The 57,671-nt window shown below is 51.6% G+C and carries 51 protein-coding genes (2 of these 51 running past the window's edge); 32 read left to right on the top strand and 19 right to left on the bottom strand.

The window, feature by feature from the left end; genetic code table 11:
* The 5 genes in view from rnc to acpS are tightly spaced (at most 35 nt apart) and all read left to right on the top strand, a layout consistent with a single transcriptional unit that may run on beyond the window.
* On the top strand, positions 1–312 hold the 3' end of the coding sequence (rnc, locus tag ACN06F_RS10540) for a ribonuclease III (protein WP_009722084.1). Its footprint begins 381 nt before the window's first position; the window shows 312 of its 693 coding nt (coding positions 382–693); its start codon lies beyond the left edge, outside the window; it ends in the stop codon at positions 310–312.
* The gene (gene era / locus ACN06F_RS10535) at positions 309–1,208 is read left to right on the top strand and encodes a GTPase Era (RefSeq protein WP_433923880.1); all 900 of its coding nucleotides are present in this window, start codon (positions 309–311) and stop codon (positions 1,206–1,208) included. Before rnc ends, era begins: the two co-directional genes overlap by 4 nt.
* A gap of 8 nt (positions 1,209–1,216) precedes the next feature.
* The gene (recO, locus tag ACN06F_RS10530) at positions 1,217–1,909 is read left to right on the top strand and encodes a DNA repair protein RecO (RefSeq protein ID WP_038485182.1); all 693 of its coding nucleotides are present in this window, start codon (positions 1,217–1,219) and stop codon (positions 1,907–1,909) included.
* A 35-nt stretch (positions 1,910–1,944) separates the two neighbouring features.
* Positions 1,945–2,781 (top strand): pyridoxine 5'-phosphate synthase, encoded by an 837-nt coding sequence (pdxJ, locus tag ACN06F_RS10525; RefSeq protein ID WP_433923879.1) that lies wholly within the window; start codon positions 1,945–1,947, stop codon positions 2,779–2,781.
* Position 2,782: 1 nt separating this feature from the next.
* Positions 2,783–3,160: a holo-ACP synthase gene (gene acpS / locus ACN06F_RS10520; protein WP_038486891.1), complete on the top strand. Its 378-nt coding sequence runs from the start codon at positions 2,783–2,785 to the stop codon at positions 3,158–3,160.
* Between the two features lie 32 nt (positions 3,161–3,192).
* Here acpS and ACN06F_RS10515 read toward each other — a convergent pair whose 3' ends face one another.
* Complete coding sequence (locus ACN06F_RS10515; RefSeq protein ID WP_253485471.1) at positions 3,193–5,892, bottom strand: ATP-binding protein; 2,700 nt, start codon at positions 5,890–5,892, stop codon at positions 3,193–3,195.
* 91 nt (positions 5,893–5,983) lie between these two features.
* Here ACN06F_RS10515 and cysM point away from each other — a divergent pair, with 91 nt between their 5' ends.
* The 7 genes from cysM (at position 5,984) to rluF (ending at position 15,974) form a co-directional block, all read left to right on the top strand.
* Positions 5,984–6,880, top strand: a complete 897-nt coding sequence (gene cysM, locus ACN06F_RS10510; RefSeq protein WP_089037860.1) for a cysteine synthase CysM — start codon at positions 5,984–5,986, stop codon at positions 6,878–6,880.
* On the top strand, positions 6,881–8,347 hold the full coding sequence (locus ACN06F_RS10505) for a 23S rRNA (uracil(1939)-C(5))-methyltransferase (RefSeq protein ID WP_038485171.1): 1,467 nt from the start codon (positions 6,881–6,883) through the stop codon (positions 8,345–8,347). It abuts the gene before it with no gap.
* Between the two features lie 70 nt (positions 8,348–8,417).
* Positions 8,418–10,694, top strand: coding sequence for a GTP diphosphokinase (relA, locus tag ACN06F_RS10500; RefSeq protein ID WP_198349102.1), 2,277 nt, complete (start codon positions 8,418–8,420; stop codon positions 10,692–10,694).
* A complete protein-coding gene (mazG, locus tag ACN06F_RS10495; RefSeq protein WP_038485168.1) occupies positions 10,694–11,533 on the top strand; it encodes a nucleoside triphosphate pyrophosphohydrolase in 840 nt (279 codons plus the stop codon). Before relA ends, mazG begins: the two co-directional genes overlap by 1 nt.
* Before the next feature lie 47 nt (positions 11,534–11,580).
* Positions 11,581–14,229, top strand: a complete 2,649-nt coding sequence (gene ppc / locus ACN06F_RS10490) for a phosphoenolpyruvate carboxylase (protein ID WP_038485165.1) — start codon at positions 11,581–11,583, stop codon at positions 14,227–14,229.
* A gap of 66 nt (positions 14,230–14,295) precedes the next feature.
* Positions 14,296–14,841: a DUF924 family protein gene (locus tag ACN06F_RS10485; RefSeq protein ID WP_198349269.1), complete on the top strand. Its 546-nt coding sequence runs from the start codon at positions 14,296–14,298 to the stop codon at positions 14,839–14,841.
* Between the two features lie 68 nt (positions 14,842–14,909).
* On the top strand, positions 14,910–15,974 hold the full coding sequence (gene rluF, locus ACN06F_RS10480) for a 23S rRNA pseudouridine(2604) synthase RluF (RefSeq protein ID WP_253485467.1): 1,065 nt from the start codon (positions 14,910–14,912) through the stop codon (positions 15,972–15,974).
* Positions 15,975–16,050: 76 nt separating this feature from the next.
* Here rluF and ACN06F_RS10475 read toward each other — a convergent pair whose 3' ends face one another.
* Genes ACN06F_RS10475 through ACN06F_RS10465 form a run of 3 tightly spaced genes read right to left on the bottom strand, consistent with a single transcriptional unit; the run spans position 16,051 to position 18,427 of the window.
* A complete protein-coding gene (locus tag ACN06F_RS10475; RefSeq protein ID WP_433923878.1) occupies positions 16,051–16,710 on the bottom strand; it encodes an anthranilate synthase component II in 660 nt (219 codons plus the stop codon).
* Positions 16,707–18,131: an anthranilate synthase component I family protein gene (locus tag ACN06F_RS10470; RefSeq protein ID WP_038485155.1), complete on the bottom strand. Its 1,425-nt coding sequence runs from the start codon at positions 18,129–18,131 to the stop codon at positions 16,707–16,709. Before ACN06F_RS10470 ends, ACN06F_RS10475 begins: the two co-directional genes overlap by 4 nt.
* 2 nt (positions 18,132–18,133) lie before the next feature.
* Entirely contained in the window at positions 18,134–18,427 is a 294-nt protein-coding gene (locus ACN06F_RS10465) for a Trp family transcriptional regulator (protein ID WP_038485152.1), read from the bottom strand.
* 118 nt (positions 18,428–18,545) lie between these two features.
* Here ACN06F_RS10465 and ACN06F_RS10460 point away from each other — a divergent pair, with 118 nt between their 5' ends.
* The gene (locus ACN06F_RS10460; RefSeq protein ID WP_198349098.1) at positions 18,546–20,444 is read left to right on the top strand and encodes a monovalent cation:proton antiporter-2 (CPA2) family protein; all 1,899 of its coding nucleotides are present in this window, start codon (positions 18,546–18,548) and stop codon (positions 20,442–20,444) included.
* On the opposite strand, the gene ACN06F_RS10455 is transcribed toward ACN06F_RS10460, so the two are convergent.
* The 9 genes from ACN06F_RS10455 to ACN06F_RS10415 form a co-directional block, all read right to left on the bottom strand.
* Positions 20,441–21,010, bottom strand: a complete 570-nt coding sequence (locus ACN06F_RS10455) for a hypothetical protein (RefSeq protein ID WP_095603111.1) — start codon at positions 21,008–21,010, stop codon at positions 20,441–20,443. The two genes, ACN06F_RS10460 and ACN06F_RS10455, sit on opposite strands and share 4 nt — an antisense overlap.
* 44 nt (positions 21,011–21,054) lie before the next feature.
* Entirely contained in the window at positions 21,055–21,879 is an 825-nt protein-coding gene (locus tag ACN06F_RS10450) for a class I SAM-dependent methyltransferase (RefSeq protein WP_433923877.1), read from the bottom strand.
* Positions 21,880–21,940: 61 nt separating this feature from the next.
* Positions 21,941–23,644: an AMP-binding protein gene (locus ACN06F_RS10445; protein WP_433923876.1), complete on the bottom strand. Its 1,704-nt coding sequence runs from the start codon at positions 23,642–23,644 to the stop codon at positions 21,941–21,943.
* A gap of 66 nt (positions 23,645–23,710) precedes the next feature.
* On the bottom strand, positions 23,711–24,616 hold the full coding sequence (locus ACN06F_RS10440; RefSeq protein WP_433923875.1) for a hydroxymethylglutaryl-CoA lyase: 906 nt from the start codon (positions 24,614–24,616) through the stop codon (positions 23,711–23,713).
* 10 nt (positions 24,617–24,626) lie between these two features.
* Positions 24,627–26,666, bottom strand: coding sequence for an acetyl/propionyl/methylcrotonyl-CoA carboxylase subunit alpha (locus tag ACN06F_RS10435; RefSeq protein WP_038485134.1), 2,040 nt, complete (start codon positions 26,664–26,666; stop codon positions 24,627–24,629).
* Positions 26,663–27,496, bottom strand: coding sequence for an enoyl-CoA hydratase/isomerase family protein (locus ACN06F_RS10430; protein WP_038485132.1), 834 nt, complete (start codon positions 27,494–27,496; stop codon positions 26,663–26,665). The genes ACN06F_RS10435 and ACN06F_RS10430 overlap by 4 nt, the downstream gene beginning before the upstream one ends.
* A gap of 11 nt (positions 27,497–27,507) precedes the next feature.
* Positions 27,508–29,115 (bottom strand): carboxyl transferase domain-containing protein, encoded by a 1,608-nt coding sequence (locus ACN06F_RS10425; RefSeq protein WP_287706017.1) that lies wholly within the window; start codon positions 29,113–29,115, stop codon positions 27,508–27,510.
* Positions 29,116–29,125: 10 nt separating this feature from the next.
* A complete protein-coding gene (locus ACN06F_RS10420; protein WP_038485126.1) occupies positions 29,126–30,295 on the bottom strand; it encodes an isovaleryl-CoA dehydrogenase in 1,170 nt (389 codons plus the stop codon).
* 20 nt (positions 30,296–30,315) lie between these two features.
* A complete protein-coding gene (locus ACN06F_RS10415) occupies positions 30,316–30,729 on the bottom strand; it encodes a MerR family transcriptional regulator (protein WP_009724565.1) in 414 nt (137 codons plus the stop codon).
* A gap of 360 nt (positions 30,730–31,089) precedes the next feature.
* On the opposite strand from ACN06F_RS10415, the gene ACN06F_RS10410 reads away from it, so the two are divergent.
* The 9 genes from ACN06F_RS10410 to ACN06F_RS10370 all read left to right on the top strand — a co-directional run bounded on the left by ACN06F_RS10410 (position 31,090) and on the right by ACN06F_RS10370 (position 40,273).
* Entirely contained in the window at positions 31,090–31,878 is a 789-nt protein-coding gene (locus ACN06F_RS10410; protein ID WP_433923874.1) for an ABC transporter ATP-binding protein, read from the top strand.
* Positions 31,875–32,624 (top strand): ABC transporter ATP-binding protein, encoded by a 750-nt coding sequence (locus ACN06F_RS10405; RefSeq protein WP_038485120.1) that lies wholly within the window; start codon positions 31,875–31,877, stop codon positions 32,622–32,624. Before ACN06F_RS10410 ends, ACN06F_RS10405 begins: the two co-directional genes overlap by 4 nt.
* A 136-nt stretch (positions 32,625–32,760) precedes the next feature.
* A complete protein-coding gene (locus ACN06F_RS10400) occupies positions 32,761–33,984 on the top strand; it encodes an ABC transporter substrate-binding protein (RefSeq protein ID WP_038485117.1) in 1,224 nt (407 codons plus the stop codon).
* 82 nt (positions 33,985–34,066) lie between these two features.
* On the top strand, positions 34,067–34,954 hold the full coding sequence (locus ACN06F_RS10395; protein WP_433923873.1) for a branched-chain amino acid ABC transporter permease: 888 nt from the start codon (positions 34,067–34,069) through the stop codon (positions 34,952–34,954).
* A gap of 2 nt (positions 34,955–34,956) precedes the next feature.
* Entirely contained in the window at positions 34,957–35,949 is a 993-nt protein-coding gene (locus ACN06F_RS10390) for a branched-chain amino acid ABC transporter permease (RefSeq protein WP_038485111.1), read from the top strand.
* Between the two features lie 263 nt (positions 35,950–36,212).
* On the top strand, positions 36,213–37,367 hold the full coding sequence (locus ACN06F_RS10385; RefSeq protein ID WP_095603104.1) for an acyl-CoA dehydrogenase family protein: 1,155 nt from the start codon (positions 36,213–36,215) through the stop codon (positions 37,365–37,367).
* 20 nt (positions 37,368–37,387) lie between these two features.
* On the top strand, positions 37,388–38,503 hold the full coding sequence (locus ACN06F_RS10380; RefSeq protein ID WP_095603103.1) for an enoyl-CoA hydratase/isomerase family protein: 1,116 nt from the start codon (positions 37,388–37,390) through the stop codon (positions 38,501–38,503).
* Positions 38,504–38,527: 24 nt separating this feature from the next.
* Positions 38,528–39,448: a 3-hydroxyisobutyrate dehydrogenase gene (gene mmsB, locus ACN06F_RS10375; RefSeq protein ID WP_281251941.1), complete on the top strand. Its 921-nt coding sequence runs from the start codon at positions 38,528–38,530 to the stop codon at positions 39,446–39,448.
* A gap of 192 nt (positions 39,449–39,640) precedes the next feature.
* Entirely contained in the window at positions 39,641–40,273 is a 633-nt protein-coding gene (locus ACN06F_RS10370) for a glutathione S-transferase family protein (RefSeq protein WP_125748799.1), read from the top strand.
* Between the two features lie 266 nt (positions 40,274–40,539).
* On the opposite strand, the gene ACN06F_RS10365 is transcribed toward ACN06F_RS10370, so the two are convergent.
* A complete protein-coding gene (locus ACN06F_RS10365) occupies positions 40,540–41,460 on the bottom strand; it encodes a ketopantoate reductase family protein (protein ID WP_433923872.1) in 921 nt (306 codons plus the stop codon).
* A 565-nt stretch (positions 41,461–42,025) separates the two neighbouring features.
* Here ACN06F_RS10365 and ACN06F_RS10360 point away from each other — a divergent pair.
* Together ACN06F_RS10360 and ACN06F_RS10355 are read left to right on the top strand one after the other, a co-directional pair.
* Complete coding sequence (locus tag ACN06F_RS10360; RefSeq protein WP_433923871.1) at positions 42,026–43,522, top strand: RNA-directed DNA polymerase; 1,497 nt, start codon at positions 42,026–42,028, stop codon at positions 43,520–43,522.
* A gap of 353 nt (positions 43,523–43,875) precedes the next feature.
* A complete protein-coding gene (locus ACN06F_RS10355) occupies positions 43,876–44,559 on the top strand; it encodes a hypothetical protein (protein ID WP_433923870.1) in 684 nt (227 codons plus the stop codon).
* Positions 44,560–44,593: 34 nt separating this feature from the next.
* Here the strand turns inward: ACN06F_RS10355 and ACN06F_RS10350 are convergent, their stop codons facing one another.
* Positions 44,594–44,995, bottom strand: coding sequence for a hypothetical protein (locus ACN06F_RS10350; protein WP_433923869.1), 402 nt, complete (start codon positions 44,993–44,995; stop codon positions 44,594–44,596).
* A gap of 47 nt (positions 44,996–45,042) precedes the next feature.
* Between ACN06F_RS10350 and ACN06F_RS10345 the strand changes: the two genes are divergently transcribed.
* Positions 45,043–45,198: a hypothetical protein gene (locus tag ACN06F_RS10345; RefSeq protein WP_433923868.1), complete on the top strand. Its 156-nt coding sequence runs from the start codon at positions 45,043–45,045 to the stop codon at positions 45,196–45,198.
* A gap of 85 nt (positions 45,199–45,283) precedes the next feature.
* Here the strand turns inward: ACN06F_RS10345 and ACN06F_RS10340 are convergent, their stop codons facing one another.
* Positions 45,284–45,784: a lactoylglutathione lyase family protein gene (locus ACN06F_RS10340; protein WP_433923867.1), complete on the bottom strand. Its 501-nt coding sequence runs from the start codon at positions 45,782–45,784 to the stop codon at positions 45,284–45,286.
* Positions 45,785–45,878: 94 nt separating this feature from the next.
* Between ACN06F_RS10340 and ACN06F_RS10335 the strand changes: the two genes are divergently transcribed.
* Both ACN06F_RS10335 and ACN06F_RS10330 read left to right on the top strand, forming a co-directional pair.
* A complete protein-coding gene (locus ACN06F_RS10335) occupies positions 45,879–46,748 on the top strand; it encodes a LysR family transcriptional regulator (protein WP_433923866.1) in 870 nt (289 codons plus the stop codon).
* A gap of 164 nt (positions 46,749–46,912) precedes the next feature.
* Positions 46,913–47,428 (top strand): GNAT family N-acetyltransferase, encoded by a 516-nt coding sequence (locus ACN06F_RS10330; RefSeq protein WP_433923865.1) that lies wholly within the window; start codon positions 46,913–46,915, stop codon positions 47,426–47,428.
* Between the two features lie 75 nt (positions 47,429–47,503).
* On the opposite strand, the gene lhgO is transcribed toward ACN06F_RS10330, so the two are convergent.
* Together lhgO and glaH are read right to left on the bottom strand one after the other, a co-directional pair.
* Positions 47,504–48,718, bottom strand: coding sequence for an L-2-hydroxyglutarate oxidase (gene lhgO / locus ACN06F_RS10325; protein WP_433923864.1), 1,215 nt, complete (start codon positions 48,716–48,718; stop codon positions 47,504–47,506).
* A 64-nt stretch (positions 48,719–48,782) separates the two neighbouring features.
* Positions 48,783–49,745 (bottom strand): glutarate dioxygenase GlaH, encoded by a 963-nt coding sequence (gene glaH / locus ACN06F_RS10320; protein ID WP_095603091.1) that lies wholly within the window; start codon positions 49,743–49,745, stop codon positions 48,783–48,785.
* Between the two features lie 251 nt (positions 49,746–49,996).
* Here glaH and ACN06F_RS10315 point away from each other — a divergent pair, with 251 nt between their 5' ends.
* From ACN06F_RS10315 to ACN06F_RS10305, 3 genes are all read left to right on the top strand, one after another.
* Positions 49,997–50,623 (top strand): LysE family translocator, encoded by a 627-nt coding sequence (locus tag ACN06F_RS10315; RefSeq protein WP_038485060.1) that lies wholly within the window; start codon positions 49,997–49,999, stop codon positions 50,621–50,623.
* Between the two features lie 454 nt (positions 50,624–51,077).
* Positions 51,078–52,820, top strand: coding sequence for a hypothetical protein (locus ACN06F_RS10310; protein ID WP_231658437.1), 1,743 nt, complete (start codon positions 51,078–51,080; stop codon positions 52,818–52,820).
* A complete protein-coding gene (locus ACN06F_RS10305) occupies positions 52,817–54,547 on the top strand; it encodes a hypothetical protein (protein WP_231658438.1) in 1,731 nt (576 codons plus the stop codon). Before ACN06F_RS10310 ends, ACN06F_RS10305 begins: the two co-directional genes overlap by 4 nt.
* Positions 54,548–54,665: 118 nt before the next feature.
* Here the strand turns inward: ACN06F_RS10305 and ACN06F_RS10300 are convergent, their stop codons facing one another.
* The gene (locus ACN06F_RS10300; protein ID WP_231658439.1) at positions 54,666–55,292 is read right to left on the bottom strand and encodes a tyrosine-type recombinase/integrase; all 627 of its coding nucleotides are present in this window, start codon (positions 55,290–55,292) and stop codon (positions 54,666–54,668) included.
* Between the two features lie 195 nt (positions 55,293–55,487).
* On the opposite strand from ACN06F_RS10300, the gene ACN06F_RS10295 reads away from it, so the two are divergent.
* Positions 55,488–56,612: a DUF3800 domain-containing protein gene (locus ACN06F_RS10295; protein ID WP_433923863.1), complete on the top strand. Its 1,125-nt coding sequence runs from the start codon at positions 55,488–55,490 to the stop codon at positions 56,610–56,612.
* A gap of 102 nt (positions 56,613–56,714) precedes the next feature.
* A protein-coding gene (locus tag ACN06F_RS10290; protein ID WP_433923862.1) for an AAA family ATPase crosses the window boundary here: on the top strand, positions 56,715–57,671 show its 5' portion. It continues 1,335 nt past the right edge of the window; the window shows 957 of its 2,292 coding nt (coding positions 1–957); it begins with the start codon at positions 56,715–56,717; its stop codon lies beyond the right edge, outside the window.

The raw sequence follows: 57,671 nt of genomic DNA, 5'->3' as shown, positions 1-57,671 counted from the left end.
ATGGACGTAGTTCGTCAACGTGTGCTGGCATGGTACGCCGAGCGGCTTGAAAATATTTCGCTACAAGATACACAAAAAGATCCCAAAACACGTCTGCAAGAATTTTTGCAATCGCGTCAGGCAGCGTTGCCACGCTATGAAGTAGTCTCTGTAAAGGGGGAGGCGCATGCCCAGACCTTTACCGTGGAGTGCTACATTGATTTGCTAACCGAGCATACCACTGGTAAAGGTCCCAGCCGCCGCCATGCTGAACAACAGGCAGCTGAAGAAGCGCTATTCCACCTTGAAAAAACACCTGGAGACAAGTCATGAGTCAAACCTGCGGCTTCGTGGCCATCGTTGGGCGGCCCAACGTAGGCAAATCAACCCTCATGAACCGGATTCTAGGGCAAAAGATCTCTATTACTTCGCGTCGCCCTCAAACCACGCGGCATCAGGTAATGGGCATTAAGACGGTAGAAGAGACACAGTTCATCTATGTTGATACGCCTGGCATGCACATCATGTCAAAAGACCGCAATAAAGCGATCAACCGCTTTATGAATCAAGCGGCAACACAGGCGTTGCGTGATGTTGACTGTGTGGTGTTTATTATCGACCGCACCCGTTGGACGGATGAAGATCAAGCCGTGCTAAAGCGGCTTGAGCACGTGAAAGCACCGGTGATCCTAGTGGTCAACAAGGTAGATCGCTTAAACGATAAAAGTGACTTGTTACCCTGGTTAGCTGAAGTAGGTGCACGTCGTGAGTTTGCTGCGGTTGTACCTATTTCTGCCAAGCATGGCACCCAAGTGGATACGCTCGAACAGGAAGTTGCCAAATACTTACCAGAGAGCGTTCACTTTTTCCCAGAAGATCAAATCACTGACAAGAGCTTGCGCTTCATGGCGGCTGAGTTGGTGCGTGAAAAAGTCATGCGTCAGCTTGGTGATGAACTGCCGTATCAAATGACCGTGGAAATCGAAGAGTTCCGTGAAACCGAGCGTGTGACCCATATCAGTGCCTTAATTCTGGTCGAACGTCAGGGGCAAAAGGTTATCTTGATCGGTGAGAATGGCGAGCGTATTAAAAGCATTGGTCGCGAAGCCCGCCTAGATATGGAGCGTGCCTTGGGTACCAAGGTAATGCTCAATCTATGGGTAAAAGTGAAGCGCGGCTGGTCTGATGACGAGCGGGCATTAAAGAGCTTGGGCTACGATCTCGATTGAGTGCTTCCATGTCGGCAGAGCCAGCGTTTTTACTGCATCGCAGGCCTTACCGTGAAACCAGTGCGCTGGTGGATTTGTTAACCCTTAACCATGGCCGTATCCGCGCCGTTGCCCATGGAGGGCAGCGGCCAGGTTCTAAGTCGCGTCAACGGCTGCAACCCTTTACCCCTTTGTTTGTGTCTTGGCGCGGCGAGCGTGAGCTAAAGCGATTAATGCTGATGGAGTCGCGAGGCCAGACGGCACTGCTAGCCGGAGAAGGGTTGCTCTGCGGCTTATATGCCAATGAAATAGCCACGCGTCTACTGCCTTTGGAGCTTGCAGCGCCAGAGGTTTTTGCATTTTATAGCGCGCTTTTAGAAGCATTGCCAACACCGGCAAACCGCGCCTTGGCGCTGCGACGTTTTGAATGGGCGCTGTTGGAGACGCTTGAGGCAACGCCGCGTTTTTGTACCTACGATGGCGGTGCTCTCGATCCTCAAACGCGTTATCGATTTGATGCAGCAAGCCGTGCTTTTGTACCTGCTGAGCAGGGCATCGAAGGCCGCACGCTGCGCTATATTGATCAAGGCGATTGGCAGCCCGTTGGCTTAGCAAGTGCATTAAAAGCGGTTATGCGGGCAGCACTTGCGCCTCATTTGGGCGCGACTGCTTTACGTTCCCGAGAACTAATGCTCGATTTGGCCCGCCGCCGACAGCGCTAGGTGGGCATCTTGATATCACTTATTGGAGACACGTGATGCATCCTCCGAGGATTTTATTAGGCGTTAACATCGATCACATTGCGACGCTACGTCAAGCGCGCGGTACTCGTTATCCTGACCCTGTTCAAGCGGCACTGCTAGCAGAAGAAGCCGGCGCTGATGGCATCACGGTTCACCTGCGTGAAGATCGTCGCCATATTCAGCCTAGAGACGTTCGCCTATTGGCAGAAGTGCTTAATACGCGCATGAATTTAGAGATGGCTGTCACTGAAGAAATGCTAGTGCTGGCTGAGGAAATACGCCCGGCGCACGTGTGTTTAGTACCAGAAAAGCGTGAAGAGCTAACCACTGAAGGTGGTTTGGACGTTGTGGGTGGTTTTGATCATATTGCCAATGCCTGTCAACGCTTAAGCGCAGCCGGTTGCGACGTGTCTTTGTTCATCGATCCTGATAACGCACAAATTGATGCTGCCATTCGTGCAGGGGCACCAACGATTGAACTTCATACCGGAGCCTATGCAGAAGCAAAACCTGGCAGTACGGCTGCTATTGCTGAATATGAACGCCTGAGTACAGCGGCCATTCACGCTGTTTCTGCTGGCTTAGTGGTTAATGCTGGGCATGGCTTGCACTACCACAACGTTGAGGCGATTGCTGCGCTGCCGGGTGTTAATGAGCTCAATATTGGTCACGCCATTATTGCTCGAGCTCTTTTTGTCGGGTTGAAGGACGCCATTCAAGAAATGAAACGCTTGATCATTGCTGGTCAGGAAGCTGGATTAATGGCGGCGTTAGATGCTCATGAGCATGAACATGAGCATGAGCATGAACATGAGCACGAACACAAGCATGACGGTTGCTGTAGCCACTAAGATGATTGTCGGAATTGGATCGGATATCGCCCGTGTCGAGCGCTTTGCTAAGGCAGTAAAGCGTCATGGGCCACGCTTTGCCCAGCGAATTTTAGGCCCTGAAGAGCAAGCTGTGTGGCAGACAAAAGGTCATCCCGCTAGCTATTTGGCAAAGCGTTTTGCGGCGAAAGAAGCGTATGTTAAAGCGCTTGGGCTTGGCCTGAGAAGCGGTATGCAATGGGGCGATATTCAGATTCTCAATGATTCACTTGGTAAGCCAAGCCTGCAGCTAAGTGGTGAGGCGCTTCGTCTATTTCAAGCTAGCGGCGCCTCGGCTACTCATATAACGCTCAGTGATGAAGCAGATTACGCGGTGGCATTTGTGGTACTTGAACGTTAGTACTTGAACGTTAGTACTTGAGCGCTAACGGACTAGCGCTGATTCAAGGTGCTTCGCTGCTCCCTGAGGCGTTTGATGGCGGCATACAGCTTATCAAGTAAATTTTCAGCCTGTTCCAAGCCCCCGGTGCGTAAACGTGTCTCCAACGTTTCGACCGTTAGCGCGAGCTCGGGTGCTCCGCAGTAACGGCTGGCACCGTTGAGCGCATGAACATGATCGAGCAAGACCGTCAGGTTGTTTTCTTCGAAAGCGCTGCGAATTTGCTGTTCGCATTCACTTAGGCTATCGATCAGTCGCTTTAGCTGCTGTTTGGCGAACTCGGGGTTGCCGCCTGCTAGTCGCGTACCCAGCTCAAGGTCAATGACGGATAACGAGGCGGGTGTATATCCAAGAGCAGGGGCTTTTGGGGTCGCCTGTAACAGCGGACTGATTGGCAGCGTAATACCTAAGAAGCGTTGTAACTGCTGTTGCAGCTGAGTTTCATTGATAGGCTTCACCAATACGTCGTCTAAACCCTCCACAAGCCACTGCTGACGTTCATCGCTTAGCACGTGTGCGGTCACGGCAATAATTGGGCAGCGCGCCCAGCTATTATTAATGCGCCGCAAAGCCTGGGTGGTTTGAACACCGTCCATATCAGGCATACGAATATCCATTAGCACCATGTCTGCTTCGTTCTGGCGTGCGTAATCCAACGCTTCCTGGCCGCTTGCAGCTAATACAATGTTGATATGCTCATTTTCGAGCATGGCTTTTAATAGTTCGCGGTTGGGCGCATTATCGTCAACGATCAGAACCGTGAATGTTGACGAAGGAAGTGCTTTAATCGTTTGTGCGTTGGCAGAAATAGTGGTTGTGACAGGTTCTAATAGTTGTTTGAACGTGGCAACCAATTGAGTTCTGGTAAATGGTTTACACAGTATATCCCCCCCATTAGGAAGCTCCCAGTGAGGCAGTTCAAAGCTAGTGGCGTTTGCAAGGATGAGTGTTGGGCAGGGCGCTTGAGCAATTACTGACTGCCAATACGTCTTTCGCTCACCGATGAAGTCATCATGATCTAGGCTCAGCAGTAGCAGCTGTTCGTTGCCAGATTCAATAAAAGAGACGGCAGTTGCGCCCCAGCGTTCCATTAAGTGTTCCAACACATTGCGAGTGGGTAGATGGGGCTCATGTAAACGAACAATTGAGCCGTCGAGTGAGAGTTCCTGCGGCCGTTCCTTGGTCATGTCGGCAAGTAGCGGCAACGTAAATGAGAACGTCGCACCTTCTCCAGGCTCGCTATCAACTGAAATCTCTCCGCCCATTCGTTGAACTAATTGCCTGCAAATCGTCAGCCCTAAACCACTACCGCCAAATTGTCTGGAGTGACTAGGATCTGCCTGGGAAAAGGCACTAAATAGCTGCTTTTGTTGTTTATCGTTCAAGCCAATGCCTGTGTCACTAACGCTAATTCGCAGCACGACATGCTGGCCCTCCTGACTGTCCAGCATGGCACGAATGATGATTTCTCCCTTCTGGGTAAATTTCAGGGCATTGCTGGTCAAATTATTGAGGACTTGATGGATGCGTAGCGGGTCGCCGCGAAGCGTTGACGGCACATCGTCATAAACCATCGCCACTAAATGCAGTCGTTTGCGTTGAGCTTCAGGTGCATGAAGGCCAACAACTTCATCCATCAGCGACACAAGATCGATATCGACTTCTTCTAACGTCAGCCGGTCGGCTTCTAGTTTCGAGAAGTCCAACACATCATTGACTAGCATCAACAGGTTATCGCACGCACGGTGCACGTGTTCTAGCCATTCTTTCTGCCGAGCGTCGAGAGATGAGCGGCCTAATAAACGGCAAAAACCGATGATGCCATTTAAAGGGGTGCGGATTTCGTGGCTCATATTAGCCAGAAATTCGGACTTCACTGCATTCGCGCGTAGAGCGCTTCGATGAGCAAGATCGAGTTTGATATTTTGCTCTTCAATCGTCTCCATGGACTCTTGTAGTTCACTGGTCGCTTGCTCGATTTGGCTTTGCATATCATGCTGAGCTTGCCGGAAATGTTCCGCTAACCCATTGATATGTTCTGCCAGTTGCCGAAACTCAGTAGGGCGGGCAGCCACCATATAAGGCCGGTAGTCCCCCCGGGATAGGCGATAAAGCGCTTGGTTCGCCTCTTCAATTGGACGAGTAGCGTAGCGGCTGATCGCAAACGCGACTAAAAAAAGCAGCAGCCCAAGCAGCATGCCGCCTAAGCTAAGACTGGCAATGAGCTTATAGCGCTCCAGTTTAAGCGTGCGTATGTCCATTTCGGCTTCAAGCCAGCCAGTATTAGCGAGATTAGATGGTTGGCCGTAAGACGTGGTTAAAGGTACCTGTAAACGCCAAATAGCTTCATCCATGGTGAGTGTCGTAGCATTGGGGGCATTTAGGCGAGGTGGTGGAGGTATCGAATATCCCAGTACCAATAAGCGACTCCCTTGCTCGTCGAAAAGCGTCACCGCACGTAACCCTTTGTGCTCCAGAAGCTGTCTGGCAATGGCTTCTAAGCGAGGCAAGTCGCCATCTAACATGGCGTTACCCAGGCTTGGTGCCAGTAATTCACCGGCGCTAACTAAGCGCTCTTCTAGCATGTCATGGCCGGTGGTCTCGCTTTGCATCACCAACAATAGTGCCATGACGGCATAGACAAGAAGCGGAAATCCGAGTAACGCAAAGAGTAAGCGCGTGTTTAAAGACATGAGAGAAGCTCGTTGATTCAATGAGGTTGCCTGTCAAGCTAACGGCAGCACCGATATAATGCAGCATAATGGTGATGATAAGGAATGTACGATGAATTATCCGACGCTCGAAGATGTGGTTGGCAATACGCCACTGGTTCGTTTAAAGCGCATAACGGCTGGTCGTAATAACACGCTTCTAGCCAAGCTAGAAGGTAATAACCCTGCTGGTTCGGTGAAAGATCGCCCAGCACTCTCTATGTTAAGTGAAGCTGAAGCGCGGGGCGATATTGTTCCAGGCGATACGCTGGTGGAAGCAACCTCGGGTAATACGGGTATTGCGTTGGCCATGGCCGCGGCTATCAAAGGTTACAAAATGACGCTAATCATGCCTGAAAACGCTTCTGAAGAGCGTAAGCAGGCGATGGCGGCTTACGGCGCCACATTGGTGTCAGCGAGCAAAGAAGGCGGGATGGAAGAGGCGCGAGATATTGCCGATGCGATGATTGCAAGAGGCGAAGGTAAACCGCTAAACCAATTTGCCAATCCAGATAACCCGCTTGCGCACTATCGCACAACGGGGCCCGAAGTGTGGCAGCAAACCGGCGGTGAAGTGACGCATTTTGTCAGTTCAATGGGGACCACGGGCACCATCATGGGAGTGTCTCGTTATCTTAAGGAACAAAACCCAGCGATCCAAATTGTCGGTTTGCAACCGGCGGATGGTGCGAGCATCCCGGGGATTCGTCGTTGGCCAAAAGAGTACTTGCCGTCGATTTTTGAAGCACCAAGGGTCGATATTACCCTTGATATCGCTCAGCAAGAAGCAGAAGCCCACATGCGCCGCTTGGCTCGTGAAGAAGGTATTTTTGCCGGGGTGTCGTCAGGTGGCAGTTTGGCTGGAGCATTGCGTATCGCAGAACAAACTGAGAACGCGGTCATTGTCTTCATCGTTTGTGACCGAGGCGATCGCTACCTTTCCACAGGCTTATTTGCCCCGGAGTTATAGATGGCCATGCTGGGTAAGCGGCGGCCATCTCGCCCCGCCTCGGGACACTCAGGGCTAGTTCGCCAACCAAGCCGTAAAACTGAGTCAAAAGATGATATCTCGACAACGCTGGTGGTTGAGCGTTTAGCTCATGATGGTCGTGGTGTGGCGCATAATGTCGAGGGAAAAACAGTCTTTATTGATCAAGCGCTTCCCGGTGAGCATGTCGATGTAGCGATACACGTGACGCGCAAGCGGTATGACGAAGCGCATATAAAAAATCGGCTCACCTCTTCAGAACAGCGGGTTGAGCCTCCCTGTGCTTACTTTGGGCAGTGCGGAGGCTGTGATTTACAGCATCTTAATCTTACTGCACAACGCCAGCATAAGCGCGACGTTGTCACCGAGCTAATGGCGCGTCAGGGCCTTACGCTAGGTCCTATTGCTGCGTTAGATGGTAGTAGCGAGCACTACCGACGTCGCGCCCGTTTGGGGGTTAGGGTAGATGGTCAGGGGAATGTTCTACTGGGGTTTCGAGCACCCAACAGCCACCGATTAGTTGATATTGAGCAGTGCCATGTGCTGGTGCCAGCGCTGAACAAATTGATTCTTCCGTTACGGCAACTGCTGGCAACATTAGCCTCGCCCCGTCTCGTTGGCCATGTCGAATTACTGGCGACCGATGAGGCGACAGTCGTGCTAGTGCGTCAGTTAAAAGCCCATGATCAAGATAGAGCTCGCTGGCAGCAGTTTGCGGAACAGCAGCAGGTCTCGCTCGGCACTTGGTTAGGGCGGGAAACACCTGTTTTGCACTGGAATGGTGCACACGGAGGCGCTACACCCGTTCTACAAGAAGTGCTTAATCTTGATGAACTCGGAATTCAAAGAGCGAGTTCACCCACAAGTGAACACTGTTTGTCGGGTGATAAAGCATCCAGCCTAGTGACGTTACGTTTTTCACCAGGTGACTTTTTACAGGTAAATGCTGAGGTTAACCAAAAGATGGTAGCCCAGGTGGTAGCATGGTTAAAGCCAGCGCCGGGGCAACAGCTCGTAGATCTCTTTGCAGGGATTGGTAACTTCAGTTTGCCGTTAGCCGCCGCAGGAGCAAAGGTGCTTGCTGTAGAGGGCAATCCAGCGATGGTGGAGCGAATTACCGCTAACGCTGATGCTAATCTACTGGATGTGCATGCCCAGCAAGCAGACTTAAGTGACGCCAAAAAGGTGCAAATGCTATTGAGCGAGCATCAGCAAATTGATGCGATTGTGCTGGATCCGCCGCGCAGCGGCGCAGAAGCAGCTTGCCAAGTATTAGGTAGTTACAATGTACCCCGGGTGGCCTATATTTCTTGTGACCCGGCAACGCTTGCTCGCGATGCGGCACATCTTGTGCATGCAGGTTATCGCGTCAAGCAAGTAGCAGTGGCCGATATGTTTTTACACACTGCTCACCTGGAAACGCTGATGCTATTTGAATACGAGGGCTAGCCTGCCCATTGCATCAAGCCTCGGTGACGGAAAGTGGCTAGCCGTCACCCTGAAAGGATGAATGATTGTCATGGTGAAAGTGCGTGAAGACCAGCCGCTTACCGAAAGCGGAAAGGTGGACATACAGCAGTGGTTAGCGCGCCTTCAAGAGGATGTGCGCCTACGTGAACCCGAACGACTATTGCAAGCGTGCGCGCTTGCTGAACAGTTGGAGCGAGAGGCGCCGCAAACCCACCGTGTGTGGCTCTCGCCAGGTTCAAGTTTTCGAATGGGGCTGGAAATGGCCGACATTCTGGCCGAGCTCAAGCTTGATCAAGCAACCCTTGAGGCTGCCGTGCTGTATCGCGCGGTTCGCGAAGGGCTGCTGAGTATAGACGCCGTTACCAAACGGTTTGGCGAAGAGGTCGCTAAGCTGATTGATGGCGTTTTACAAATGGCGGCCATTAGCTACCCACTAGCGCCCAACCATGGTATGGGCCAGCATAATCAGCAGGAAAATCTGCGCAAAATGCTGGTTAACATGGTTGGAGATGTACGCGTTGCATTGATCAAAATTGCTGAACGCACCTGCGCCTTGCGCCAAGTAAAAGATGCGCCCCGTGAAAAGTGCTTACAAGTCGCACGTGAAGTGGCTGATATTTATGCGCCGCTTGCTCATCGACTTGGGATAGGACAAATCAAGTGGGAACTTGAAGACCTATCGTTTCGCTATCTGCATGAAGATGAGTACAAAGCGATTGCTAAGCTGCTGGCTGAAAAGCGCTTAGATCGTGATCGCTATATTCATGACGTGGTGGAAACCATCAAGAGCTTGATGGAAGCCCAGAATATTCACCACTATGACGTCGATGGGCGAGCCAAGCACATTTACTCAATCTGGCGCAAAATGAAGCGCAAACGGATTGATTTTTCCCAGGTGCACGATGTGCGCGCAGTGCGCATTCTGGTACCTGATGTGGCCGATTGTTATACCGTACTCGGAATTGTTCACTCGCGTTGGCACCATGTACCCAACGAGTTTGATGACTATATCGCCAACCCGAAGAAAAACGGTTACCAGTCACTGCATACCGCGGTGATGGGGCCAGAAAATAAGGTGTTGGAAATCCAGATTCGCACCTTTGCTATGCATGACGAAGCAGAATTAGGCGTGTGCGCACACTGGCGATATAAAGGGCATGATACCAACGCCAAAAGCCGTAGCTATGAAGAAAAGATTGCCTGGTTGCGCCAAGTGCTTGAGTGGCAGGATGAAGTGGGTGGCTTTGGCGACCTGCGTGAAGGTCTTTCCAGCGACGTTGCGCCAGACCGCATCTATGTGTTCACTCCCGATGGTCATGTCATTGACCTGCCGCGTATTGCCACACCCATCGACTTCGCCTATCGCGTGCATACCGAAATTGGTCACCGCTGCCGTGGTGCCAAGATTAACGGCCGGATAGTACCGCTTACCTATAAGTTAAAAACCGGCCAGCAGGTCGAGATTTTAACGGCCACCAAAGGCGGCCCCAGCCGCGACTGGTTAAACCCCAGTTTGGGCTATGTGCGCACCTCACGCGCGCGGGCGAAGATTCAGGCATGGTTTAAGTACCAAGCACGAGACCAGAACCTAGACGAAGGGCGGGCGCTGTTCGAGCGTGAGATGCGCCGCTTGGATGTTGAAGGGCTTGACCTTGCTAAGCTTGCTGGTGCTGTTAACTACCAAAACGCCGACGATATGTATGCGGCGCTTGGTGCGGGCGACCTGCGCATCGGCCAAGTGCTTCATCAAGCCCAGCAGTTGTTTGGTGAAACGGACGACCAAGAGCAGTTGGATCGGTTGCTGGCGAAGCCACGCCGCCAGCCAAGCAAAGCGACCAAAAGCGACATCACCGTGCTGGGGGTCGGTAACTTAAAAACCAGCATGGCGAATTGCTGTCGGCCAGTGCCAGGCGAACCGATTGTTGGCTTTATTACCCAAGGTCGCGGCGTCACCGTCCATCGCCAAGATTGCAGCAACATCCTTCAATTGCGCATGGAAGAGCCCCAGCGCATTATCGAAGTAGAGTGGGGCGAACGTGCCCACACCCGTTACCCCGTCACTATTGAAATTCAAGCCTGGGATCGCTCCGGCTTACTACGCGACGTGACAGGGCTACTAGGCAACGAGAAGGTTAATGTATTAGCTGTTAATACGCTGACAGATACTGACGAGGGGATTGCGCGACTGCGCATCACGCTGGAAGTCGACGGTCTTGAATCGTTAGGCCGTTTGTTTTCTCGTATCCAGCAGTTGCCCAACGTGACGGAAGTACGTCGTCTACGTAATGCCGACCCAGAGAAAAACGTCCGTAAAGGAGGCGCCTGATGCGTTATAGCGTAGAGGATCTGCTGACATTGATGTCGGTACTTCGCAATGCGGAACAGGGGTGTCCTTGGGATATTAAGCAAGATTGGGACAGCATCGTGCCCCATACGCTGGAAGAAGCTTACGAAGTTGCTGACGCTATTGAGCGGCGCGCTTTTGATGAATTGCCCGGCGAGTTGGGTGACCTGCTGTTCCAAGTAGTCTATTACGCCCAGTTTGGTGCTGAAGAGCAGCGCTTCGACTTTCACGACATCGTCGATACATTGACCGCAAAGATGCTGCGACGTCATCCGCATGTATTTCCTGATGGCACGCTAGCGTCACGGCGTCCACCCGGAGTGAGTGCCGAGGACGTACAAACCCAGCACGTTAATTCACGTTGGGAAGCGCTTAAGGCCGGTGAGCGTGCTGAGCGTTCACAGCAAAGCACGCCCTCTGTACTTGACGATGTTCCGCGCACGCTACCTGCGCTTAGCCGTGCCGCTAAACTCTCGAAGCGTGCCGCCAGGGTCGGGTTCGACTGGCCGGATGCCAGCGGTGTACTGGACAAAATCCGTGAAGAGCTGGCTGAAGTTGAAGAAGCCCTTGCCGAGGGTAACCAACAGCACGCTCAAGAAGAAGTCGGCGATTTGTTGTTTGCAGTGACTAATTTAGCGCGCACATTGGGTGCTGACCCCGAACAGTGCTTGCGTACCACAAATACCAAATTTGAGCGCCGCTTTCGCTACGTAGAGCGCGAGCTTGCCGCCGCTGCGCGTTCGCTAACCGACGCCTCGCTGGATGAAATGGAAACACACTGGCAAGCCGCTAAAGCACAAGAAAAAACGCTTACCCCTTAACAACTAGCTTTTAACAACTAATGCGACCCCGTAAGGAGGCCATGCCAATGAGTCACGACCTACACGAATCGCTACGTGATAACGTGCGTATTCTCGGTGATAGCCTGGGCCGTACGATTGCCGATGATTTAGGCCAGTCATTTGTTGATAAAATTGAAACGATTCGTGCCCATGCCAAGCGGGGACGGCAGGGCGATTCATTGCAGCAGCGTGAGCTTATTGAGTATCTGCGCCAGTTGCCCGAACGCGACCTGCTGCCAGTGACGCGCGCGTTTAACCAGTTTTTGAACCTTGCCAACATTGCTGAACAGCACTACCGGGCGCGCTTTCGCCGGGTGGAAGACTACAAGCCTGGTACCCAGCCAGTGCTTGGTGAACTGCTAAGCCGTGCACAGCAGGCGGGTAATTCGCCCCGTAAATTAGTAGAAACCCTGGCCAGTATGCGCGTTGAACTCGTGCTGACTGCCCACCCCACAGAAGTTATCCGCCGCACGTTGATTCAGAAATATGATGCTATCGACGAGTGCCTGACCGCGATTGAAAGCTCTGAGGACTATCCAGAGCGTGGCACTCGCGCCCAGGGGCGCCTGGAAGAGTTGATCAGTCAAGCGTGGCATACCGATGAGATTCGTCATGAGCGGCCAACCCCTGTTGATGAGGCCAAATGGGGTTTCGCGGTTATCGAAAACTCCTTATGGCAGGCAGTGCCAGACTTCCATCGCGATTTGGATAATTTATTACTCGATACTGCCGGAGAGCGTTTGCCGCTAGATGCCGCGCCTATTCGCTACGCTTCCTGGATGGGCGGTGACCGAGATGGCAATCCAAATGTCACCGCGCGGGTGACGCGAGAGGTGCTGTTATTGGGCCGCTGGATGGCCGCCGATCTCTATTTGCGCGATCTTGAGCAGCTGAAAACCGAGCTTTCCATGTGGAAAGCCAACAGCGCCCTGAAGGCAGAGGTGGGAGAAGTTGCTGAGCCTTACCGCGAGCTGCTCAAGCGTCTGCTGAATAAAATGGAAGCCACACGCGACTGGGCAAAAGCAGAGCTGGATGGCCGCAACTATGACGGCGGGCCAATTATTGAAACCCGCGACCAGCTCTACGCACCGCTGCTGGCATGTTACCGCTCGCTGTGTGATGTCGGGCTGGATACCATTGCAAACGGTGCGCTGCTTGATACCTTGCGCCGCGTGGCAGTGTTCGGTGTCACGCTGACCAAACTTGACTTGCGCCAGGAGGCCAGTCGCCATGCCCAGGTAATGGAAGAACTCACCAGTGCGTTGGGCTTGGGGCACTACCAGGACTGGAACGAAGCACAGCGCCAAGAGTTCCTGCTCGCAGAGCTTGAATCAAGCCGGCCGCTGATCCCACGCCGTTGGGAGTGCTCGGCAGAATCCCGCGAAGTGCTCGATACCTTCAAAGTGATTGCTCAAGAGCATGCTGAAGCGTTGGGTACTTATATTATCTCCATGGCTGCCGAGCCTTCGGACGTATTAACCGTTGCGTTATTGATGAAAGAGGTGGGTGGCCAAGTCACGCTACCCATCGCACCGCTGTTTGAAACCCTGAACGACCTTGACCATGCGGGCGATGTCATTGACCAATTGCTGGCGCTTCCCGGTTACCGTGCCCTGGCGAAAGACCGTCAAGAAGTCATGATTGGCTATTCAGACTCTGCTAAAGACGCCGGACAGCTTGCTGCTGCCTGGGCACAGTACCGTGCCCAAGAGTCGTTAGTCGATGTATGTGACAAGCATGGCGTAGATTTGACGCTCTTCCATGGCCGTGGCGGTACCGTTGGGCGCGGTGGAGGTCCCGCGCATGCGGCGATTCTCTCCCAGCCGCCAGGTTCAGTGAATGGCAGCCTACGGGTGACCGAGCAAGGTGAGATGATTCGCTTTAAGTTTGGTCAGCCAGATATCGCGCTGCGCTCTATGGAAATTTACGCCTGTGCGGTCATGGAAGCGACGCTCTTGCCACCGCCCGCACCGGAGCCTCAGTGGCGTGAAGAGATGGACCAACTGGCGAAAGTAGCCCATGCCGCCTATGTGGGCGTAGTGCGTGAAGACCCTGATTTTGTCCCGTATTTCCGTGCTGTCACGCCAGAAGGGGCGCTGGGTAGGCTGCCGCTCGGCTCTCGGCCAACCAAGCGTCGCCAGGATGGTGGCGTGGAAACCTTACGCGCGATTCCGTGGATTTTTGCTTGGACACAGATTCGCTTGATGTTACCTGCTTGGCTGGGCAGCGGTGAGGCGTTCTCGCGACGCCTGGAGCAACCAGGCGGCCGGGAAGTGCTGCAAGAAATGCGCAGTCAGTGGCCTTTCTTTGGCACCTATCTCGATATGTTGGAAATGCTGTTGGCCAAAGCGGACGTAGCGATTGCAGCTTACTATGAGCATCGCCTAGTCGACGAGCCTTCGCTGAAAGCATTGGGTAAGAAGCTACGTGAGCGTTTTGAGCGGCTTGAAAACGTCGTGCTGGATATCCTTCAGCAAGAGAAGCTGCTTGAAAACACCCCGCTTATTCGCCAAGCAATTGATGTGCGCAACCCTTACATCGACCCGCTTCATGGCTTGCAAGCGGAGCTTCTACAGCGTAATCGGGACGCCGATGGTGCCATTAGTGCCGATCTCTCTCGTGCGCTCATGGTGACCATGGCAGGTATTGCAGCAGGTTTACGCAATACGGGTTAAAAATAACAGTACGCCGCCACTACGTGTGGCGGCGTCGTCATCACCTTATTAGGAATTGGGGGCGTGATGATAAAGGATGCTCAGTCAGTACTGTCGTTTTGGTTTAATGAATTAACGCCAGCGCAGTGGTTTAAAAAAGATACGTCGATGGATCAGCAGATTACCCAGCGTTTCGGCCCACTGCTGACCAAAGCGGCTGCCTGTGAATGTTATGAGTGGCGCAGTACTGCTCGAGGAAGGCTGGCTGAAATTATTGTGTTGGACCAGTTTTCTCGAAATATCTACCGTGACCACCCGCAAGCCTTCGCCAGTGACGCGTTAGCTTTAGCGCTTGCACAGGAAGCGGTTGCTTTAGCAGCGGATAACGAACTGGCTCCCGTCGAGCGTAGTTTTTTATACATGCCTTATATGCACAGTGAGTCTGCCGCTATTCATGAGGTGGCAATGCAGCTGTTTGATCAACCTGGATTAGAGAATAACTTGGATTTCGAGATTCGCCACAAAGCGATCATTGACCGCTTTGGTCGTTATCCCCACCGCAACGAAGTGTTGGGCCGGGTATCTACGCCAGCCGAAATAGAGTTTCTTAAACAACCTGGGTCCGGCTTCTAGTTAGGCTTTTAACATTAGCTTTTGAATTTTGCTTAACCACTTCACCACACTTTTGCCTATGGCGTTTTATGTCGTTACGAAAATCTACCCGCATCAATAAATACATCAGCGAAAGCGGTTTGTGTTCTCGCCGAGAGGCTGACCGCTATGTTGAACAAGGCAACGTTTGGATTAATGGGCGTCGGGCAACGACAGGCGATCAAGTGGTGCCGGGTGATCGGGTTAAGGTCAACGGTCAGGAGATAGAGCCTCAGGAAGAAGAGGATTTGGTGCTTATTGCGCTGAATAAGCCAGTGGGGATTGTCAGTACCACCGAATCCAGCGAAAAAGATAATATTGTTGAATTCGTGAAACATGGCACGCGCATCTTTCCCATCGGGCGTCTCGATAAAGACTCACAGGGGCTGATCTTTCTAACCAATAATGGCGACCTGGTTAATAAAATCCTGCGCGCTAATAATAATCATGAAAAAGAGTATGTGGTTACGGTCAATAAGCCGATTACCGATGAGTTTGTAGCAGGCATGCAGAAGGGGGTACCGATCCTTGGGCAGGTGACTAAAAAGTGTAAAGTGACCAAGTCGTCGACGTTTGTGTTCACTATTACGCTGGTGCAAGGGTTGAACCGCCAGATTCGCCGTATGTGCGAGTACTTTGGCTACGAGGTCACCCAGCTTGTTCGCACACGAATAATGAATGTTTCCCTGCAAGGTTTGGCTCTAGGTGATTGGCGGGATTTAACCCCTAAAGAGATTGATACGATTGTCGCGCTGACAGAACGCTCTGAGGCAGTTCCTGACAAGAGCCAGACGGCACGGCCTGATTACAATTCGGGGGCAGGCTCTAACAAACCTAAAAAAACAGCCACCAAGGGGAAGCAGAAACAGGGGAGGCAGAAACAGGGGCACCAGAAGCCGGCTAGGCCAGGAGCTAAAGCGGTTGGCAGCAAACCGCCACCTAAGGGCAAAAAAGCTGCCAGCGGAAAAGCGCGTATTGGCCCGAAGGCTAGTGCATCGGGTAAGCCACACCCTAAGGCCAAAGCTGCTGGCGCGGGTAAGCCTAGCGTAAAAGGTAAGGCCGGGGCTAAGCCAGTTGGTAAAGGCCGTGTTGGTCGGGCGAAAGGGAAGCGTTAGGTAAAAATAGAAAGGCGGGCAGCCCTGGGTGCCCGCCTTTAGCGCCTAACCTATTGCATACCTACAAGCTGATGGATCAGGCAAATAAGAAGTTAGCAATTAGTTCTTTGCCACCTTCTGTGGCAAACGATTCGGGGTGAAACTGAATGCCGTGAATGGGGTAATCACGGTGCTTAACGCCCATCAATTCAAACTCACCCACTGTTTGCCAGTGGCTGCGTTGCTCAAATTTTTCAGCACCTAGCGCGCCCACTGTTGCGGTCACTTCCAGGCAGTCGGGCAGGGTGAACGCGTCGGCAATCAATGAGTGATAGCGCATCACCTCAAGCTGGTCGGGTACGCCATTAAATACCGAGCGATTGTTGTGGTTGATCGGACTGATTTTGCCGTGCATCGGTAAAGGCGCTTTTACCACCTTGCCGCCAAAAACGTGAACAATGCCCTGCATGCCCAGGCAAACGCCCAACAATGGTGTGGTTTTGCCGAGTTTCTCGATAACGTCGGCACAGACGCCAAAGTAACGCGGATCATCCGGCGAGCCTGGACCAGGAGAGATTATAATCCGATCAGGCGCCATGGCTTCTATCGTTTTTAAGTCGATTTGGTTGTTGCGCTTAACAATAATCTCGAAATGGGGCAGCTCGCCGCGGTTCTTCTGCGTGGTTAAAATCTCACCAATAAACTGATACAGGTTATAGGTGAAGGAGTCGTAGTTATCGATAATTAGCACCTTCATGCTTGGCTCTCCATGTCCATATCCGCGCTCATAAAAGGGGCAAGGGCTTTACGGGTGCCAGCAAATTTGCGGCGAATTTCTTCGTATTCATCCTCGGCGTTGCTATCAAACACGTTGCCGCCACAGGTTTGCACGTAAGCGCTTTCACCGTTTACAAAGACCGTACGAATGGGAATCGCGAAGGTGCAGTCGCCATTAAAAGAGAATTGGCCAACCGCGCCGCCATAAGGGCCACGACCGTCAATTTCTAAATCATCAATGATTTTCATTGCTTCGATTTTTGGCGCGCCCGTCAGCGTACCCGCAGGGAAGTTGCTGGCAAGGGATGTAAACATATCTTCGCCCTCGGCAATAATGCCAACAATTTCACTGGAGATATGCTGCACGTGGCTAAAGCGTTTGATGTCCATCAGGCTTCGTACTTTCACCGTGCCAAATTGCGCCACCCGGCCAATATCATTGCGATGCAAATCCACAATCATATTATGCTCGGCAATCTCTTTGGGGTCGTTGAGTAGCGCGCGGGCTAACTGCGTGTCTTCTTGCGGGGTTTTGCCACGAGTGGTAGTGCCTGCCAGCGGGAAGGTCTCCATCTCGCCCTGGCGGAGCCTGAACAGAAGCTCGGGGCTTGCGCCAATCAGCTTTTGCTCGCCGAATTTCACGTAGTACATCTGTGGCGATGGGTTAATGGTGCGCAACTGATCGTAGAGCGCTAGCGTATCGCCTTTAATGCTAAAGCGCTTTTTAAAGCCGACTTCGCACTGGAAAACCTTACCGTCGATGATGTCCTGCTTCACCTTGGCCACCGCTTCGGCGTGCTCTTCGCGGCTCATGGTGTCGCCCAGCGCAGTGATGTGTAATGAGCCTGGAGGGATATCTTCAGCGTCGATCAAGGTTTGCAGAAACTCGTAGCGACTGTTGTCGTAATAAAAATAGGTCACTTCCCCGGTCATTTTGTCAAGGATCAAACCATCTTTATAAAGGCCAAATCGAAACGTGTCGAAATCGTCGCTAGCTTTCAACGATAACGAAGGCTCAAAGTATTGCATAGCGTCATAACCAAGATAACCACTTAGTCCGCCTGCATACTTACGAGAAATAATATTCTGCGGAATCAAGCTGCGTAGCAACTCATAAGGGTTATCGCTTGGATAGTGGTTTGCATTACCGTCACGATCTTCAATAGTTAATGTGCCGCCATTGGCGTAAAGCGTGTACTCAGGATCAAAGCCAATAATCGAGTGGCGCGCCATATGGCTATCTTCGCCTAGTGATTCCAACATATAGCAGGTATCAAATTGGCGTTCAATTTTTTGAAACAGAGCAAAAAAGTCACAGTCCGCCGCCAGGGTGACGTAGTGAGGCTTGCGCGACAGCGTAAAAGGCTGCGGGCCTGATGAAGCAGGCGTAGTCGTCGTCATGATTAATCGGTCCGTGAAGTGGGTGACGGTAGTGATGAAGGTAACGTTGAAGAGGGTAATGTGGTTAAAGCGCGCGAACCGCGGGATACCGTGGCAATACCGACGCCCAGGATTTCAGCGATTTTGCGGTGGGGGACTCCTTCACGCAAAAGCTTAAAAATCTGTAGGCGTTTGCAGATTTCTTGGTACTCTGCGGGCGTTAACAAGCTGGCGAGTGCCTCGTCCATTGCTTCTGGCGAATCAATGGCAAGTAAATAGCGTACTAAATCAGCCTGATGGTCATCATCAAATGACATAAAGTGAGTTCACCGTATTGCCACAAAATTAAGGAAATAAGTTGCTGTACTAGCGTACTAGTACGGTATCCTATTACGCAATGAAGTCAAGCCATTCGTGTTAATTTGAGGAAGCCCGATGACCGACTATTTTATTCAAGCGTTTATCTATCTCATTGCAGCGGTAATCGCTGTCCCCCTTGCCAAGCGGTTTGGACTTGGTTCGGTGCTCGGTTATTTGGTAGCTGGGGTGGTGATAGGCCCAATGCTGGGATTAGTCGGCCAGGAAACCACCACGATTCAGCACTTCGCCGAGTTTGGTGTGGTGATGATGCTGTTTTTAGTCGGTATGGAGCTCGACCCAAAAGGGTTGTGGGCCATGCGGGTAAGCCTGATAGGGATGGGTGGTTTACAGGTGCTGATAACAGCCGCTGCAGGTACCGCTGTTGCTTGGTGGCTGGGACTTGCTTGGCAAACATCCTTGGCCATCGGTTTGATTTTCGCGCTTTCCTCAACGGCGATTGTGCTACAAACCCTAAACGAAAAAGGACTCACGAAAACTGAAGGCGGGCGTAGCGCGTTTTCGGTGCTGCTATTTCAAGACATCGCGGTGATCCTGATGTTGGCGTTGATCCCACTATTGGCGCTCCCTGAACTAATGGGAGAAGGTGGTAGTTATGCTGAACATAGCAGCCTTAGCCTTGTCGAGGGTATGCCAGCATGGCTCCACGGGCTGGTGGTGGTTGGGGCTATCGGGATCGTAATTATTAGTGGGCATTACCTTGGGCCAGTACTGTTTCGCTATGTGGTTTCCTCTGGCTTGAGAGAGGTATTTACAGCTGCCGCTTTAATGCTGGTCATTGGCATCGCTGCGCTGATGGGGGTTGTCAATTTGTCTCCAGCGCTTGGCGCGTTTTTAGCCGGTATCGTACTCGCTAACAGCGAATTCAAGCACGAAATCGAGGCCAACATCGAACCGTTTAAAGGGCTTTTGCTCGGTCTGTTTTTTATCACGGTTGGGGCTGGTATCGACTTTCAGGTACTCACGTCACAGTGGCCAGCTGTGCTGGTATTAGTGCTTGGTGTTATTGTTGTAAAGGGCATTATCCTGTTCGGGCTAGCCATGTTGTTCCGGGTCCGCGATAGCAATGGCTGGTTGTTTACGTTAAGCCTTGCTCAGGCGGGGGAATTCGGATTTGTGCTGTTAACTTACAGCGTGCAGAGCAACGTTATTCCTGTTGATGTATCGCAATTACTTTCGCTTGTTGTCGCGTTTTCCATGTTTGCGACGCCGCTATTGTTTATTGCCTACGACCGCTTAGTGTTGCCGCGCTACCAAACAGCTAAAAATGATACGCGCGATGCCGATAAGATCGAAGAGCAAGCGCCGGTGATTATCGCCGGTGTCGGTCGTTTTGGGCAGGTTGTATGTCGCTTGTTGCGCGCCAATAACATTCCCATCGTGGCTTTGGATCTCGAAATTGAGCAAATTGAACTCCTCCGCCATATTCGGATTAAAAGCTACTTTGGCGATGCTAGTCGCTCAGATCTTCTAGAAACCGCGGGTATTGCGCATGCGCGAGTGATGGTAGTGGCGATTGATGATCGCGATCGTGCTGTTGATATGGTGAAGCACGTCAAGCATTACTATCCCAACGTTTGGGTATTGGCGCGTGCATTTGACCGTGGCCATGGGTATCAGCTTCGCGAAGCAGGGGCTGACGATATAACCAGAGAGGTTTATCACTCTGCGCTGGAGCTAGGCGGCCATACGTTAACGGCTATGGGTGTGCATCCTATGCGTGCCAAGCAGATGATCGACTCGTTTGAGCAACACGAAAATGCTCATGAAGATGAGCTGTTTGAAGCCTGGAAAGAGATTGAGGAGGGTATTAGCTTTAGCCCGCGTTACGGCGAACTGTTTATGAAGCTGGAAGAGGCGCTGAGTAGGTCAATGCGGCACGGTTGGGATGAGTCAAATCAAGCTGAAGAACCCGTATGGACGTCGCCTGAACAGGCATCCGAAGAAAACCGCTAAAACGGCAGGTGCAGGGAAGCGCTTAACATATTGAGGTGGCTGAGGGTCGGGGCATCGATGCGTTCGTACTCTACGCGGCTCACTAAGCGATTGATGGTCATGGTGGCACCAAAGCCTTGCAGGAAGGCGGTGCCGCCGTCGTCGGCCAGTGGTTGATCGGTTTCGCCACGCCACTCGGTGAGGCCAGACTTAGCGTAAACGCTGAAGGCGCCCATTCGCACGCCTGCGACGATCGCTCCGCCTAAGCTGAGAGTATCCATGATGAGGGGGTCAGCACTGGAGGTGATGGGAACTTCTTCACTTTCGCGGTAGGCAATTTCAGCACCAATATCCAACTGTGGTAATTGCCATGGGCTAAAGCCGGCCGAAAAGCGGAAACCTGTTGTGTAGCTATCGAGGCTGCTTAAGTCACTGCCTTCTAAAACGACACCGTTGCGCAGGGCCATAAACTCGCTGTTCGGAGACGCATAGGCGAGGTCGGTATCTCCGCCGCTGGCTAAACAGCCCATAAATGGCAGCATGGAACCAGCAAAACTACAAAACAGGGTGCTTGCCAAGCGTTTCATTGGCGTTCCTCGTGTCCCTGACTAAGGAAGTTATCTTAATCAGCCTAGCAACGGGCGCTGATTTCTACCACATTAATTGCGTTATTTGATAAGTTTGCTAGCAGATTTTTACCCATTTTCAAAAAGCGCTCGCCAAATACCCATTGCGGAGAAAGCACGGCGACGGTATTCGTTTGCTCTTTTTGTCGCTGCCGCTGACGCCACTCAAGCGCAGTGCTGCTCCAATCTTCACTGTGCTGGAGCTGAAAGCCGTTTGCTGCCAGCAAGTCAGTCAGTTCAGTCATCGAAAGTAAGTGTGAATGCTCTGGCGATGCTGCCCAAGGAACCGGGTAGCGTAATTCGGCAAAGTTTTTACCACTAACGACTTCATGCATGACAAGCTTGCCGCCTGGGCGGAGCACACGTCGGCTTTCGGCAATAACGCGGGCGGGGTCGGGCATGTTCATTAGGCTGTGCTGAAATAGCACGGCATCAAATGTGTTCTCCGGAAAGGGTAATTCACAGGCATCTCCGGTAACCCAGCTAAGTGACGAATTTGCCGGAGAAGCCGATAAGTTAGTCAGTGCCTGATTAAGTACGTTAAAGCGGTGGGTGATATCTAAACCGGTAAGTTGAAAACCTAGCGCTGCCCCTTGACGCATTAATCCGCCTAAGCCTGAGCCTATATCAAGCACCTTTGTATGTTGTGAAGGATCAAGTAGGTTAAGCAGCTTTTTAGAGGCGGCAATACCACCGATATGTAGCTGGTCTAGCGGGGCAAGTTGGTGAAGCGTTGGGCCATCGGGGTAATGGGTGTGAATTTGTCTAAGGATAGCGTCATCGCGTAACCCTTGGTGGTAATGCTCTGCTAGCTGCTGTTGAGTGGACATGTTGGTGTCTCAATACCTTACAAAAATTAACGCCGACCACGGGCCGGCGTTAATTAAAGGGTTATTTTTGATCCTCAAGCCCAAGCTCTTGGATAGAAATTTCGCGCATTTTAAATTTCTGAATTTTACCGGTTACCGTCATCGGGAACTCATCAACAAATTTAAAGTAGCGAGGAATCTTAAAGTGAGTGATTTTGCCTTTGCAGTACTCGCGCAGGTCTTCTCCAGTGACTTCTCCTGCGCTGCTGTTGAGTTTCACCCAAGCAATTAACTCTTCGCCATACTTCTTATCCGGAACACCGGTGACCTGTACTTCTGAAATCGCAGGGTGGGCGTATAAAAACTCCTCGATCTCTTTAGGGTATACATTCTCACCGCCGCGAATCACCATGTCTTTAATGCGGCCAACGATCTGGATGTAGCCTTCCTCGTCCATCGTGGCAAGATCGCCCGTATGCATCCAACCGGCTTCATCAATGGCTTCAGCCGTGGCTTTGTCATTGTTCCAGTACTTTAGCATCACACTGTAGCCACGGGTGCATAACTCGCCAATTTCACCACGGGGCAGAATGCCGCCGTTGCCAGGATCGACGATCTTGCTTTCCAGGTGGGGTTGGGTGCGGCCAACGGTGGAAACGCGCTTATCAATGGTGTCGTTAGCGCCGGTTTGGGTGGAAACCGGGCTGGTTTCTGTCATGCCGTAGGCGATCTGTACGCCTTTCATGTTCATCTTTTCGATGACCTGCTTCATGATTTCAGCAGGACAAATAGAACCCGCCATAATGCCGGTGCGCAGCGTGGAAAAATCAGTAGTGGCAAAGTCGGGGTGCTCTAGTTCGGCGATGAACATAGTGGGTACGCCGTAAAGCGCGGTGGCTTTTTGTTCGTGTACCGCTTTTAGCACTTTACCGGGGTCGAACCCTTCATCCGGATAAATCATCGCCGCGCCATGGGTCATGCAGCCCAGGTTACCCATCACCATGCCGAAGCAGTGGTAGAGCGGTACGGGGATGATCAAGCGGTCTTCGCTGGTAAAGCCCATGCTTTCGGCAACAAAGAAGCCATTGTTGAGGATGTTGTGGTGAGAGAGCGTCGCGCCTTTCGGAAAGCCCGTTGTGCCCGAGGTGTACTGAATATTGATCGGGTCATCAAACTGTAGCGTGGCCTGCAGGTCATCAACATCCGTCTGGCTGACCTTGTTGGCTTCGTTAATGAAGTCTTCCCAGCGCCACATGCCACTATGTTTTTCAGTACTCAGATTAATGATGCACTCAAGATCAGGCAGCTTTTGTGATTTTAGCTGACCCTCTGCGCTGCTGTTTAGTTCAGGCGCGAGCTCAAACAGCATGGCGGTGTAATCAGAGCTTTTGAATTGATTGGCAGTGACTAAAAAGCGCGCACCGGATTGATTAAGCGCGTAGTCCAGCTCATGAGTACGATAAGAGGGGTTAATGTTGACTAAAATCGCGCCAATCTTGGCGGTGGCAAACTGGGTTAGGGTCCATTCGCAGCAGTTTGGTGCCCAGATGGCAACCCGGTCGCTTTTTTTTACGCCAATGGCCAGCAACGCACGTGCGCAACGGTTAACTTCTTCCTGAAGCTGGCGGTAGCTCCAATGAATGTTCTGATGAAGGGCGATTAGCGCGTCGTTGTCGGGATACTGTGCGGCGATTTGATCAAATTTATCGCCAATGGTCATGCCCAGCAGCGGCTTATCTGCGGTGCTGCTGGTGTAGCTAGGTAGGGTGTGTGCAGGTGATGCCATGGGTGTCTCTCCGAACTGTTTTTTTTGTCTCAACGGGAAGAAAGCAGTTGGCTTCTATATTTATTATTAGCTAACCGTACTTTTGGCCAACGCGACTTTAGAACTGGGCTTGCGACCAAGCTGCTGAGTGATCCAGACGCCTGTATCAATCACTGCCTGGAGGTCTATGCCGGTGTTAATGCCCAGCCCCTCTAGCAGGTAAAGTACGTCTTCCGTGGCCACATTGCCGGATGCACCTTTGGCATAAGGGCAGCCACCAAGCCCTGCAGTCGCTGCGTCAATCACGCTCACGCCTTCTTCCATTACGGCATATAAGTTAGCTAGCGCCATGCCATAGGTGTCATGGAAATGGGCCGCTAAATGCTCGATGGGCACCTGCTGACGGGCAGCCTCAATCATCCGCTTAGCGGCTAGCGGCGTGCCGACACCGATGGTGTCACCCAGAGAGATTTCATAGCAGCCCATCTCATAAAGTGCGCTGGCTACCTCGGCAACTTTTTGCGGTGAAATATCCCCTTCATAGGGGCAGCCCAGCACGCAGGACACATAGCCACGCACCCGCACACCTGCTTCGTTGGCGCGCGCAAGCACTGGCTCAAAGCGTGTCAGCGACTCAGCAATCGAGCAGTTGATGTTTTTCTGAGAAAACGCCTCAGAGGCTGCACCAAATACCGCTACTTCTTCAACGCCAGCTGCCAGTGCTCCTTCCAGGCCTTTCAGATTAGGCGTTAACGCCGAATAAACCACACCGGGTTTGCGGGCAATACCGCGCATTACCTCGCTGGCATCGCCCATTTGTGGTACCCATTTTGGCGAGACAAAGCTGGCGGCCTCAATATGGGTAAGGCCAGCATTCGCCAGCCGTTCGATTAGTTCGATTTTGGTGGCGGTGGGCACTAGGGTGCCCGGTTCGTTTTGCAGGCCATCGCGGGGGGCCATTTCAAACAGTTTAATAGATGTAGGCAGTGCCATCGGTTAGCTCCTATTCGCTGGGGGCAAAGTCGAGTAGCACGTCACCTTGACTCACGGTATCGCCCGACTGGAAGTGGAACGTCTCCACGCTACCATCGGCAGGCGCGGTCATGGTGTGCTCCATCTTCATCGCTTCCATGACCATCAACGGCATGCCTTTCTCGACCGCCGCGCCAGGCTCTACCAGCAGCGCGACAACGGTGCCATTCATGGGGGCAGTCAGCGTTGATTCCGCTTCATGGTGACCGTGGTCAATGGCATCGATGCGTCGCCAGAAGAGGCGTGTTTCGCCACTGGGTTCAGCCATCACCACGATATGGCCATCGCGGCGTGCCTGTAGACGGCGGCGGTGGCCGTTTAGTGTGACGGCGACCGCATCACCTGTCAGCGATTGTAGGCTAGCGGTCAACGTTTGATCACCAATGGTCAGATTCCACAGCGATTCGCCGCTTTCGCGTTTACCTTCAACAATCACCACCGCTGCGTCGCTGTCGGCTGCCTGGGCACTTGCCGGGTCACATAGCGCAATACGAATGGTATGGGGGGCATTCAAGCGGAAGCCGTCATGGCGATCCCAAGGAGAGTCGCTCTCGCACTCTTGGGCCAGTTGGTTCAGGCCGATCAGCGCGGCGCTGGCATACGCTTCGGTAGAGTAGCTGCGCGGAGCAAACAGGGTGGCTTCGTTGCGTTCTATAAAACGCGTGTCGAGCTCGACGTTTTTAAAGCCGGGGTGATTTGCCAAGCGTTGCAGGAAGGCGCGGTTCGTCACCACGCCCTGTACATCCAGCGCCGCCAACGCGCGGTTGAGAGTGGCCAGCGCCGCATCCCGGTCAGCGCCGTGAACAATCAGTTTGGCCAGCATGGGGTCGTAGTGCATGGAAACCACATCGCCACTTTCCACGCCACTGTCTAAACGCACCCGATCGCTATCTAAGTCGGCACCTTCTAAATCCAAGGCGAAGCGAGTCAACAAACCGGTAGCCGGTAGGAAATCTTGCTCCGGGTCTTCGGCATACAGGCGCGCTTCAAAACTATGGCCGGTGATGGTGAGCTCGTCTTGTGTGCAGGGGAGTGGTTCGCCCATCGCAACGCGCAACTGCCATTCGACCAAATCCTGGCCGGTAATCATTTCAGTAACGGGATGCTCAACCTGCAGGCGCGTATTCATTTCCATAAAGTAGAACGAGCCGTCGGCATCGAGCAGAAACTCCACAGTACCTGCGCCCACATAGCCAATTTCTTTTGCCGCGCGAACGGCAGCGTCGCCCATCGCACTGCGCAGTTCGGGCGTCATGCCAGGAGCGGGCGCTTCTTCTATGACTTTCTGATGGCGGCGCTGAACGCTGCAATCCCGTTCGAATAGGTACACGCCATTGCCGTAACGGTCGCAGAATACCTGTACTTCGACATGGCGAGGCTGCACCAAGTATTTCTCAATCAGCATACGGTCGTCGCCGAAAGCGGCGCTGGATTCGCGCCGACAGCCATCAAGCGCTGCTTTAAAGCCTTCGCCGCTTTCAACCACGCGCATGCCTTTACCACCACCACCGGCGCTGGCTTTCAACATCACCGGATAACCGATTTTATCGGCTTCGCTGCGCAGCAGCGCATCATCCTGATCGTCACCATGATAGCCAGGCACCAGCGGTACGCCCGCATTGGCCATACGCGCTTTCGCGGCAGATTTATCGCCCATCGCGGCAATTGCCGACGCAGGGGGGCCAACAAAGATGATGCCAGCTTGCTCAAGGGCTTTAACAAACCCACCGTTTTCTGAAAGAAAGCCGTAGCCGGGGTGAATGGCGCCAGTGCCAGTGCGTTTGGCGGCATCGATAACCGCATCAACATTAAGATAGCTTTCGCGGGCGGCGGCAGGGCCTAAGCGAACGGCTTCATCGGCCTCGCGTACATGGCGAGCCGTGGCATCGGCATCTGAATAAACGGCAACCGTTTTCAGCCCCATGCGGCGGGCGGTGCGCATTACGCGACAGGCAATTTCACCGCGGTTGGCCACTAGCAACGTGTCGAATTTAGTAAGGTCAAGCGTCATGAGCGTGGCTCCGCAGCAGTGTTGGGTTCTTGAAGGCCAGACGGTTGCGTCCAGGCAGGGCGGCGCTTTTCAAAAAAGCTAGCTAAGCCCTCTTGACCCTCTTGGCTCACCCGCAGTTTGGAGATCACTTGGCAGGTGTGTTCTCGGGTGGCGTCGCTGTCGGGTGCCTGAGCCACGCTTGCCAGCAGTGCTTTGGTTGCCCGTTGGGCTTGTGGAGAGCCACCCAGCAGGGTGTCGAGCATGGCGTCTACGGCGCTATCCAAGGCATCGTGTTCCACCACTTGGTGAACCAAGCCGAGCGCCATCGCCGTTGGCGCATCCATCACTTCAGCAGTGAGTGCGTAACGGCGCATTTGGCGTTCGCCAAGCGCGCGCTGAACATAGGGACTAATCACCGCGGGCGATAGGCCAATTTTGACTTCCGACAGGCAGAATTTAGCTTTATCTGAAGCGATTACCAGATCGCAACAGGCGGCTAGACCCACCGCGCCACCAAAGGCCGCTCCCTGAACTCGGCAAACGGTAGGGCAAGGCAGGGTGTCTAACCCGAACATAAGCGCTGACAGTTTGCGTGAGTCCGCTAGGTTGTCTTCCAAGCCGTAATCGACCATGCGCTTCATCCAGTTGAGATCAGCGCCAGCAGAGAAACTCTTACCTTCAGAGCCAAGCACCACCACCCGAACGTCACCGGCGTTGGCCAGCGCGTGCAATTCGTCTAGATGGGCGTTTAGTTCAGCGATCAGGCTGTCGTCAAAGGCGTTATGCACCTCTGGGCGGTTTAACGTCAGGCGCGCCACGCCTTCTTCGATCAGTAGCGTTGAGTAAGCCATAGTGTTCGCCCTTACATCCGGAACACGCCGAAGCGCGTCTCTTCTACTTCAGCATTCATGGCCGCGGCTAGAGAAAGCCCTAATACGTCGCGAGTTTGAAGTGGATCAATGACGCCGTCATCCCATAGGCGGGCGCTAGCATAATAGGGGTGACCCTGGTGCTCGTACTGGTCGCGAGTGGGCTGTTTAAAGGCCTCTTCTTCCTCTTTGCTCCACTCGCGGCCATCGCGCTCATACTGCTCACGTTTGACCTGCGAGAGCACGCCTGCTGCCTGCTCGCCGCCCATTACCGAAATACGCGCGTTGGGCCACATGAACAGCAGGTTGGGGTCATAAGCGCGACCACACATTCCGTAGTTACCTGCGCCAAAACTGCCGCCAATCAAAACGGTGAACTTGGGTACTTTGGCGCATGCTACGGCAGTTACTAACTTCGCACCGTGCTTAGCGATGCCTTCATGCTCGTACTTAGAGCCGACCATGAAGCCAGTAATGTTTTGCAGGAACACCAGCGGAATCTTGCGCTGGGCGCAAAGCTCGATAAAGTGCGCACCTTTTACCGCGCTCTCTGAAAACAGCACGCCGTTGTTCGCCACAATGCCAACCGGATAGCCGTGGATATGCGCAAAGCCGGTTACCAAGGTGTCGCCGTAGTAGCGCTTGAACTCGTCAAAGTCAGAGCCATCGACAATTCGACCAATCACTTCGCGAACGTCGTAAGGCTTTTTAAGGTCGGTGCCAACAATGCCGTAAAGTTCGCTGGGATCGAGTTTGGGAGGTTTGGGCGCTTGCATGGCTAATTTGCCGCGCTTTTGCCAATTTAAACGGGACACGCAAGCGCGCGCCAACTGCAGAGCATGGGCATCATTTTCAGCGTAGTGGTCGGCTACGCCGCTGATTTTGGCGTGCACATCTGCACCGCCCAGGTCTTCTGCACTAATGTTTTCGCCCGTGGCCGCCTTCACTAACGGCGGGCCGCCCAGGAAAATCGTGCCCTGTTCTTTAACGATGATTGATTCATCCGCCATGGCGGGTACATACGCACCGCCAGCGGTGCAGGAGCCCATGACCACCGCTATTTGCGGGATGCCCTCTGCCGACATGGTGGCCTGGTTATAGAAGATGCGTCCGAAGTGATCGCGATCGGGGAACACTTCATCCTGGCGGGGTAAGAATGCGCCGCCTGAATCGACTAGATAGATGCACGGCAAACGGTGCTTGCGGGCGATTTCTTGGGCGCGCAGGTGCTTTTTCACCGTTAGCGGAAAATACGTACCGCCTTTTACCGTGGCATCGTTGGCCACAATCACGCACTCAACGCCAGATACCCGGCCAATGCCCGTTACCACGCCTGCCGCAGGCACGTCGCTATCGTAAACGTGATGGGCTGCCAGGGCGGAAAACTCTAAAAATGGCGAGCCTTCGTCAATTAAGTGATCGATACGGTCACGCACAAATAGCTTGCCGCGGCTCTCGTGGCGTTCACGCGCCTTGGGGCCGCCGCCTTGGGCGACGGCAGCGGTCAATTCTCGTAGCTTGGAAACTTCCCCCAGCATGGATGCTGCGTTGCTTTGAAAGACATCGCTGCGGGGATTGATCTGTGTAGAGAGTGTGCTCATGGCGCGGCCCTTACTTTGTTTCGGTGAAGAGTTCGCGGCCAATCAGCATCCGGCGAATTTCGCTGGTGCCCGCGCCAATTTCATACAGTTTGGCATCGCGCAGAAGGCGACCGGTGGGGTACTCGTTGATATAGCCGTTGCCGCCGAGCAGCTGAATGGCATCTAGGGCAACTTGGGTGGCTTTCTCTGCGCAGTAAAGAATCACGCCCGCTGCGTCTTTGCGCGAGGTCTGGCCGCGGTCGCAGGCTCCGGCAACGGCATATAAGTAGGCGCGACAAGCGTTCAGCGTGGTGTACATATCCGCCACTTTACCTTGCACCAACTGGAACTCGCCGATCGACTGGTTGAACTGCTTGCGCTCATGAATGTAGGGCAGCACGACGTCCATGGCGGCTTGCATAATACCAATAGGACCAGCAGCCAGAACGGTGCGCTCATAATCCAAACCGCTCATGAGAACGCGAACCCCTTTACCGACCTCACCTAGTACGTTTTCAACCGGTACTTTACAGTCTTGGAAAACCAGTTCGCAGGTGTTAGAGCCGCGCATACCCAGCTTGTCGAGCTTCTGTGCCGTAGTGAAGCCAGGCATGCCTTTTTCAATAATGAACGCTGTAATGCCTTTAGAGCCTGCTTCCGGGTCGGTCTTGGCATACACCACTAATACGTCGGCGTCAGGGCCGTTGGTGATCCACATCTTGTTGCCGTTAAGGATGTAATGATCGCCATCCAGCTTGGCGCGTAGCTGCATTGACACGACATCAGACCCCGCACCTGGCTCTGACATTGCCAGTGCACCTACGTGGTCACCGCTGATCAGCTTGGGCAGGTATTTCTCTTTTTGTGCAGCGCTGGCGTTGATCTTTAACTGATTGACACACAGGTTTGAGTGCGCGCCATAGGAGAGTGCGACAGAGGCGCTTGCCCGGGAAATCTCTTCCATCGCAATACAGTGGGCAAGATAGCCCATACCACTACCGCCATCTTCTTCAGATACGGTAATCCCCAATAGACCCATGTCGCCAAACTTCTTCCACAGATCATTTGGGAATTCGTTGTTGCGGTCGATTTCAGCAGCACGCGGGGCAATTTCGCTAGCGGCAAAGGCATTGACCTGCTCGCGCAGCATGTTCAGTTCATCGTCGAGGCCGAAATTGAGTTCTGAATAGTGTGAAAACATGGTCAATCACCTTGTCATTGTTAAAGGGAGCTTTTCGTCGTTAAAGAAGGTTTTTCATTGAGTTCTTCAAGAGCCTGGCGGCAGCGAATTTCAGCGCTTTCAAGTTCCAGCTGCACCATCGTGATGTCTTTCATTTGTTGTTCTAGAGCCGATTTACGCTCGCTGATTTTGCTTAGCATCAAATGCAGCTGCTTTTCGCTGCCGCTGCGGGTTTCATCCCACAGCTCAAAGAGTTCGCGAATTTCTGCTAAGGAAAAGCCGAGTCGTTTACCGCGTAGCGTTAATTTCAGACGCACGCGATCTTTGCTGCTGTAGATGCGTGTTTGGCCACGGCGAGCAGGGTGGAGTAACTCCTGATCTTCATAGAAGCGAATGCTTCGAGTGGTAACGTCGAACTCGCTGGCCAATTCACTGATCGTGTAGGTTTTGCTCATGATCATTGTTCTCGTCGATAGGGGAATGTCCCTATGGAACACTGACCATGAGGCTAAAACAAGTTTACGTTAACGTAAAGCAGTAGTTGTGCTTTTTTGTTTTCCTTGATTTTTTTATAAGCTATTGAAAAATAATAATTTAGATTGTTAATGTGAAGAAACGTTAAAGAAGCGTAGACCAAAGTTGTAATTGTAATACCCCTCAAGTGATTGCTAGTTTGCACCTACACCTTACGTTCAGGTAAGGGTGTGTTGCCGGCTAACGAGTTTCACTTGGTGACGCAGTTGGTGAAATGTCAGCACCCAACACCCGGATACAAGAACACCCGAACACAAGAACAAAAAGAGGCTTACCACTCCATGCGTGCAGACGATGTTCTTAATGGGCCAGTGCTCGAGACCAGAGGGCTGACCAAAGAATTCCGCGGTTTTACCGCCGTGGATGACGTTAATCTTCAAGTTCAGGAAGGGCATATTCACGCCCTGATTGGCCCCAACGGTGCTGGAAAGACCACCGTTTTTAATTTGCTAACCAAGTTTCTGCCGCCTACACGTGGAGAAATTCTTTATCGCGGTAAGCCCATTACCAGCAAGAAATCCAATGAGATCGCACAGCTGGGTCTCGTGCGCTCATTTCAAATTTCAGCGGTGTTTGCGCACATGACGGCGCTGGAAAACGTCCGAGTAGCGCTACAGCGTCAATTAGGCACATCGTTTCACTTCTGGAAATCAGAGAAGTCGCTAGATCACCTTAATGAGCGTGCGTTAGAGCTGCTTGATGAGGTAGGCCTGCGTGAATACGCCGATACATTAACGGTAGAAATGCCTTACGGCCGTAAGCGCGCACTGGAAGTTGCCACCACGCTGGCGCTTGATCCTACGATGATGCTGTTGGACGAGCCGACCCAGGGCATGGGGGCTGAGGATGTTGACCGTATCGTCGCGCTGATTAAGCGTGTCTCGAAAGGGCGCACCGTTTTGATGGTGGAGCACAATTTGAGCGTGGTTAGCAGGCTTTGTGACCGTATTACGGTATTAGCCCGTGGCGCGGTGTTGGCCGAAGGTGATTATGAAGAAGTTTCCCGCAATCCATTAGTGCGCGAGGCTTATATGGGCAGTGAAGCTGCTGAAGATGAGGCTGCCGTATGAATACCGCTGAAGCCTATGAAACCAACGAGCTAGCCGATTCCCAAACGCTAGAAATGCTGAGAGTGCAAGACTTGCACGCTTTCTATGGTGAATCACACATTCTTCACGGCGTGAACTTCGATGTTAAGCGTGGAGAGCTGGTTACGCTGCTGGGTCGCAACGGCGCGGGACGTAGTACTACCCTGAAGTCCATTATGAATATGGTCGGGCGTCGCACCGGCTCGATTGTGATTAATGGCAACGAAACGCTGAATATGAAGGCGCACCATATTCCAAGGCTTGGTATTGGTTACTGCCCCGAAGAGCGCGGTATTTTTGCCAGCTTGGATGTGCACGAGAATTTATTACTTCCACCGACAGTTCGCTCTGGTGGAATGAGCTTAGATGAAATCTACGGCATGTTTCCTAACCTTTACGAGCGTCGCAGAAGCCAGGGGACGCGGCTTTCTGGCGGTGAGCAGCAGATGCTTGCCATGGCACGCATTCTACGCACCGGTGCGCGTCTTTTGCTGCTCGATGAAATTACCGAAGGCTTAGCCCCCGTTATTGTGCAAAAACTTGGCGAAGTGCTTATTCAACTGAAAGAGCGCGGTATGACCATTGTTCTGGTGGAGCAGAACTTCCGTTTTGCAGCGCCGCTGGCAGATCGCCATTTTGTAATGGATCACGGCCAAATTGTTGAAGAGATTAGCGCTGAGCAGCTTCCGTCACGTCGAGACCATCTCAACACTATGCTGGGGGTATAACGCCAATCTAGATCATAAACGCAGCATCAGCTTCGCAGTATGTGCACTACAGCATTAACAACACTAAACGCTCTGTAAGTATTTCATTCGTACGTCGTAACACAACAACAAAGGCCTCAAGGGCCAGGAGACGAACATGACCTTTATGAAAAAAACGCTGACCGCCAGCATCGCCGTTGCCGCCGCTTCTACTATGGCAGTCTCAACCGCTCACGCTGAAATTAGCGATAATGAGGTACGCATTGGTTATTTGGCAGATATGTCAGGTACTTACCGTGACTTAGCTGGCCCAGGTGGCGAAACAGCCATGGAAATGGCGGTTGCTGATTTTGGTGGCAGTGTTAACGGCTCGCCCATCGTGATTTTTAGTGCTGATGATCGTAACAGTGCCGACGTCGGTGCTAACACGGTGCGTGAGTGGATCGACCAGCGTAACGTCGACATGGTGGGTGGCCTAGTGGCGTCCTCGGTGTCTATTGCCGTCACTAAAGTGCTTGAAGAAAACAATGGCCTGGGCATTGTGTCGGGTTCTGCGGCATCAAGCATTACCAATGAACACTGTACGCCAAACCACATCCACTGGGTTTACGATACTTACCCTCTGGCGAACGGTACCGCAAAAGCAGTCGTAGAGCAGGGCGGCGACAGCTGGTTCTTGTTAACCGCTGATTATGCGTTCGGCCATGCGCTGGAAGCAGATGTGACCAACGTAGTTGAAGCCAATGGCGGCGAGATTGTTGGCGGCGTGCGTCACCCGTTCCCGACAAGCGACTTCTCCTCTTACATCCTGCAGGCCCAAGGGTCTGGTGCGAAGATTGTTGGTTTGGCTAACGCTGGCGCCGACACTGTTAACGCGATCACCACCGCTAGCCAGTTCGGTCTCACGCAGAGCGGCCAGCAGCTAGCAGGCCTATTGATTTTCCTCAACGATGTTCACGCGCTAGGTCTGGAATCCACCCAAGGGCTGCTGCTAACCACTGGCTGGTACTGGAACATGGATGAAGAGTCTCGTGAATGGTCAGAGCGCTACTTTGAAGAAGTTGGCCGTATGCCCACCATGGTTCAGGCGGGTATCTACTCAAGCACCATGCACTACCTGAAAGCCGTAGAAGCAGCGGGAACCGACGACCCTGAAGTTGTACGCGCCCAGATGGCTGATATGCCTATTGAAGACTTCTTTGCGCGTAACGGCTCCATTCGTGAAGATGGTCGTATGATTCATGACATGTACCTTGCCCAAGTGAAAACACCGGAAGAGTCTACCGGTGAGTGGGATCTGTATGAAATCCTCAGCACCATTCCTGCCGATGAAGCCTACCGTCCGCTCTCTGATAGCCAGTGCAAACTGGTTCAAAACTAAGTCGAATAACAACCGCAAGTGACGTTAGAACTGGTTGGTGGCAACTTGCCACCAACCGCTTGACGGCGAGGAGAGTCATACAATGACGATGATATTCGGCGTGCCATTAGCCGTTTTCATGGGCCAGCTAACGCTTGGGCTTGTGAATGGAGCCTTTTACGCACTGCTTAGCTTGGGTCTGGCGGTCATCTTCGGCCTACTGAAGATCGTCAACTTTGCCCATGGGGCGCAATACATGCTGGGAGCCTTCGCCGCACTGCTAGGCTTTCGCTATTTAGGCATCAACTATTGGCTGGCGCTGTTTCTGGTGCCACTGGTGGTGGGTGGTTTCGGCATGTTAATGGAGCGCTTTTTACTGCGTCGCATTGCCCATTTAGACCATCTTTATGGACTGCTGCTCACCTTCGGGTTGGCACTAATTTTTGAAGGCACGCTGGTAAATTTCTTTGGCGTTTCGGGTGCGCGGTACGCGACTCCTGAAGCACTGCAAGGCGGCCTGAATCTAGGCTTCATGTTCCTGCCTACCTACCGTGCCTGGGTGCTGATAGCGGCACTGGCCATGTGTCTATTTACCTGGTTTATGATTGAGCGCACACGGTTGGGGGCTTATCTGCGTGCAGGTACTGAAAACTCCCAGCTGATGCAAGCGTTTGGGGTAAACGTACCGCTATTGATTACGCTTACTTATGGCTTTGGCGTAGCGCTAGCCGCTTTTGCGGGGGTGTTGGCAGCGCCGCTATATCCTGTATCACCGACCATGGGGTCAAGCTTGCTGATTGTGGTGTTCGCGGTGGTCGTCATTGGTGGAATGGGATCTATTCTAGGTGCGATTCTTACTGGTCTGGGTATGGGGATCATCGAAGGCTTAACCAAAGTGTATTACCCCGAAGCCTCCAATACCGTGATCTTCTTGGTGATGATATTGGTGCTCATGTTACGCCCCGCTGGGCTGTTCGGTAAGGAGGCATAACCATGGCAGACTCTCAAGCACTCAATGCGCCATCAGCCGTAAAAGAGCGACAGAAGCGGGCCAAAATGCGCCGTAACATGTTTTATATAGCGCTCTTGGCCATCGGGTTAGTCGCTCCTTTTTTGGCCTATCCCGTTTTTCTAATGAAAATTCTATGCTTCGCGCTTTTTGCCTGCGCCTTTAATTTGTTGCTGGGCTATGCGGGGTTGCTCTCGTTCGGGCACGCGGCATTTTTAGCCACCGGTGGTTATGTTACCGGCTACTTGTTGGCAAGCTATCCAGGGCTAACGCCAGAGGTGGGGATTATTGCGGGCACCTTAATGGCAACCCTGTTAGGGCTGTTATTCGGGGTGCTTTCGATCCGGCGTCAGGGCATTTACTTTGCCATGGTGACATTGGCACTGGCTCAGCTGATGTTTTTCGTCTTTGTTCAGTCATCGTTTACCGGTGGTGAGGATGGCCTGCATGGCGTGCCACGCGGTGACTTGTTTGGCGTAATCAGTTTGAGCAGCAACCTGGCGATGTATTACTTCGTTTTTGCCATCTTCATATTTGGTTTTGCGCTAATCCAACGCACCGTGCATTCCCCCTTTGGGCAGGTGCTTAAAGCGATTCGTGAAAATGAACCGCGTGCTATTTCGCTGGGCTACAACGTTGATGCTTACAAGCTGCTGGCGTTTGTGCTCTCTGCGGCGTTGGCCGGGTTAGCGGGGTCTACTAAAACCGTCGTGTTTCAGCTGGCGTCGTTAACCGATGCACACTGGCATATGTCAGGTGAAGTTATCCTAATGACGCTGCTGGGTGGGGTAGGCACACTGCTTGGGCCCCTTATGGGTGCGGGCATTGTGGTTAGCCTGCAGCACATTTTGGCACAGTCGCCGTTGGGTAACTGGGTAAGCGTCATTCTGGGTATTATCTTTGTTGTCTGCGTACTTAGCTTCCGCAGCGGCATTGTGGGTGAGCTCACCAAAATGTATCGCAAAAATTTCAAATAACCGGTTCTGTCCGATGATTGGGTGCCCTAGGGCACCCTTTTTTCTACCCAAATTACGCCTCTACGCCAAAGGTAGTGAGCTAAGCCGGTTGCACCTGTCAGAGTAAGAATATAAGTTAACGTAAACGTCAACATTGCCAGTAAAGACGATAGCCAGTAAAGACAATTGCCAATAACGCCAACGGCTAATAAAGATAATAGCAAACGCCAAGCTGCCCAGCCTGCTCAAAGGCTGTTCAGCGACGCATGCTGCGGAGATTCGCCATGAATTTTGAGTTAAGTGAAGACCAGGTCGCTTTTTCCGATATGGCTCGGGCATTCGCCCAGAACGAGTTAGAGCCCCACGCTGCACAGTGGGATGCAGAAGCCTTCTTTCCTGTTGATGTTATCCGCAAAGCGGGGGAGTTAGGTTTTTGTTCACTTTACGCGCCAGAGCGCGTTGGCGGGCTTGGTCTTTCCCGCCTGGATGCCAGCATTATTTTTGAACAGCTTTCCATGGGCTGCACCTCAACCACCGCTTATCTCACCATTCATAATATGGTGACGTGGATGCTGGCTGACTTCGGCACCTCTGAAGCAGTGGAACAGTGGGGCGAAAAGCTCGCCACTGGCGAGTTGCTGGGTTCTTACTGCTTAACTGAACCCAATGCAGGCTCTGATGCGGCCTCGCTTAAAACCACCGCCAAGCGTGATGGCGATGACTACGTACTCAACGGTAGCAAGATGTTTATCTCTGGCGCGGGCAGCACCGACTTTTTGGTGGTGATGGCACGTACTGGGGGCGAAGGCCCCAGCGGCGTTTCTGCCTTTGCGGTTGATGCGAAAGCAAGCGGCATTAGTTACGGCCGTAAGGAAGACAAAATGGGCTGGAACAGTCAGCCAACCCGCATGATTACCTTTGAAGATGTGCGCGTTCCCGCCAACCACCTGTTAGGCAACGAAGGCGATGGCTTTAAAATTGCCATGAAAGGCTTGGATGGCGGTCGTATCAACATCGCTACTTGCTCAATCGGCACCGCCCAGCAGGCGATCAACAAAGCCCGTGAATATATGCTGGAGCGTAAGCAGTTTGGCAAGCGTTTGGCAGACTTCCAGGCGCTTCAGTTCCGTATGGCGGATATGGTTACTGAGCTTGTCGCGGCTCGCCAGCTAGTGCGTATGGCAGCCACAAAACTGGATGCTGGCCACCCCGATGCCACTACCTATTGCGCCATGGCTAAGCGCTTTGCGACTGATGTCGGCTTCAAGGTGTGTGATGAGGCGCTGCAGCTCTATGGTGGCAACGGCTACATTAAAGAGTATCCGATGGAGCGCTATGTGCGTGACTCTCGTGTACACCGTATTTTGGAAGGAACTAACGAAATCATGCGGCTGATTATTTCCCGTCGCGTGCTCTCTGATGGTGCCTCTGAGCTGTAGCCAACTACAAGGACAATGGAATGAGTAGCGTACTGTTTGCTGAACACGCCACCCAAGATGGCCATGTTATTGGCGAGATCAAGCTTAACGCCGAGCGTTCGCTGAATGCCTTGACGTTAGAGATGATTGAAGAAATTCTGCCGCGCTTGAAAGCGTGGCAAACCGACGAGCGAGTTGTCGCTGTTCTGTTGGATAGCGCTGGTGAAAAAGCGTTTTGCGCAGGGGGCGATGTCGTCAATCTGTATAAAGCGATTAAAGGTGACGGCGAGCCAGATTTTCCTGAGCGCTTCTTTGAACACGAGTATCGCCTGGATTACCTGCTGCACACCTATCCCAAGCCGGTCATTTGCTGGGGCAGCGGTATTGTGATGGGTGGGGGAATGGGATTGCTTAGCGGTAGCAGCCACCGAATCGTGACGGAAACCTCTCGGCTGGCGATGCCAGAAGTGACGATTGGCCTTTACCCGGACGTTGGCGCTAGCTGGTTTTTAAACCGTCTGCCAAATGGTACCGGACGCTTTTTAGCCATGACCGGCAGTCAAATTAACGCGCCAGATGCCGTTCATCTCGGCCTGGCTGATCGCGCGATTGCTAGCCATTACCGCGCAGATCTGGCTCAAAAACTGATGGATGCCACCTGGGGAGAAGGAAAGCAAACTGACGCCCATGGTGTCGTCAATCGCGTGCTGCGCGAGTTTGAACAAGCGTCTCAAGAGGTATTCGCCGAGCTGGAATCGCCGGTTCAAAAATCCGCCGCATTGATTCGTGAGCTAATGGATCACGATACGGTTGAGCAAACCGTGGATGCCGTACTGGCGGTTCGCAGTGACGACAAATGGTTCAGCAAAGCGCAGAAAACGCTTTCCCACGGCAGCCCCGTATCAGTGAAGCTGATTGATGAGCAGCTAAAACGTGCCAAGCACATGTCGTTGGCTGAGGTGTTTCAGTTTGAGCTGGCGCTTTCAGTGCAGTGTTGCCGCCATCAGGAGTTCCCCGAAGGCGTACGTGCGCTGTTGGTCGATAAAGACGGTAAGCCTGCCTGGAAATACCCAGATGTCGCGTCCGTCGAACAAACTTTTATCGATGAGCTGCTGGCTTCGCCGTGGCAAAAGAGCCCTCTGGCGGATCTTCACTAAGCTATTTCTTCAACCCATTTCCCCATCAATTTTCTAACAAGGACAATAAAGATGACCACTGTCGCGTTTATCGGTTTAGGCAATATGGGCGGCCCCATGGCGGCCAACTTGGCGAAAGCGGGCTTTAACGTTCGCGCGTTCGATCTTTCTGAACAAGCCTTGGAAACAGCGAAATCCCAAGGCTGTGAAGTGGCAGCCTCTGCAAAAGCAGCGGCCACCGACGCAGATTTTATTATTTCCATGCTGCCCGCAGGCAAACATGTGCGTGGGCTGTATGTGGATGGCGACGAGCCGCTGTTTGATGTCATCAAAAAGAGCGCTCTGGTGATTGACTGCTCGACCATTGATGCGGATACCGCCCGCAGCGTCGCTACCGCTGGCGCTGAAAAAGGCGTTGGCTTTGTCGACGCGCCTGTGTCTGGCGGGGTAGGCGGAGCGCAGGCCGGCACATTGAGCTTTATTGTGGGCGGTAGCGCGGCACAATTTGAACAGGCTAAGCCCGTGCTCGAGGTGATGGGTAAGAATATCTTCCACGCCGGCGACCACGGTGCAGGTCAGGTGGCCAAAGTGTGCAACAACATGCTGCTTTCCATTCTGATGGCGGGCACCTGCGAAGCGATCAATATGGGCGTGAAAAATGGCCTGGACCCAGCGGTGCTTTCCGAAATAATGAAACAAAGCTCTGGGGGAAACTGGGCGCTAAACGTTTACAACCCGTACCCCGGGGTGATGGAAAATGCCCCCGCCTCGAAGGGCTATCAAGGCGGCTTCCAGGTAGACCTGATGATTAAAGACCTGGGTCTCGCCATGGATGTTAGCCAGCAAAGTGCCTCACCAGTGCCCATGGGCTCTGCCGCACGTTCGCTATTCACCCTGCATAAAGCAGGTGGCAACGGCAAACTCGACTTCTCCAGCCTGCTGCAGTTTTATCAAGATAAGGAGTGAGGCTAAGGCGTGAATGGAAAATGGTGAGGAGCAAGTGATGGTGTAGCGCATGGTAGCGAGTTTTGCGCGGAACGAGCAGCGCTAGGCACCCGCGAGAGGGCGGCATAAGCCGCCTCTTGTCACTGGCCTCAAGGGCGGGCACACTCATTTTCTTCGCTATTCTCAGATGTATGCTCAGATAAAAGGACTGCCATGATTACGCTTTGGGGCCGCAATAACTCCACTAACGTCAAAAAAGTGCGCTGGGTGCTCGAAGAGCTCGGCTTGGCGTTTGAACAAATTCCGGCAGGAATGCAGCACGGGGTCAACAATACCTCAGCGTACTTGGCCATGAACCCCAATGGGCTAGTGCCGCTACTTAAAGACGACGCGACCGATAGCGTGTTATGGGAATCTAACACCATTATCCGCTACTTGGCCGCGCAGTATGGCCAAGGTAGCTTATGGGTAGATAACCCCGCCAAGCGCGCCCAGGCAGAGAAATGGATGGATTGGGCGAACAATACGCTTTCGCCCAGGCACCGCGTTATTTTGCAAGGGTTCGTAAGAACACCGCCGGAAGAGCGTGATAACGATGCTATTGATGCCGGAATGCTAGCCTGTGAAAGGTCATTTGAACTGCTAGATAACGCGCTGGCAAACCAAAGCCAACCCTGGTTTTCCGGCGATGAATTTGGCCTCGGCGACATCGCCTTAGCGCCTTTTATCTATAATTTATGGAACATTGGGTTAACCTGGCAGCGGCGCCCCAGCCTGGAGCGCTGGTACCAACAGCTTGCAGAACGCCCCGCCTTTCAGAACGTAGTGATGATTCCTGTAACGTGATATAGATAGCGGCCCTTCCTGATGAAGGGAGGGCGCTTTAGCGCGCTACAGTTTGCTAAACGGCTAAATACACGGGCTTTATCGTGCATTTATGCGATGGAGCATACGGGCTTCGTAGTGCGTGGTAAGCGAAGCGCACCCGCAATGGCAGCCCGGCGCAGCGGTTGTAAGTGGAACAGCACAGCCCTGACAGCACAGTAAATAAGGGCAATTTAATATTGCGGGAGGGCGCTTTAGCGCGCGATGATTCAGCCACTAAATGTTCCCTAAAACTCCGCCTCCAATTTAGCCAATTCGCTATCAAGCTCTTTCAGCACCCCACACGGCAAACCATGGCGTTCGGCGCTATCAATCAACGGCCCTAAAATCGCCCCGCGCTCGGTGGGACGCCTGGCCTCAACATCCTGCAACATCGAGGCCTTATTGTTAGCTGTGTTCTCCACCACCTGCCACACAAGCGCCAACCACGCGTCTTCACCTTCGCCACCATTCGGTGGTGCAATGTTTTCCTGCTTTAGAATCGCCGCGACCTCTTTGACCACCGCTGCCAAACGGCCTGCATAAGCATCACCGCGCAGCTCACCATTGCGCACGCCATTGAGCGCCACCAATGGGTTGATCGCCGCATTCACCGCCAATTTTTGCCACAAGCGTTGGCGTATATCGCTCACCGCCGTTGCGGTAAAGCCTGCCTCACTCAATAGCGCCGCTAACGTCTCCGCCAATCCAGCGTGCTGATTATCTAAATCACCGATAAACGTAGGCCCGCGCCCCGCGTGAACCACACCATCATCCCCAGTGAGATAAGCACCCTGAGTCGTCGTCGCGCACAGCACCGGCCCCGGCCACGCTTGTGTAATGCGCGGCTGTGCCAAAAAACCGTTCTGCCACAGCACCAGCGGGGTCGTGGGCGCAACCACATCGGCAATACTGGCAAGCGCCGCCTCGGCGGCCATGGCTTTGGTGGTGATATGTACAAACCCAGGTGCGGGCAGTGGATGAGAGGTCAGCTCTGCAACCGTAACGCTCGCCAGGCGCTGAGTTCGCTCTTCACCTTCAGGGGTGGTCAGGCGTTGTTGTTCAGGCAGCGCACGTCGGCCAATCAATATGGCGTCAGTGAAGGGCGAAAGCGAATGCGCCAACAGGCGACCAATGGCCCCAGGGCCAAGTATCCAATGGGAAGTCATCGTTGTTTTTTAGCCATTAGCAGCGGTGTTGCCGCCAAGCTTACCGTGTTCCGCATAAGGAAATGAAGGTGAGGTGAGCAGTTGCTTCACCGTAGCAGGACGTAACGTGCCGATGCAGTTGACCGTGCTAGCTTGGTTCACCGCATTGGTTTTTTGTTTTGGTGATAGAAGCTAAAGGGCGTTATGAGCGAATAGGCTCTAGGCGTGGCAGAAGACCGCAATGCGCGGCTAATGACTAATGACGGGGCTGAGGTTTATCTGCTAGCGTTAAGGCTAAGAAGATTTTGTTTGAGAGGCTGAGACGCGCCTCAGGGGAGAGGAAGGCTTGTGCGAAGTGGTATATGCAATATCGGCTTTCGACCCAAAGCGGACTTCGCTGAGACCGGATATTCATAAGTGCCTTTGGCTCACAATGCGCATTTTTCTGGCAAAGCGCATCGCGTAGACGGCATTTATTTCTCTAAATTTCAATGCATTATAACTATATGGTCAGGATGGTGGTGGCCAGAAAAACACGCATGCGCACTAATAAACTGTTCAGCGTCGCACAAGGGCTAACGAATAAATGAAGCGATTAATCGACCTAACCAATGAAGAAGCACGTGCTCATTTCTTGAAGGGGAGTAGCTACTTCAATGGCGATATTCCGAGCTACATTAATTTCGAGCCTATTTTGGCAAGTGTTTCGGAAATCTTAGGCGGCGCTAGTTTTAATCAGTTCAAGAAAAGCAGTCCAGCCGATTTTCCTGATGTAAATTACAATTTCATTGCCAACAAGGACGGAAGGTTTGCTTGGCGACCATATGAGTTGATGAATCCTGCAATATACGTCTCATTGGTAAACGTTATTTGCGACGAGGAAAACTGGGCTCTAATCATATCCCGTATGGCTGAGTTTGAGGATGGCGTCATCGACTGTTGCAGCGCGCCTGTAATGTCAGTGGACCACCAGACCGATGTTGCCACTCAGATTAAAGGGTGGTGGCAGGCTGTTGAACAACGCTCTTTGACTTATTCGCTGGAATTCAATCACCTTCTTCACACCGATGTGACAGACTGTTACGGCTCGCTGTACACGCATAGCATTGCATGGGCTATCCATGGGATCGAAGAAGCTAAGAAAAACAAAACTAAGAAGTCGCTTCTTGGAAACAAGATTGATTTCCACATCCAGGCTAGTCGTTACGGCCAAACAAATGGAATTTGCCAAGGCTCGGTACTTATGGACTTTATCGCCGAAATCGTACTTGGCTATGTCGATGAGCTTATCAATACTGAGCTAGGTAGCTGTACTGATATCCGAATCCTTCGTTACCGAGATGATTACCGCATTTTTGCAAACAGCGACGAACGTGCAGAATCAGTTCTTAAGGTTGTAAGCGATAAGTTGCGAACGGTCGGGATGAAGCTTGGGGTTTCAAAGACTTTTTCCAGCGGAAACGTAGTGGAAGGGTCTATCAAGCCAGACAAACTTGCAGGTATTGAACTGCAAGACCTTGGAAAAGAAAATGCCAAAACGATCCAAAAACAATTAATGAGACTCCATGCGTTCGGTCAACGATATCCGAATAGCGGTGCGTTACGTCGGTTAGTGGGCGATTTTCACACTAACGTTTCTAGCCAAACGGAATCTCCCGGCGACCTCGATGTTCAAGTGGCAATCGCAACAGATATTGCCTATGTGTCTCCAGCAACTTTTCCCGCTGTAGCTGGAATTTTGAGCCATCTTATTGCGCTTGCACCAACCGAAGACAAGGTTCGACTCTGGACTAAAGTCCGAGAGAAAATTAAGCGGGTTCCTTACAACGGTTATCTTGAAATATGGTTGCAGCGAGTAACTCAACCAAAAGCCGTGGGTATCCCATTCGATAGTTCTGAGCCAATTTGCCAGATAGTTAATGGTGGAGCACCGCAATTGTGGGGGTGTGACTGGATCGCTAGTGAAGCTTTGAAAAATGCGATTGATGTGAAAAGTATTGTGGTTGCGGACGTAGCAGAGGCAACAGAAGTGATTGAACCCGAAGAAATCGAGCTGTTCAAACAGAATGCTTGGGCATACTAACATTCTAAATAAGGGTGTCGTAAATGGTGCTGAACAAAGCGTTGCATCGGACAAGCCGGTGAACGCGGCGTTATATCAGCACTACCGCAATGGCCGCTCCTGGCCGCAATGCGAAATTAATTACGCAGCCTCGACACGTAGTCTATTCTGGTAAATAGACGTTGTTGTTTAAATGCGCAGCATAGCATTGTTGAACAGTAGAGGAGCCTGTTAGTACCCTCGGTGTCTGAAATCTTGGCGATGTTTTTGTTGCAGTGGGCTGCCAATGCCACATTACAAGAAAGAAAAGTGGGTTCAGTTTTAAGCGTGCTTCACTTAAAGGTAATGCCATGGTTAGGTGCACAACATGTTCGTTGTTAATCCGTGAGTCTCGTATCGCTTTCGCCGCCCGGGTTGGAGGTGATGAAAAAGCTGAGGCTTTTAATCATGCACTAGTGATAGACCGAGAGAGCAATGATCCATTTCCATTTGTGGCAGTTTACTGTTACGCAGAAAGGCCAGAATTCATTCAGCAACTCGGTACAGAACTTCGCACCGATGAGATCCAAGAACATGAGCTATTTAATCGAGAGCATGATTGCGTATTTTATCAACCAGCAACCGGCCATCACGACCTAGAATATGCGATTAACTTATACAATGAGCAGCGAGTAGCTATGACGATGACACCGGTAACAAATATAGTGGCAGGTGGAACGTTCATCCAGAGTCAGGTTGGAGTCGTCAACAGCTCTTTGGATGGGTACATACGCGCGCTGGATGTTAATGCCTACTGCTCTGACGCTGAGCGCGAGCTAAAATCGGTCTTGGCGGAGCTGCGCCGTAGCATCGAGATAGATGAGAGCCTAACGCCAGCGCAGCGTCAGGCCGCAGCATCGGATATCGCAATTTTTACTGAAGAGATGTCTAAGCCAGAGGGTGTGCAGAGTGAAGATACGAAAAGCGTATTCTGGGATCGCCTTAACACGGTTACAAATGCTTCATCTGCATTGAATTCGCTAGTCCAAACAATCGGACGCATGACAGGACTACTTTAGTCTAGACGTTTTCGGTATGACTCGAATCGTGGGCTTAAAACTCAGACTCATGGCCGCCTATGTGTGTTATGTAAAGTTTACTGATCATAACGGCCACTGCCCGGCACACAGAAATCAGCCATTTTCCAGCTATTACTGTTAACACTTGGGTATATAGTCCTAAGGGCTGTTCCTGGCCATATAACGACAGCTTGGCTTTAACCGTCGTTTGGCTAATCCATGAGATAGCTCCGAAAACGCGACGAGGCTTGAAGGCGGCGAGTGAAAGTACGCCTATCCACCTTCGCGGTGCGGGGGAACCACCATGATACGGGCAATCTTGTTGGCAATTCTTCTTGCCGTAATACTCGCGCACCATAAACAGGCACCCAGAAGTAATCGTGTTGAATACTGGCGCCACCCAATTATGGGTATAGAAGACATACTGAATACCCATCGGGCGGCTCCTGATGCGACCATCATTGCAGTGCATATGGAGATGCCGTGAACCATGTGACGCTGGGCCGTAACGAGCTGGCTGACTACGTGCAGGATGAGGGGCTTAAGAAAAAGCGGGACTGTGCTGAATGGTGGGTAACCGAGCCTAAGCGAACGTGCTGGGAAATACAGCAAGGCGCTAAGTTTGGAAATGCGGCCTAATGTTAATTAACTTATAAAAAGTTAATGAAACTGGCGTTTTTAAAGCAGGCTTATCAAGCCTGCTCGAATTCTAATCGCTAATAATTTAGTAGGCGCCTTCGCTGTAGGTCAGTTCGTAGCTATGGCTATAGATTTCCACAATGTTTCCGAATGGATCTTCCATGTAAATCATGCGATAGGGCTTCTCACCTGGATAGTAGTAGCGTGGCTTTTTCATGCGCCGCTTACCACCAGCGGCTACGATACGGTCAACAAGTTCTTCCAAATTGGGGTCTTGCACAGAGAAGTGAAAGACGCCGGTTTTCCAGTATTCAAAGTTATCCTCTGGGTCGGTCTGATTCTTGAACTGAAAAAGCTCGATACCTATCCGGTCTCCGGTAGATAGATGTGCGATTCTGAAGCTTTCCCACCCGGCTCCGAAGACATCCGTGCACATCTCTCCTATGGCGCTATCGTCTTCTTTGATCTCGGTGGGTTCCATGATCAGATACCAGCCCATCACTTCGGTGTAGAACTGTACGGCTCGCTCAAGATCCGGTACAGAAATACCGATGTGTGAGAAACTTCTTGGGTAAACGTTGGGCATTGCCTGTCCTCCTCTGGTGTGACTGATAGTAGGTTACAGAACGCCTTTAATTACTTAAAATTATCATTTTTGATTGTGATAATTATGGATAGTGATGATAAACACCACCTGGTTAACTACCTTTTGCACCCTCGTTGATGTAGGACATTTCACCCGTACGGCCGAACGTCTCCACATGACTCAGTCAGGGGTGAGCCAGCATGTGCGTAAGTTGGAAGAGCAACTTGGTGTTGAGTTGCTAATCCGGGAGGGGAAGAAATTCTCACTCTCGCAGGCAGGCGAAAGGCTATACATCGAAGCGCAGAACATTCTGCAGGCGTTATCGAGTTTGGAGCAGGCAGTCCAAGAAGATTCGCCTTACGAAGGGGTAGTTCGGGTGATGTCACCCGGGAGTGTTGGGCTTAAGCTATATCCACGCTTATTGGCGCTGCAGAGTAAGTATCCAAAACTCATAATTGATTACCGCTTTGCACCCAACTCCGACGTAGAAACCGCCATCGCCGAATCTTCCGTGGATCTTGGCTTCATGACGTCAAAATCTACCCTGGCCGAGGTCAGTTGCACGCCTATCGCGGAAGAGTCATTGTTATTGGTGACCCCTGAGACCATTGAGGAGCCATCTTGGGAGACGTTGATGGCCCTCGGTTTTATTGACCATCCTGATGGAAGTCACCACGCCAACCTGCTGCTTAGCAAAAATTATCCTGAGTTCCAGCACAGTCATCAGTTTCTAAGAAAGGGGTACTCAAACCAGATCGGGTTGATTCTGGAGCCTGTCAGCATCGGGCTGGGGTTTACAGCATTACCGGCTCATGCGGTTGAGGCGTTTCACAAGCCCGAACAAATAAAGGCTCACCGACTTCCTAACCCGGTGAGTGAGACACTATACCTTTGCATCCGGCGTCACCGGGGATACCAGAAGAGAATAGAAACGGTAATAGCGGAAGCTAGGTGCTGGCTCTGAGTCCGATTGATATTTAACAAAGCATTGCAGCGAACAAGCCACTGAGTATGGCATTACATTAGAAGTATCCGAAAGTTCGCTTTTACCCGGATACTGACCAAAGCGACTGGTAACAAACTTATTAAATCACCCGAAACCTCTGCACCATGCAGCAAGTCCCCTATATGAAAAACTTCAACATCAAAGTACTAACCCCTGAGAATTGGGCGTTGTACAAGTCCGCTAGGCTGGAATCGCTCAAGGATTCCCCTGACTCGTTTGGTGCCATTTACGAGCAGGAATCTGTATTGTCGGATTCTGATTGGCAAGCGCGCTTAGATCTTAGCGCGCGGGGGCTTGTGGCTTTTCCGTTAGTGACAGAGCAGGGTGGCCGGCCGGTGGGGCTTGCTTGGGGTGTGATACATGCGCCAGAGGTGGAAACCGCTCACATCTACCAAATGTGGGTTTTGCCTGCGGCAAGAGGGAAAGGCATCGCCAAGGCGCTTCTGGGTGAAATTAAAACCTGGGCGATAGATAAAGAGTGCGATTGTCTCGCGCTTGACGTTACAACCAGTAATGAGGCAGCAGTTTGCTTGTATCGGTCGTCTGGATTTATGGCGAAGGGGCAGCCGATGCCGCTTCGGAGTGATTCATTTCTTATGATGCAGCCTATGGTGAGGGCGTTACGTAGTTTTGGCTAAGTAACCGCTGAATAATATTTCGGACGCAAACTATGCGCCCGAAACAGGCTCGTTACTAAGCAGCTTCGTGAGTTCCTAGCATACTACGGCGGCGCTATCGCCAACCTGCTGCTTAACTTTCTCTACGATATACGCCCCAATGGGAATAGCAGACGTCGCCGCAGGCGAGGGTGCGTTACACACGTTGACAGTACGCGGCGTGTTGACGAACAGGAAGTCATCGACCAGCTTGCCATCGTTGGACACCGCCTGGGCGCGCACGCCAGCCGGGTAAGGCTCAAGATCTGCCAGTGTTAAGCTTGGGCAGTACTTACGCACTTGCTGAAGGTAGCCTTTTTTATAGAGTGAGTTCTTAAACTCGGAAAGCCCTGGACGCAAGTTGTCTTTCAGCACTTGGCGGATGCCGCGGTGGCGCAGCATGGCGAGCGTGTCGGAAAACGAGATGTCGGTCTTTCGATAGCCTTCACGTTTCCAGGCCAGCACCGCGTTGGGGCCGACCGTTACGCTGCCGTCAATCATGCGCGTCAGGTGAACGCCAAGAAACGGCATCGAAGGGTCAGGAATCGGGTAGATCAGGTGATTAACGATTTGATTGTGCTGCGCGGGAAGGCGGAAGTACTCGCCGCGGAACGGGCAGATGGTGAAGTCTGGCTCGATACCCAGCATGCGTACCACTCGGTCTGCCATCAGGCCAGAGCAGGACACCATATAGCGGGTAGAAAAATCGCCCTGGCTGGTGGATACCACCACCTCATTGGTTCGCTCATTTAAGCCGGTCACTGAAGTGTTGTAGCGGATCTCACCGCCAGCGGCTTCGAATTCGCGGCCCATAGCGGCAGCCACTTCGGCATAATTGACGATACCGCTGGAGGGGACAAAGATACCGCCGACGCCGGTGATGTTAGGCTCACGTTCGTTCAGTTCTTCTGCCGTCAGCCAATACCGCTCCAAGCCATTAGCCTCCGTGCGCTCCCACAGTGCTTTCATACGCTGGAGTTCGAGGTCATTCGTGGCGACCAGCAGCTTGCCGCATTCGTCGTAGGCAATGCTATGCTCGTCACAAAACGCTTTGGTGGCGAGGTTTCCCTCTAGACAGAAGCGCGCCTTTAAGCTGCCGGGCGTGTAGTAAACCCCAGCATGAATCACACCACTGTTGTGGCCTGTTTGATGGCGGGCAGGGCCATCCTCTTTCTCGACCAGCAGCATCTTCTTGTCAGGGTAGGCGCGGATAAGCTGCATGGCAGTCGACAGCCCAAGAATGCCGCCCCCGATAATAATGTAGTCGTACATAGGCGTCTCGGTAGCCAAGGGAAAATGGCCACCGTCATGGCGGTGGCCAGCTTATTCTAAATGATTATACCTGACGCGGCTGACGTAGTGTTTTGGCATGGGTGAAATAGCCACGCTGACGCATCAACTCACGACGCAGGTCAGGGTGCGGGGTGAAGCGATCGCGACCATGCAGCCAGAAGTGATTGTTAATCAGCAGGAAGCTGCCAGTAGCGACCGGAACCGATAGCTGATGTTGGCTACCTTCCAGCGAATCAGACAGATCAGCTAGCCAGTTACCTTCTTCAAAGTTCTTCGGCTGAACGAACTGGTCAATGTAGGCCATGATCGGGCGACCCTCGGTGTCCACATCGAACACGGGGTGGTAGATGTCGCGATCAACATTCTTACTGGGCGGCGCGGTCCAGCGCATGTTACGGCGCGCCAGTGGGTGAGAGTAGAAACTGTCTAACCCTTCCCAGTCATCGAGGTGCAACAGTAACGAGTTGCCGCCTTGCATGTTCTGTTCGTCAACTTTCATCATCAGCACGTAGTCGGTGTCCTGCTCCACGAACGTGCCGTCGTTATGCAGCTCCATCACGCGGTGTGGCTGACGTAGGTAGCTGTCTGAGTTATCGACATTCTTCACCACAAACCGCGCATAGTACTGGCCGCTCATGGCATCGTAATTTGAGCGTCCCATCAAGTGAGCCACCGCCGTGGCGAATATCACCATCTCGTCGGCCTGCTCAACCTGATCCAGCCCCTCTGGCGTCACCAGAAATGCCCCTGTATCCCGATCCACCATGGTATCGATCAACACCGGCTGTAGGGTGTTCTTACACAGGTCATCAAGAATCTTGGCCACTCGAAAACGCAGGAAAGACTTATATTCCAGTGCCTGAACCGGCCATTCCGACACGGCGTCAAGAAACGCTTTCACTGTTTCCTTAGGGAAGCTCAGTTGCAGTAAGCGGTCCGACTGCGGTGAGCGGCCAAGGGTGAAACCATGATGCTGCTGTGCGGGGATAGTGGCTGGAGCGTTCATTGGACGCCTCTCTTTAGCAAAAGGGTGAAAAAGAACCGACTGAATAAATAACCTACGCTTAAAAAATATCTACATTTTTATATTTCGTCAACGTTTTATATTTATTTAGTTAAAAATATGGTGCGGGTTCGACCGCAAGGGGAGCTCACATCGTCAAAATAGTGGGATATCAGAGGGCGCTGCTAATGGGGGACTCCAGCCTTCTGCGGCTTATGCTAACTTAGTCATTACCACGTCTAAGGTGCTGTCCCATGTCTATCGAAATTTGGTTTGCCTTTGCGCTTGCATCCGTGGCCTTGCTCGCTATTCCTGGGCCGACGATTTTGACGGTTGTCAGCTACTCCATCGCCCAAGGCCGACGCGCTAATATTCCGCTTGTCGCTGCGGTTGCTCTAGGCGATTCCACGGCGCTGATTTTTTCGCTACTTGGCTTGGGTGCTGTTTTGGCCGCTTCGGCGTTTTGGTTCACCGTTATCAAATGGATTGGCGGTTTATACCTGCTCTATATGGGTATAAAGCTGTTGCGTGCCGGGATATCGTCGGTTCAGCCGGTAACACCTGCGGTATCAGGATCGCGCTGGAAGCTGTTCACCAATACCTATTTGGTAACGGCACTGAACCCCAAGGGCATCATCTTCTTCGTCGCCTTTTTGCCGCAATTTGTTAGCCCGGGCGCTAATGCGGGGCAGCAGTTGTGGATTCTGGCAGTCACGTTCGTGGCGTTAGCGACACTCAATGCCACGCTTTACGCGGTGTTTGCTTCATCCGTACGCAAGATGCTTGCCTCACGCCGCGCCCAGCGCCGTTTCAATATAGTCGGCGGAACGTTACTTTCTTCGGCAGGTGTGTGGGCGCTGCTGGCCAAACGACCTGCATAATAAGCGGCCTGCGAAATAGGCGGTTGGTGATTTTAGACAGTCAGGAAGCCGACGGAATTAATCATGATCAGGGATGCCGGTATTCACAATAAGTGGCGGCATCACGCGCCTATCCATGGTGAGACCAAAGCTAGATGACTAATTTCTAATGACGGCAGCACTTATTATCTGCTAGCTTTGAGGCTAAGTGGATTTTGATATTTGCAGGTTGTTGAATAAAAGTAAGCGGAGTCGGTTACTGCGATTAGACACCTTGCTAGAAGTCCGTTTTCGACCCAAAGCGGACCGTCATGCAGGGTGCGGCATATGTCGGATCATCGACGTGGAGGGCGGATAGCTGCCGTTCGCAGCAGGTAAAAAGTCGCGACAGTCTGTGTGAAAATTACTTGCACCTTGTTGAGAGGCAGTAGTTTCCAACGACTGGTCTGCGCGGTATGGTTGTGCAAAGAATACATTGCTGAACGAGGCCGGCAGCGTGACAGAAAAAAGTGATTTAGCTCAGCTGATTATCGATGGCGATGCCGTCGGACGCCTTATCCCAATCATTCTCGACTTCGAATACAAAGACAGAAAACGTGATCTAGGCGGTTTCTTAGCTGACCTGCACAACTCGGGTGAAATCGCACTGCTCTCGAACGACAACCTTGAGGCCATACGACGGCTTGAGCACAATGAACTTTGGATGATATTCGGCGTGTTGTCTAACGCTATTGAGCACGTGGTCGATGATTATCCCGCTGTGCAGCAGTTTGCCGAGTGTCTGGTCGAGAGAGCGGGCAACGATGGGGCTTCTCACACTCCGTTTGTGTCATTCGTTCGTTGGTGCGAAAAACACCCCTCACAAGCCAGAAAAATTATAACAGGCGCAAAAGACGGCCAAGAGGATTGCCAACGTTCCTGTGTGTTTGCCTTACAAGGTCTCAATGACTTTGGATACTTGGTAGATTTCTTAGAGGACAGTAGAGCGGAATTCCGATCTATAGGATTTCGCGCCTTAGTAAGGCTCAAGAACATGACATCACAGGACGACCAAACTGGTATAGATGCTTGCCTTTCGGAAATTCAAAGCCCGTCTTCTGATGATGCGCGAAATGCTGCTATTGAGGCCGTTTTTCGCATTTGGGACAATGATTCGACCAAGGAAAAATATCGGCAAGACGAAGCGATAAAGTCCCTTCTCGCCCAGCCGACAGATGACGACTTGGTGCGCCTGTGCGCGATGCTTTTCTATCACAAGAATGCATCCACAGAGCAAACTATCAGTGCAGTATTGAGTAGATCACAAAGCATATCCTCCAGCTTCGAGACAGCAAGCCACTGGATAGATAACGCACTAACCTGGAAAGATGAACGCTGGTCATTCAAGGAGGTGATTGCGTTCATAGAGGCCATGGTTCCGCACTTCGAGCAGCCAGCAAAGAGCAAGCAGTTTCATAGCTTTTGCGAATGGGTTTGGGAAGAACCTGCAAACACTTCATACCTTTTCGCGCGCTGGCTTAATTCTGGCGACTTCTCCTTATGCAGCTTCTTGGCCGAAATGGTCAGCGGCGGAGATAAGGGAGCTGCGCTATCTCTCCTGCCGCAAGACTTACCTCCAGAAGCGGTAGATCAAGTCTTTCTAGCCCGAAAATGTATCGGCTTTCTTTGGCTGCATGAGATCACGGCGGCGTCAATTCTGCTCAGCCTAGTGGAACATGGACATTCAGATGCTGTTCCGGTGATCGAAGGGCTTCTTTGGGAGCCTCTTCTGCTTAGCTACTCAAGTGAGCTTAGACCATATCTTGAGCAGCAAGCGTCTAGTGCTTCTCCGATTGTGGCTAAGGTAGCTCAAGACCTGATAGCGCGACACAAGGCGTACATCGAGGGGCTTGAAAAGGCACAGGACCTTAGCGAACTTGAGCCATCAAATGAAGCGAGACGGGCCGCGGCGATCAAAGATCACCAGAGAAACACGGATATCCAAAAGCAAGCGCGCAAGATGTCTATACTTGGCGATCTGTTTCATACTGCGACGATGCTCTACGGTCGCAAAAGCTTCAGTATGATCACGGGTGCTGATGGCGAGAAGTTTTCAAGCATCACCCCGCTGAGCGAACACTCCTATAGCTATGAATTTCCTCGTTTGTCTGTAGTTGATCCGGTTGGATTTAATGCGCTTCTCACGGTTTGTAGGGTCGAGCAGAGAAAAACAAAATGAAACTGATACTCAAAGAATATCTTGCCTCCCTTAAGGAACGAGGTGACCTTGACAAAGCGTTGTTGCCCAACCTGCTTTCTGCGATGGGCTTGCAGGTTCTTAAAACCCCAATGATCGGGACGCGCCAAGATGGAGTTGATATTTCTGCTGTAGGTCAGTTGCCAGACGATGATCGGAAGTATCTTTATTTGCTCTGCGTCAAGGCAGGAGACGTAGGGCGCAGCGATTGGGATGCAGGGCCACAGTCAGTGCGTCCAGAGTTGCAGGAAATACTGGATGTCTACATAGGTTCGAAAGTTGCAAAAGAGCATCAAGGTTTACCGATCAAAATATGTTTGTGCATGGGGGGTGAGTTAAAAGAAACTGTTGAGGGCAACTGGGCTGGTTTCACGCAGAAAAACGCGACAAGCGAAGTATGCTTTGAGCTATGGAATGGCGACCGCCTAGCTGGATTTATGGAAAAGTCTTTGTTGGCTCGGGAGTTGCTGGACGAAACAGCGCGAAGGAATTTTCAGAAAGCCCTTGCAATGGTGAACGAGCCAGAGGCCTGCTACGAGTACACGAGAAGTTTTGTCGCCATCGTTCTCTCCGAAGAGGAAATGAAAGACAAAGAGCGCCTATTGAGGCTCAGGCAAGCGTATATTTGCCTCCACGCCATTTGCGCTTGGGCCGTTGAAGCAAAGAGCCTCGATGTTGTTTATCGGATATCCGAATTGGGCTTGCTGTTCTGCTGGGATGCAATGCGAGAACAACCAGTCAAGACGAAGCCCACCAAACATCAAGTCGCTCTGACGGAAATTTTGGATCAGTACGTCAGGCTCTATTTGATGATGTCCGAGATTTATTTTGACAAGGTCCTGTACCCTCATGCCGAGACGCTTCATGCCCTATCGGTTTCGGTAAAGTCGCGAGAAGCGGTCGATGCCAATCTTGCGATGTTCGACTTACTCGGGCGTGCGGCCACCCGTGCAATCTGGACGGATTTGTTCGGGAAAGCTCTCTCGGAGGCGAACCCCGAGTTGGCTCGCAGTCTGAACGAGCAGACAAAGAAAATGCTGGATATGTTGGTGGCCCTGATCAACAACAATCCGACTTTGGGGTCTCCGTTTAAGGACGATCATATGATCGAGGCAGCCTTGGTCATGTATCTCGCGCAACAAACATCGTCAGGGAGGCGATTTATGCCTTGGTTTTATGCCATGGCTGAGAATACATCGTTCGCGCTACTAACCAATGCCAGCTACCCGACGTGCTTTCGCGACTACAACGATCTGCTTGCTCATCCTGCGAGTAATGAACAGGAGTACCGTGATGAGGCTTGTGTTGGCAGTGTCCTTTATCCCTACCTATTCACTTGGCTTCAGTATTGCGCCGAACAAGTTTTCATTGAAGAATTCTCCAGACGACTTTCCCAAAAAATACCCGATTGCACACATCAGGCGTGGTTCCCCGATGAGGAGACAGACCAAAAAATCTGGCGTGGGGATACCTACCATGGGATTTGCGTGACTGACTTGTCGCCAGCACGTGGAAATGCGGAGATAGCAGATGCCTTGAACCTAGCAATCAAGGAGTGTGGGGCAATTTTTGAAATGACAGCGATGAAGCGAGGACTGGTTCCACTTTTCTTGACGGCCTGTAGGCACTACCGCTTGCCTATCCCGCCAACACTTTGGATGCCGCCGCAAAGCAATTCAGATGAGGCTCTGGTAGAGCCCCATTCATAGTAGAGCAAGAAGCCTTTTTGCCCTTTGGCGAAAGCTGCGCCGCAGCACCGTCGGGGGCCGTCAATGTCCGCATTTGGCCGGTCAACGACGGCCCGAAATAGGCCGTCGTTTACCCTCATCAAACTTCTGTCTGTTCTGCCATTTCTAACGCGTCATCTACCTCTATCCCTAGATACCTGACGGTGCTTTCAAGCTTCGTATGACCCAGGAGCAGTTGCACGGCCCTCAAGTTTTTCGTGCGACGGTATATCAGCGAAGCTTTCGTGCGACGCATCGTGTGCGTGCCATAAATTGACGCATCTAGACCTATTTCGGTAACCCAAGCTTTGACAATACGGGCATATTGGCGCGTTGAGAGATGCTTTGCGCTATTGATTCGGCTGGGAAATAAAAAGTCTTCGTTTCGGAGCTGAGCCAGCTGTATCCAGTCAATAATAGCGATGCGCGTTTGCTCGGTTATTTCGAACTGAACAGGTCGATGCGTTTTTTGCTGCATCACAATCGCTCGTGGGGATATACACGCACCATGAGCTATATCCCGTACTCGTAAATTGACGAGGTCGCAGCCTCGTAATTTGCTATCGATGGCTAAATTGAAGAGGGCGAGGTCTCTCGTCTTTTTGGCAAGCTGTAGACGAACACGGATGGCCCAGATGTCTCGAAGGCGCAGAGGCGCCTTCTGTCCAACCAACTTGCCTTTATTCCAAGGTGTAGGTGTACAGAAGATTTCAGTCGGAACGTTCATGGCATGATCCTCCATCAGGTGGAGGTCAAAGAATGGATCAATTCGTGCACATCATGTGCTAAGGTTAATTTAAAGTCGGGGCTCGACCCAAAACGGACATTTCGGCGAAAGCGGCATGCTGGTTCAGCTGTATTATGCAGCCGTCACGATAATCTATGTTATATTTTTCTATAAAAGTAAAAGTTGAGGATACATGTGAAATTTTATTATGATGAATCAAATAATATCCGTGTGCTGAGAATTAAGAGTAATGGCTTCAATACGGATGCGCATGAAAGCCCATCGCCATGTTTCTTATTGGCTGGAGTTGCGTTACCTGACTCTGGCATTGCCGTAGATGAAAGTCAGATTGAAATTTTAAACAAGAAGATAAATCTGCCTGAAAACTCCGATGAAATGAAGTTTAAAAATGTCGCTACAGGAACCTTTCTTGACAACCTCAAGTCTGCCAAGTTAAGGAGCTTACTGACTTGGATTAAAGATAGTGACTACTTAATACATTACAGTAACTTGAACATGGAGTATTGGGCGGTTTTAGATATTATCGATGATCTGTGTGATTATGCAGATTCAAATCAAGCACTAAATTATGACCCCGCTGGGGGAAGGTATAACTATACTCAGTATCACAAAGATGCGCTCTATCTATTATTAAAGATCAGGAAAGCAACTTTCATAGCTGCACTGAGAAGTTGTGGTTACCCAAATGTAAAAGGAAAGAAAGTAACGAAGCTTATTAAAGAGCTCAAAAAAATATGTAAGTTTGCTACCTCACCAGCAGCTCGAATGAAATTTAAGTTATCAAGAGAGGATAAACTAAAGCTTAAGAGTCTTCAGAAACTGTTTGAGCTTTGCTCAAAAGCATCTGGGCTAGAGCTAGTTTATGAAAAAAATGAAGGTGTTTTAATTGATGGCTTGGAGGTGTTTTATCGTTACAGGCTGGAACAATATCCTACATCGAGCCATATATATGATAATGAATTCAAAATCGAGGAGCACTTCAATTTTATAAAGGATCATGACCCAGTACTAAGTGGAGGGGATTATAAGTTTGTTGATTCAAAAGATTATTATGAGGTTCAGCTTTCTGATGTGATAAGCGGGCTTTTTAAAAATTATTTTACATTTGTTAACGATATATGCGCAAATGAAATCAGTGGTATCAAAGATTCCCTGAATCCTTTGCAAAAACAAAATTTAGAATTAATAAAAGAGTTAATCTTAAAAACGGATCGAGTAGACCAAAAAATGCTGCATTATGTTTCAAGTGCATCAGAACATATGAAGCATGCAGACTTCATGTTTGACAAAGTAATATAACAATGTTATGAAATTGAACTCAATACGCTGCGCTTCTTTCGGCAATTTATAACGGCGTTATACGAAAATTTAGTCCGGAGATAGCTTAAGGTCAGGGATGTCATGTTAATAAAAAATATACAAAAATTGAAGCAGTTCGGCATATTCCAAAACCATACGAATGCGAACGCTAAAGACTTCGGAAAGTACAATTTATTCTATGGCTGGAATGGAAGCGGGAAATCCACGCTTTCGGGGGTGTTTCGGTGTATCGAAAATAAATCCACTTCAAGTAAATTTCCTTCTTCGGAATTCATTGTAAACGTGGACGCTGGCACGGCAATCACACCAGCAAACGTGGCGGATTCGAACCTTAATGTTTACACCTTTAATAATGACTTTATTGACGATAATATCTCATGGAATAGTGTTGTAAAAAGCATACTGCTTGTTGATAAAGAAAAGATTGAAGAACGTGAAAAGCTAGAAAAACTAAAACAAGAACAGGAAGTCGATAGTAAATCGCACGGCATAGAAACTGAAGCAATAAGAAAGCTTGATAGCGCTGTTTCAAAGTTTGGAACCGATAGCGCGCGACACATGAAGACAAGTCTTCAGTCAATTGATACGACAGATAGTTACTACCTTAACTACGATAAGCGTAAATTTGAAAAGTTCATAGAAGGCCATCTTGAAGAGTGCAAGTCGGACGATTCACTTCTTGATGATCAACAAATTGTTGAATTAACCAATGCCGCGAAGCCTGATCAAAAGTCCCCGATCACCTTTAATAAACATGTTATTAATCAAGAAACGTTTACCAAAGCTAAAGAACGACTTGACGATCTTTTGAAAACCAGTGTGGTCAGTCAAACTATTCGGCGGCTTGTAGATCATGGTGATATAAAGTCTTGGGTTGAAGCTGGTCTTGACCTTCATAAGCGCCATGACACAAATCAATGTGAATTTTGTGGTAACACCATCACCGAAGAACGCACCAAACAACTTGAATCCCACTTTAATGACGATTACAAAGCCTTTCAGACCCGGCTTGAAAGTGCTGATGGTTGGCTTGCTGGC

It is taken from the genome of Vreelandella sp. 21, assembly GCF_050995515.1.
Classification (GTDB): domain Bacteria; phylum Pseudomonadota; class Gammaproteobacteria; order Pseudomonadales; family Halomonadaceae; genus Vreelandella; species Vreelandella alkaliphila.
Note: the sequence above shows the minus strand (reverse complement) of the source record. Positions and strands in the feature narration are given on the sequence as shown.

What these genes read in the sequence shown, in the direction of transcription:
- glaH (WP_095603091.1), bottom strand. Translation starts at nt 49,745, where the DNA reads ATGAACGCTCCAGCCACTATCCCCGCACAGCAGCATCATGGTTTCACC.
- ACN06F_RS10425 (WP_287706017.1), bottom strand. Translation starts at nt 29,115, where the DNA reads ATGAGCACACTCTCTACACAGATCAATCCCCGCAGCGATGTCTTTCAA.
- ACN06F_RS10390 (WP_038485111.1), top strand. Translation starts at nt 34,957, where the DNA reads ATGGCAGACTCTCAAGCACTCAATGCGCCATCAGCCGTAAAAGAGCGA.
- relA (WP_198349102.1), top strand. Translation starts at nt 8,418, where the DNA reads ATGGTGAAAGTGCGTGAAGACCAGCCGCTTACCGAAAGCGGAAAGGTG.
- ACN06F_RS10430 (WP_038485132.1), bottom strand. Translation starts at nt 27,496, where the DNA reads ATGGCTTACTCAACGCTACTGATCGAAGAAGGCGTGGCGCGCCTGACG.
- era (WP_433923880.1), top strand. Translation starts at nt 309, where the DNA reads ATGAGTCAAACCTGCGGCTTCGTGGCCATCGTTGGGCGGCCCAACGTA.
- ACN06F_RS10395 (WP_433923873.1), top strand. Translation starts at nt 34,067, where the DNA reads ATGACGATGATATTCGGCGTGCCATTAGCCGTTTTCATGGGCCAGCTA.
- ACN06F_RS10335 (WP_433923866.1), top strand. Translation starts at nt 45,879, where the DNA reads ATGATAAACACCACCTGGTTAACTACCTTTTGCACCCTCGTTGATGTA.
- ACN06F_RS10470 (WP_038485155.1), bottom strand. Translation starts at nt 18,131, where the DNA reads ATGACGACGACTACGCCTGCTTCATCAGGCCCGCAGCCTTTTACGCTG.
- ACN06F_RS10455 (WP_095603111.1), bottom strand. Translation starts at nt 21,010, where the DNA reads ATGAAACGCTTGGCAAGCACCCTGTTTTGTAGTTTTGCTGGTTCCATG.
- ACN06F_RS10360 (WP_433923871.1), top strand. Translation starts at nt 42,026, where the DNA reads ATGAAGCGATTAATCGACCTAACCAATGAAGAAGCACGTGCTCATTTC.
- ppc (WP_038485165.1), top strand. Translation starts at nt 11,581, where the DNA reads ATGAGTCACGACCTACACGAATCGCTACGTGATAACGTGCGTATTCTC.
- pdxJ (WP_433923879.1), top strand. Translation starts at nt 1,945, where the DNA reads ATGCATCCTCCGAGGATTTTATTAGGCGTTAACATCGATCACATTGCG.
- ACN06F_RS10460 (WP_198349098.1), top strand. Translation starts at nt 18,546, where the DNA reads ATGACCGACTATTTTATTCAAGCGTTTATCTATCTCATTGCAGCGGTA.
- ACN06F_RS10505 (WP_038485171.1), top strand. Translation starts at nt 6,881, where the DNA reads ATGGCCATGCTGGGTAAGCGGCGGCCATCTCGCCCCGCCTCGGGACAC.
- ACN06F_RS10340 (WP_433923867.1), bottom strand. Translation starts at nt 45,784, where the DNA reads ATGCCCAACGTTTACCCAAGAAGTTTCTCACACATCGGTATTTCTGTA.
- ACN06F_RS10415 (WP_009724565.1), bottom strand. Translation starts at nt 30,729, where the DNA reads ATGAGCAAAACCTACACGATCAGTGAATTGGCCAGCGAGTTCGACGTT.
- mazG (WP_038485168.1), top strand. Translation starts at nt 10,694, where the DNA reads ATGCGTTATAGCGTAGAGGATCTGCTGACATTGATGTCGGTACTTCGC.
- ACN06F_RS10420 (WP_038485126.1), bottom strand. Translation starts at nt 30,295, where the DNA reads ATGTTTTCACACTATTCAGAACTCAATTTCGGCCTCGACGATGAACTG.
- ACN06F_RS10365 (WP_433923872.1), bottom strand. Translation starts at nt 41,460, where the DNA reads ATGACTTCCCATTGGATACTTGGCCCTGGGGCCATTGGTCGCCTGTTG.
- ACN06F_RS10300 (WP_231658439.1), bottom strand. Translation starts at nt 55,292, where the DNA reads ATGAACGTTCCGACTGAAATCTTCTGTACACCTACACCTTGGAATAAA.
- ACN06F_RS10465 (WP_038485152.1), bottom strand. Translation starts at nt 18,427, where the DNA reads ATGTCATTTGATGATGACCATCAGGCTGATTTAGTACGCTATTTACTT.
- cysM (WP_089037860.1), top strand. Translation starts at nt 5,984, where the DNA reads ATGAATTATCCGACGCTCGAAGATGTGGTTGGCAATACGCCACTGGTT.
- ACN06F_RS10305 (WP_231658438.1), top strand. Translation starts at nt 52,817, where the DNA reads ATGAAACTGATACTCAAAGAATATCTTGCCTCCCTTAAGGAACGAGGT.
- ACN06F_RS10450 (WP_433923877.1), bottom strand. Translation starts at nt 21,879, where the DNA reads ATGTCCACTCAACAGCAGCTAGCAGAGCATTACCACCAAGGGTTACGC.
- ACN06F_RS10445 (WP_433923876.1), bottom strand. Translation starts at nt 23,644, where the DNA reads ATGGCATCACCTGCACACACCCTACCTAGCTACACCAGCAGCACCGCA.
- ACN06F_RS10410 (WP_433923874.1), top strand. Translation starts at nt 31,090, where the DNA reads ATGCGTGCAGACGATGTTCTTAATGGGCCAGTGCTCGAGACCAGAGGG.
- lhgO (WP_433923864.1), bottom strand. Translation starts at nt 48,718, where the DNA reads ATGTACGACTACATTATTATCGGGGGCGGCATTCTTGGGCTGTCGACT.
- ACN06F_RS10385 (WP_095603104.1), top strand. Translation starts at nt 36,213, where the DNA reads ATGAATTTTGAGTTAAGTGAAGACCAGGTCGCTTTTTCCGATATGGCT.
- ACN06F_RS10330 (WP_433923865.1), top strand. Translation starts at nt 46,913, where the DNA reads ATGAAAAACTTCAACATCAAAGTACTAACCCCTGAGAATTGGGCGTTG.
- ACN06F_RS10315 (WP_038485060.1), top strand. Translation starts at nt 49,997, where the DNA reads ATGTCTATCGAAATTTGGTTTGCCTTTGCGCTTGCATCCGTGGCCTTG.
- ACN06F_RS10400 (WP_038485117.1), top strand. Translation starts at nt 32,761, where the DNA reads ATGACCTTTATGAAAAAAACGCTGACCGCCAGCATCGCCGTTGCCGCC.
- ACN06F_RS10350 (WP_433923869.1), bottom strand. Translation starts at nt 44,995, where the DNA reads ATGGGTATTCAGTATGTCTTCTATACCCATAATTGGGTGGCGCCAGTA.
- ACN06F_RS10370 (WP_125748799.1), top strand. Translation starts at nt 39,641, where the DNA reads ATGATTACGCTTTGGGGCCGCAATAACTCCACTAACGTCAAAAAAGTG.
- recO (WP_038485182.1), top strand. Translation starts at nt 1,217, where the DNA reads ATGTCGGCAGAGCCAGCGTTTTTACTGCATCGCAGGCCTTACCGTGAA.
- ACN06F_RS10515 (WP_253485471.1), bottom strand. Translation starts at nt 5,892, where the DNA reads ATGTCTTTAAACACGCGCTTACTCTTTGCGTTACTCGGATTTCCGCTT.
- ACN06F_RS10435 (WP_038485134.1), bottom strand. Translation starts at nt 26,666, where the DNA reads ATGACGCTTGACCTTACTAAATTCGACACGTTGCTAGTGGCCAACCGC.
- ACN06F_RS10475 (WP_433923878.1), bottom strand. Translation starts at nt 16,710, where the DNA reads ATGAAGGTGCTAATTATCGATAACTACGACTCCTTCACCTATAACCTG.
- ACN06F_RS10405 (WP_038485120.1), top strand. Translation starts at nt 31,875, where the DNA reads ATGAATACCGCTGAAGCCTATGAAACCAACGAGCTAGCCGATTCCCAA.
- ACN06F_RS10440 (WP_433923875.1), bottom strand. Translation starts at nt 24,616, where the DNA reads ATGGCACTGCCTACATCTATTAAACTGTTTGAAATGGCCCCCCGCGAT.
- acpS (WP_038486891.1), top strand. Translation starts at nt 2,783, where the DNA reads ATGATTGTCGGAATTGGATCGGATATCGCCCGTGTCGAGCGCTTTGCT.
- rluF (WP_253485467.1), top strand. Translation starts at nt 14,910, where the DNA reads ATGTCGTTACGAAAATCTACCCGCATCAATAAATACATCAGCGAAAGC.
- ACN06F_RS10485 (WP_198349269.1), top strand. Translation starts at nt 14,296, where the DNA reads ATGATAAAGGATGCTCAGTCAGTACTGTCGTTTTGGTTTAATGAATTA.
- ACN06F_RS10380 (WP_095603103.1), top strand. Translation starts at nt 37,388, where the DNA reads ATGAGTAGCGTACTGTTTGCTGAACACGCCACCCAAGATGGCCATGTT.